54 protein-coding genes (2 of these 54 cut by a window edge) are annotated in these 57671 nt (G+C 48.3%); 31 read left to right on the top strand and 23 right to left on the bottom strand.

Annotation, left to right across the window (positions count from 1 at the left end; genetic code table 11):
• The 10 genes in view from ACXAGX_RS03395 to ACXAGX_RS03350 are tightly spaced (at most 60 nt apart) and all read left to right on the top strand, a layout consistent with a single transcriptional unit that may run on beyond the window.
• Positions 1-807: the end of a FepA family TonB-dependent siderophore receptor gene (locus ACXAGX_RS03395; protein ID WP_474818710.1), read on the top strand. It extends 1410 nt beyond the left edge of the window; the window shows 807 of its 2217 coding nt (coding positions 1411-2217); the start codon falls outside the window, past its left edge; it ends in the stop codon at positions 805-807.
• Between the two features lie 60 nt (positions 808-867).
• A complete protein-coding gene (locus tag ACXAGX_RS03390; RefSeq protein WP_474836577.1) occupies positions 868-1674 on the top strand; it encodes a DUF3450 family protein in 807 nt (268 codons plus the stop codon).
• A gap of 1 nt (position 1675) precedes the next feature.
• Complete coding sequence (locus ACXAGX_RS03385; RefSeq protein ID WP_474818712.1) at positions 1676-3007, top strand: MotA/TolQ/ExbB proton channel family protein; 1332 nt, start codon at positions 1676-1678, stop codon at positions 3005-3007.
• The gene (locus ACXAGX_RS03380) at positions 3007-3390 is read left to right on the top strand and encodes a MotA/TolQ/ExbB proton channel family protein (protein WP_474818713.1); all 384 of its coding nucleotides are present in this window, start codon (positions 3007-3009) and stop codon (positions 3388-3390) included. Before ACXAGX_RS03385 ends, ACXAGX_RS03380 begins: the two co-directional genes overlap by 1 nt.
• Positions 3383-3790, top strand: coding sequence for an ExbD/TolR family protein (locus tag ACXAGX_RS03375; RefSeq protein ID WP_070126390.1), 408 nt, complete (start codon positions 3383-3385; stop codon positions 3788-3790). The genes ACXAGX_RS03380 and ACXAGX_RS03375 overlap by 8 nt, the downstream gene beginning before the upstream one ends.
• A 7-nt stretch (positions 3791-3797) precedes the next feature.
• Positions 3798-4421 (top strand): energy transducer TonB, encoded by a 624-nt coding sequence (locus ACXAGX_RS03370; RefSeq protein ID WP_474818714.1) that lies wholly within the window; start codon positions 3798-3800, stop codon positions 4419-4421.
• The gene (locus tag ACXAGX_RS03365) at positions 4421-5794 is read left to right on the top strand and encodes a tetratricopeptide repeat protein (RefSeq protein ID WP_474836575.1); all 1374 of its coding nucleotides are present in this window, start codon (positions 4421-4423) and stop codon (positions 5792-5794) included. The genes ACXAGX_RS03370 and ACXAGX_RS03365 overlap by 1 nt, the downstream gene beginning before the upstream one ends.
• A gap of 12 nt (positions 5795-5806) precedes the next feature.
• Positions 5807-6091, top strand: coding sequence for a hypothetical protein (locus tag ACXAGX_RS03360; RefSeq protein WP_474818716.1), 285 nt, complete (start codon positions 5807-5809; stop codon positions 6089-6091).
• 13 nt (positions 6092-6104) lie between these two features.
• Positions 6105-7721, top strand: coding sequence for a PepSY-associated TM helix domain-containing protein (locus tag ACXAGX_RS03355; RefSeq protein ID WP_474836572.1), 1617 nt, complete (start codon positions 6105-6107; stop codon positions 7719-7721).
• The gene (locus ACXAGX_RS03350; protein WP_474836568.1) at positions 7718-8056 is read left to right on the top strand and encodes a DUF3325 domain-containing protein; all 339 of its coding nucleotides are present in this window, start codon (positions 7718-7720) and stop codon (positions 8054-8056) included. Before ACXAGX_RS03355 ends, ACXAGX_RS03350 begins: the two co-directional genes overlap by 4 nt.
• 34 nt (positions 8057-8090) lie before the next feature.
• Here the strand turns inward: ACXAGX_RS03350 and ACXAGX_RS03345 are convergent, their stop codons facing one another.
• The 3 genes from ACXAGX_RS03345 to ACXAGX_RS03335 form a co-directional block, all read right to left on the bottom strand.
• Entirely contained in the window at positions 8091-8384 is a 294-nt protein-coding gene (locus ACXAGX_RS03345) for a high-potential iron-sulfur protein (RefSeq protein WP_474818719.1), read from the bottom strand.
• A 188-nt stretch (positions 8385-8572) separates the two neighbouring features.
• Positions 8573-9205 carry a flavin reductase family protein gene (locus ACXAGX_RS03340; protein ID WP_474836566.1) on the bottom strand — a complete coding sequence of 211 codons (633 nt, stop codon included), beginning with the start codon at positions 9203-9205 and terminating at the stop codon, positions 8573-8575.
• Between the two features lie 14 nt (positions 9206-9219).
• Positions 9220-9414, bottom strand: coding sequence for a zinc ribbon domain-containing protein (locus ACXAGX_RS03335; protein ID WP_474818721.1), 195 nt, complete (start codon positions 9412-9414; stop codon positions 9220-9222).
• Between the two features lie 131 nt (positions 9415-9545).
• Between ACXAGX_RS03335 and ACXAGX_RS03330 the strand changes: the two genes are divergently transcribed.
• Positions 9546-11666 carry an exonuclease domain-containing protein gene (locus ACXAGX_RS03330; RefSeq protein WP_474836564.1) on the top strand — a complete coding sequence of 707 codons (2121 nt, stop codon included), beginning with the start codon at positions 9546-9548 and terminating at the stop codon, positions 11664-11666.
• Between the two features lie 444 nt (positions 11667-12110).
• Here ACXAGX_RS03330 and ACXAGX_RS03325 read toward each other — a convergent pair whose 3' ends face one another.
• The 6 genes from ACXAGX_RS03325 to ACXAGX_RS03300 form a co-directional block, all read right to left on the bottom strand.
• Positions 12111-12638, bottom strand: a complete 528-nt coding sequence (locus tag ACXAGX_RS03325) for a DUF3750 domain-containing protein (protein WP_474836562.1) — start codon at positions 12636-12638, stop codon at positions 12111-12113.
• A gap of 162 nt (positions 12639-12800) precedes the next feature.
• Positions 12801-13253 carry a DUF2721 domain-containing protein gene (locus tag ACXAGX_RS03320; RefSeq protein ID WP_070126398.1) on the bottom strand — a complete coding sequence of 151 codons (453 nt, stop codon included), beginning with the start codon at positions 13251-13253 and terminating at the stop codon, positions 12801-12803.
• A 158-nt stretch (positions 13254-13411) separates the two neighbouring features.
• Positions 13412-14755, bottom strand: a complete 1344-nt coding sequence (accC, locus tag ACXAGX_RS03315) for an acetyl-CoA carboxylase biotin carboxylase subunit (RefSeq protein WP_474818724.1) — start codon at positions 14753-14755, stop codon at positions 13412-13414.
• Positions 14756-14768: 13 nt separating this feature from the next.
• Positions 14769-15233 carry an acetyl-CoA carboxylase biotin carboxyl carrier protein gene (gene accB, locus ACXAGX_RS03310; RefSeq protein WP_474818725.1) on the bottom strand — a complete coding sequence of 155 codons (465 nt, stop codon included), beginning with the start codon at positions 15231-15233 and terminating at the stop codon, positions 14769-14771.
• Between the two features lie 19 nt (positions 15234-15252).
• Positions 15253-15684: a type II 3-dehydroquinate dehydratase gene (aroQ, locus tag ACXAGX_RS03305; RefSeq protein ID WP_070126401.1), complete on the bottom strand. Its 432-nt coding sequence runs from the start codon at positions 15682-15684 to the stop codon at positions 15253-15255.
• A 262-nt stretch (positions 15685-15946) separates the two neighbouring features.
• Positions 15947-17752, bottom strand: coding sequence for a protein-disulfide reductase DsbD (locus tag ACXAGX_RS03300; RefSeq protein ID WP_474836560.1), 1806 nt, complete (start codon positions 17750-17752; stop codon positions 15947-15949).
• A 255-nt stretch (positions 17753-18007) separates the two neighbouring features.
• On the opposite strand from ACXAGX_RS03300, the gene ACXAGX_RS03295 reads away from it, so the two are divergent.
• The 3 genes from ACXAGX_RS03295 to groL all read left to right on the top strand — a co-directional run bounded on the left by ACXAGX_RS03295 (position 18008) and on the right by groL (position 20768).
• On the top strand, positions 18008-18526 hold the full coding sequence (locus tag ACXAGX_RS03295; RefSeq protein WP_474818727.1) for an FxsA family protein: 519 nt from the start codon (positions 18008-18010) through the stop codon (positions 18524-18526).
• Positions 18527-18792: 266 nt separating this feature from the next.
• Positions 18793-19083 carry a co-chaperone GroES gene (locus tag ACXAGX_RS03290; protein WP_474818728.1) on the top strand — a complete coding sequence of 97 codons (291 nt, stop codon included), beginning with the start codon at positions 18793-18795 and terminating at the stop codon, positions 19081-19083.
• Positions 19084-19124: 41 nt separating this feature from the next.
• Complete coding sequence (gene groL / locus ACXAGX_RS03285; RefSeq protein ID WP_474836558.1) at positions 19125-20768, top strand: chaperonin GroEL; 1644 nt, start codon at positions 19125-19127, stop codon at positions 20766-20768.
• 117 nt (positions 20769-20885) lie between these two features.
• Here groL and ACXAGX_RS03280 read toward each other — a convergent pair whose 3' ends face one another.
• Complete coding sequence (locus ACXAGX_RS03280; RefSeq protein WP_474836556.1) at positions 20886-21134, bottom strand: hypothetical protein; 249 nt, start codon at positions 21132-21134, stop codon at positions 20886-20888.
• A gap of 672 nt (positions 21135-21806) precedes the next feature.
• Here ACXAGX_RS03280 and ACXAGX_RS03275 point away from each other — a divergent pair.
• Both ACXAGX_RS03275 and ACXAGX_RS03270 read left to right on the top strand, forming a co-directional pair.
• Positions 21807-22394, top strand: coding sequence for a Uma2 family endonuclease (locus ACXAGX_RS03275; protein ID WP_474818731.1), 588 nt, complete (start codon positions 21807-21809; stop codon positions 22392-22394).
• 185 nt (positions 22395-22579) lie between these two features.
• On the top strand, positions 22580-26152 hold the full coding sequence (locus ACXAGX_RS03270) for an FG-GAP repeat domain-containing protein (protein WP_474836554.1): 3573 nt from the start codon (positions 22580-22582) through the stop codon (positions 26150-26152).
• A 114-nt stretch (positions 26153-26266) separates the two neighbouring features.
• Here the strand turns inward: ACXAGX_RS03270 and ACXAGX_RS03265 are convergent, their stop codons facing one another.
• Positions 26267-27913, bottom strand: coding sequence for a sensor histidine kinase (locus ACXAGX_RS03265; RefSeq protein WP_474836552.1), 1647 nt, complete (start codon positions 27911-27913; stop codon positions 26267-26269).
• 5 nt (positions 27914-27918) lie between these two features.
• Positions 27919-28701, bottom strand: a complete 783-nt coding sequence (locus ACXAGX_RS03260; protein ID WP_474836550.1) for a phosphate/phosphite/phosphonate ABC transporter substrate-binding protein — start codon at positions 28699-28701, stop codon at positions 27919-27921.
• 211 nt (positions 28702-28912) lie between these two features.
• On the opposite strand from ACXAGX_RS03260, the gene ppiC reads away from it, so the two are divergent.
• From ppiC to ACXAGX_RS03240, 4 genes are all read left to right on the top strand, one after another.
• Positions 28913-29191, top strand: coding sequence for a peptidylprolyl isomerase PpiC (gene ppiC, locus ACXAGX_RS03255; protein ID WP_070123477.1), 279 nt, complete (start codon positions 28913-28915; stop codon positions 29189-29191).
• A gap of 610 nt (positions 29192-29801) precedes the next feature.
• Complete coding sequence (locus ACXAGX_RS03250; protein ID WP_474836547.1) at positions 29802-30953, top strand: NAD(P) transhydrogenase subunit alpha; 1152 nt, start codon at positions 29802-29804, stop codon at positions 30951-30953.
• Between the two features lie 2 nt (positions 30954-30955).
• Positions 30956-31240: an NAD(P) transhydrogenase subunit alpha part 2 gene (locus tag ACXAGX_RS03245; RefSeq protein WP_070123474.1), complete on the top strand. Its 285-nt coding sequence runs from the start codon at positions 30956-30958 to the stop codon at positions 31238-31240.
• Between the two features lie 12 nt (positions 31241-31252).
• Complete coding sequence (locus tag ACXAGX_RS03240) at positions 31253-32641, top strand: NAD(P)(+) transhydrogenase (Re/Si-specific) subunit beta (RefSeq protein WP_474836545.1); 1389 nt, start codon at positions 31253-31255, stop codon at positions 32639-32641.
• A gap of 230 nt (positions 32642-32871) precedes the next feature.
• Here ACXAGX_RS03240 and ACXAGX_RS03235 read toward each other — a convergent pair whose 3' ends face one another.
• From ACXAGX_RS03235 to ACXAGX_RS03220, 4 genes are all read right to left on the bottom strand, one after another.
• Complete coding sequence (locus tag ACXAGX_RS03235; RefSeq protein WP_474836543.1) at positions 32872-33774, bottom strand: sulfotransferase; 903 nt, start codon at positions 33772-33774, stop codon at positions 32872-32874.
• A 136-nt stretch (positions 33775-33910) separates the two neighbouring features.
• A complete protein-coding gene (locus tag ACXAGX_RS03230) occupies positions 33911-34525 on the bottom strand; it encodes a Crp/Fnr family transcriptional regulator (RefSeq protein WP_474836542.1) in 615 nt (204 codons plus the stop codon).
• Positions 34518-35444: a DMT family transporter gene (locus ACXAGX_RS03225; RefSeq protein WP_474836540.1), complete on the bottom strand. Its 927-nt coding sequence runs from the start codon at positions 35442-35444 to the stop codon at positions 34518-34520. The genes ACXAGX_RS03230 and ACXAGX_RS03225 overlap by 8 nt, the downstream gene beginning before the upstream one ends.
• A 20-nt stretch (positions 35445-35464) precedes the next feature.
• The gene (locus tag ACXAGX_RS03220; protein ID WP_474836538.1) at positions 35465-36295 is read right to left on the bottom strand and encodes an arylamine N-acetyltransferase family protein; all 831 of its coding nucleotides are present in this window, start codon (positions 36293-36295) and stop codon (positions 35465-35467) included.
• A gap of 193 nt (positions 36296-36488) precedes the next feature.
• On the opposite strand from ACXAGX_RS03220, the gene ACXAGX_RS03215 reads away from it, so the two are divergent.
• A complete protein-coding gene (locus ACXAGX_RS03215) occupies positions 36489-37121 on the top strand; it encodes an NAD(P)H-dependent oxidoreductase (protein WP_474836536.1) in 633 nt (210 codons plus the stop codon).
• 115 nt (positions 37122-37236) lie between these two features.
• Here the strand turns inward: ACXAGX_RS03215 and ACXAGX_RS03210 are convergent, their stop codons facing one another.
• From ACXAGX_RS03210 to glpK, 3 genes are all read right to left on the bottom strand, one after another.
• Entirely contained in the window at positions 37237-39630 is a 2394-nt protein-coding gene (locus ACXAGX_RS03210; protein ID WP_474836534.1) for a TonB-dependent receptor domain-containing protein, read from the bottom strand.
• A 294-nt stretch (positions 39631-39924) separates the two neighbouring features.
• Positions 39925-41523 (bottom strand): M28 family metallopeptidase, encoded by a 1599-nt coding sequence (locus ACXAGX_RS03205; protein ID WP_474836532.1) that lies wholly within the window; start codon positions 41521-41523, stop codon positions 39925-39927.
• A gap of 113 nt (positions 41524-41636) precedes the next feature.
• Positions 41637-43151 (bottom strand): glycerol kinase GlpK, encoded by a 1515-nt coding sequence (gene glpK / locus ACXAGX_RS03200; RefSeq protein ID WP_474836530.1) that lies wholly within the window; start codon positions 43149-43151, stop codon positions 41637-41639.
• A gap of 382 nt (positions 43152-43533) precedes the next feature.
• On the opposite strand from glpK, the gene speA reads away from it, so the two are divergent.
• Positions 43534-45450 carry a biosynthetic arginine decarboxylase gene (gene speA / locus ACXAGX_RS03195; RefSeq protein ID WP_474818747.1) on the top strand — a complete coding sequence of 639 codons (1917 nt, stop codon included), beginning with the start codon at positions 43534-43536 and terminating at the stop codon, positions 45448-45450.
• Between the two features lie 98 nt (positions 45451-45548).
• Here the strand turns inward: speA and ACXAGX_RS03190 are convergent, their stop codons facing one another.
• The gene (locus tag ACXAGX_RS03190) at positions 45549-46673 is read right to left on the bottom strand and encodes a serine hydrolase domain-containing protein (protein WP_474836817.1); all 1125 of its coding nucleotides are present in this window, start codon (positions 46671-46673) and stop codon (positions 45549-45551) included.
• A gap of 251 nt (positions 46674-46924) precedes the next feature.
• Between ACXAGX_RS03190 and ACXAGX_RS03185 the strand changes: the two genes are divergently transcribed.
• The 7 genes from ACXAGX_RS03185 (at position 46925) to ACXAGX_RS03155 (ending at position 54013) form a co-directional block, all read left to right on the top strand.
• On the top strand, positions 46925-47554 hold the full coding sequence (locus ACXAGX_RS03185; protein WP_474818748.1) for a methylamine utilization protein: 630 nt from the start codon (positions 46925-46927) through the stop codon (positions 47552-47554).
• Positions 47554-49878 (top strand): putative bifunctional diguanylate cyclase/phosphodiesterase, encoded by a 2325-nt coding sequence (locus tag ACXAGX_RS03180; RefSeq protein ID WP_474818749.1) that lies wholly within the window; start codon positions 47554-47556, stop codon positions 49876-49878. The genes ACXAGX_RS03185 and ACXAGX_RS03180 overlap by 1 nt, the downstream gene beginning before the upstream one ends.
• Positions 49875-50714 (top strand): DUF3034 family protein, encoded by an 840-nt coding sequence (locus ACXAGX_RS03175; protein ID WP_474818750.1) that lies wholly within the window; start codon positions 49875-49877, stop codon positions 50712-50714. Before ACXAGX_RS03180 ends, ACXAGX_RS03175 begins: the two co-directional genes overlap by 4 nt.
• On the top strand, positions 50708-51124 hold the full coding sequence (locus tag ACXAGX_RS03170) for a group I truncated hemoglobin (protein ID WP_474818751.1): 417 nt from the start codon (positions 50708-50710) through the stop codon (positions 51122-51124). Before ACXAGX_RS03175 ends, ACXAGX_RS03170 begins: the two co-directional genes overlap by 7 nt.
• Positions 51125-51237: 113 nt before the next feature.
• On the top strand, positions 51238-52674 hold the full coding sequence (locus ACXAGX_RS03165) for an Ada metal-binding domain-containing protein (protein ID WP_474818752.1): 1437 nt from the start codon (positions 51238-51240) through the stop codon (positions 52672-52674).
• Entirely contained in the window at positions 52664-53119 is a 456-nt protein-coding gene (locus tag ACXAGX_RS03160; protein WP_474836528.1) for a methylated-DNA--[protein]-cysteine S-methyltransferase, read from the top strand. The genes ACXAGX_RS03165 and ACXAGX_RS03160 overlap by 11 nt, the downstream gene beginning before the upstream one ends.
• A gap of 3 nt (positions 53120-53122) precedes the next feature.
• Positions 53123-54013: a DMT family transporter gene (locus tag ACXAGX_RS03155; protein ID WP_474818754.1), complete on the top strand. Its 891-nt coding sequence runs from the start codon at positions 53123-53125 to the stop codon at positions 54011-54013.
• Here the strand turns inward: ACXAGX_RS03155 and ACXAGX_RS03150 are convergent.
• Genes ACXAGX_RS03150 through ACXAGX_RS03140 form a run of 3 tightly spaced genes read right to left on the bottom strand, consistent with a single transcriptional unit; the run spans position 54010 to position 56471 of the window.
• Entirely contained in the window at positions 54010-54693 is a 684-nt protein-coding gene (locus tag ACXAGX_RS03150; protein WP_474818755.1) for a hypothetical protein, read from the bottom strand. The two genes, ACXAGX_RS03155 and ACXAGX_RS03150, sit on opposite strands and share 4 nt — an antisense overlap.
• Positions 54694-54715: 22 nt before the next feature.
• Entirely contained in the window at positions 54716-55345 is a 630-nt protein-coding gene (locus ACXAGX_RS03145; RefSeq protein ID WP_474818756.1) for a response regulator, read from the bottom strand.
• Entirely contained in the window at positions 55338-56471 is a 1134-nt protein-coding gene (locus ACXAGX_RS03140) for a sensor histidine kinase (RefSeq protein ID WP_474818757.1), read from the bottom strand. The genes ACXAGX_RS03145 and ACXAGX_RS03140 overlap by 8 nt, the downstream gene beginning before the upstream one ends.
• Before the next feature lie 161 nt (positions 56472-56632).
• Between ACXAGX_RS03140 and ACXAGX_RS03135 the strand changes: the two genes are divergently transcribed.
• A complete protein-coding gene (locus tag ACXAGX_RS03135; RefSeq protein WP_474818758.1) occupies positions 56633-57043 on the top strand; it encodes a DUF2141 domain-containing protein in 411 nt (136 codons plus the stop codon).
• Between the two features lie 4 nt (positions 57044-57047).
• Positions 57048-57671, top strand: the 5' portion of a protein-coding gene (locus tag ACXAGX_RS03130) for a carotenoid oxygenase family protein (RefSeq protein WP_474836526.1). It continues 870 nt past the right edge of the window; only the first 624 of its 1494 coding nucleotides appear in the window; the start codon lies at positions 57048-57050; the stop codon falls past the right edge of the window.

Here is a 57671-nt window from a genome sequence, read left to right as displayed (position 1 = left end):
GAAGTGTCGTTCCAGGCGGGCATCAGCCGAGCCTTCAAAGCGCCTAACCTGTATCAGACCAACCCGAACTATGTGTACACCACGCGTGGTAACGGCTGTCCGGTTGATTACCCAAGTCAGGGTAGTGGTTGTTCGATTCTAGGTAACCCGGATCTGGAACATGAAACGTCGGTTAACAAAGAAATCGGTGTTAACTATGTCGGTACTGACAACGGGATCAGCGCAGGTTTAACCTATTTCCACAACGATTATAAAAATAAAATCGTAACCGGTAATACGGCGCCAATTTATGTACTAGATGGCGGTAACGCCGACACTTACGTGCAAATTTTCCAGTGGTACAACACCCCGGAAGCGGTTATCGAAGGTCTGGAAGGTAGCTTACTAATTCCGATCACCGATGACATTGAGTGGTCTACCAACGCCACTGTCATGCTGGAATCTGAAGACAAGGAAACCGGACAACCGCTTTCTATTGTGCCTGATTACACCATTAACACCCAGATTGCCTGGTCGGTATCGGAAGACTGGGAACTGGTTGCCAGTGCACAACATTATGGCGAAACGGAAAGCCCAACGGCCAGCACCACCAGTGGTGCCGTTATAGAGAACCCTGAGCCTCGCGAGGCTTATACCATCGTGAACTTAAACAGTGTTTACAGCTACAAAAACATTGATTTTACCTTCACGGTAAAAAATCTGTTTGATAAGACCATTCTGCGTGAAGGCACGCAGACCAACGCAGGTGCTAACACCTACAACGAACCAGGCCGCAACTTCCTGGTATCGGCAACTTATCATTTCTGATAGAACCCACCGGCAACACGCTTCCGTGTTGCCGGTTTTTGCCTTTTGGGACGGAGATTTATGACAACGGAAAAGGGAGGCCTGACAATGCTGAAAAAGCATAAGCTCACCATGATGCTGGCATCACTCATGCTGGCAGGAAGTACTCAGGCTGCCGTGACTGATGAGCTCGATAACCTGACGCGAGAATGGTTACAAATCGAGAGTCAGGAACGGAAATTGGTGATGGACTGGCAAGAGCAGGAACCGATTGTTCGTCAGCGTATCGATTTATTGAAAGCTGAAAAAGCGCAATTGCAGAAAATATTGGCGACGAGTAATGACTCGCAAGATGATGTTGATGCGCGCAGAAACGAACTCCTGGCGGAACAAAATGCGCTGGAAAGTCAGCAAGCAGACGTGACTGGTGCACTGAATGCGCTGGTTGGACGGGTGAATAGCTTGTACGAAAATCTGCCTCCCCCTTTACGTTTTAACTGGGACAAAGAAGATGCCGCTTTAGAAGGCGACAGTTCTGACAACCCTTCACAGATTTTACAGGTTGCGCTGGCTAAGTTGTCCAGACTGGAACAGTTCGACAGCAAACTCACCGTAAACGAAGACGTGTTAACAACACCAGACGGTAAAGAGGTCGTCGTCAAGCAGCTCTATCTTGGCTCACAACTCGCATGGTTTGCGAATAACGATGGCAGCATTGCAGGCTCTGGTTATCCGGAAAACGGTAAGTGGGCATGGCACTTCGGCGGCGATGCTGATGGTCAAGCCATTGCCAGAGCGGTAGCCGTGTTCGAACGTCGCCAGCAACCCGAATTTATTTCCCTGCCGCTCCCGTTTGGCGGCGCAGGTACCACAGGCGGAGGTCGCTAACATGAAGAAGCATTTATTACTCTGCCTGAGCTTGTTGGTAGCCCTGTCTTTCGGAGCTAACGGACAGCAACAAGATATGCTGAATAAGATTGAAAGCGCGAAGCGTAGCCTGAGTAATGCGGAGAATCGCATCGTGAAGGAGCGCGTTTCTCTTTCGTCTACGTTGAGTCAATTGGAAAAAGACGTGATGTCGCTGCGTGACAAAACTGCAGTGGCCCGTCGCCTCGCCGATGAAAAAACGCTTAGCTTGCAAAAACTGGAAGAGCGCCTTGGCGAATGGAAAGAACAGCAAACGTATCAACAAAACCTGCTCAACCGTTTCTTGCAGCAGCAGGGGTTGAGCTTTACCGACGTTAACGCCATGAACACGGCCGATAAGATGGCAGCAGTGTCGGATGCCGCGGTTAAAACCGCCACCTTACCAGAATGGACTAACCGTACCCTGGTGATGGCAAACGGTGAACTGGCTGATGTGCCTTCGCTGGCCGTTGGACCGGTAACCTGGTTTAAAAATAACGGCACCGTGGGTTTGGCGGAATCGGTTTCTGGCCGTTTGCAAACCAAAGGGATGTTGCCGTCTGGACTGGCGTCTAGCATGCTCGACGAAGCCAGTACCGTGGTACTCGACCCGACTCTGGGGCGGGCACTTACCCGTGAATCTGCCAATGAAGGCGTAATTGAACATGTGGTAAAAGGCGGGATCTGGGTTGTGCCAATTTTACTATTTGCACTTATTGCTACGGTTATTGGCTTATTCAAAGTAGTACAACTGGTGCGTCTGCCTAAAGTTATTCCGGTACGCTCTCAGGCTATGCTCGACAAACTCCTGCAAACCGGTGGCGCAGCACGCGCCCAGTTCAAAGGCATGCAGGCAAATCTGTTGTCCATTGCTGAGCAGGCAACCACGTTCCGTGAACGGGACGATCAACTGTTTGTGCAACTTCAGCAAGACAGACAAACTTTAGATAAATGGATCAATGCCGTGGCAGTAACCGCGGCCGTTGCACCACTGTTAGGTTTGCTTGGTACGGTAAGCGGTATGATTGAAACCTTCCGCATGATGACATCGTTTGGTTCCAGCGACCCGGAAGTCATTTCCGGCGGTATCGCTAAAGCACTGGTTACCACAGAGCTGGGTCTGATTGTGGCCATTCCTGCATTAATCATGAATGCGCTGCTTAGCCGCAAGGCGCGTCAGTATTACAACGAACTGGAAAACTTCGCCCTTATCTTAAGCGGCGATGAAGGCGAAGATACCCACGATTTACCTGCTAATAAGCAGGATGATAATGGCGAACTGATGGGATCAGCCCATCCCGCAGGAGCCGGCTGATGATGGAACTGTTCACGGGTAATCCGTTGTGCTGGGCAATGGTGGCAGTGGGTTGGTTTGCGTTTCAGCAAATCTGGATGCTGTATCTCACCCGCTTCGACAAGGACGTGCAGAAGAAAGATAGCAACCCGCTTATGACACCGTCGGTGCTGGTGGGGGCACTGCCGCTGATGGGACTACTGGGCACGATCATGGGCCTGCAAGGCAGCTTCACCGGCATGATGACCGATGGTGCAGACAGTCAAATCGTGTCGGCGGGTATTGCCGATGCTTTATTCACTACTCAGCTGGGATTGGTCATGGCGATCCCCGGATGGTTGTGTCTGTCTTATGTGAAAGGACATTTGCAGGATATTGAGGAAGGCGAGGTGAATCATGGCTAGTCGTTTAAAACGCAAGCTGGAAGCCCAGCCAATGCAATCCATTGATATGTCACCGCTGTTGGATGTGGTGTTTATTCTGCTGATTTTCTTCATTGTTTCGACGGTGTTTGTGAAAGAAACCGGGGTCGAAGTGGACAAGCCACAGGCCATATCAGCGCAGAAGCTTGATCAGATGTCTATTCTCATCGCAATTACCAGTAACGGCGAAGTGATGTACGACAGCACCAATATTGGCGTTGCTGGCGTGCGGGGTACGGTGGAGCAATTGTTGGTTCAGGATGAACGTCCGGTTGTGTTGCAAGTGGACAAAACGGTATCTACCGACCTGCTGGTCGAAGTGATTGATGCCGCGAAAATGGCCGGTGCCGTGGATGTGAATATCGCCACCGCCAAACTGTGAGGGAGTCATGAAAAATCAACTTTCAGCATTTTTATTGAGTGGCGGCGTGATGGCAGTATCGCTGGGTGTGCTCACCTTGGGGTACTACTTAAACGACGTCAGTGGGCCTGAGCTTGAGATACGCAAAATGGATATTGCCATTGCTCAACCGCCGCCCCCTCCACCGCCTCAGAGTCAGCAGGTTACCGAACAAGCCGATGTGAACATGCAGGTTGAAGGGGCCGGTGCACCGGTGTCGATGGCAGATATTAAGGTTGATCCTGAAATCGAAATCGATAAGCCGGAACGTCCTGACGTGGCAATGGCGCAACCAGACTGGAGTGCGCCCGAGGTTGATTGGGATGCCTACGGTTTAAGTGAGCTTGATGGCCGCCCAACACTGTTAACGCCGGTGAAAATTCGTTTTCCAAAGCAGCTTAAGCGACGGGGCGTAGAGCGTGTAGTGGTGAAGCTGGATGTGATGATTGATGAAAAAGGCGACGTGACCCTCATCAGTATTGTCGACAACCCCCATCACGAATTAAACCGAGAAATTCAGCGATTTGTTAAAGGCAGTAAGTTTACCGCCCCGCATAAGGCCGATGAAGCAGTAAGGGCTCGGTTTATCTGGCCTGTGGAGATTGAAGCATAATGAACACAACCCTCTTTTTTAAACGAGCGATCTGCAGCGCTTTATTGATTGGCAGTTTCTCGCAGGCGCAGGCTGATGTGCAGGTCACGCTAGACGAACCAGACTGGTCGTTTAGCTATCGCCAGAGCAAAGGTGCTCATCATAGCAGCCGGGTGAATCGCGATGAAGGTAAGTTCTTCAATGATGTTCAGCCGCTGTTACAAAAGCAGGATTACAAAGGCGTGATTCAGGCTTACGACACCTACCAGCAGGAACATGAAAACGTGAGCGCAACCCTGCATGAAATGATGGGGCAGGTTTTCTTAAGCGTGAAACGTAACAGTGATGCGAAGAAACACTTCGAACTGGCGCTGACAGAAGATGCGGCGTCAGCGACGTCCCACCGCGGCTTGAGCATGATTTACATGCTGGAAGAGAATTACCCCAAAGCCCGGGACCACGTGGTAAAAGCCATAGAGTTGGGGGTTACCGACAGTCAGGTGTATGGACAGTTGGGTTACCTGAACCTGCAACTTGAAAAGCCACGCAGCGCCATCGGCGCCTATCAGAATGCAATGATGCTGGAGCCAGCGAATGGTCAGTGGGCACAAGGACTATTGTTCGCACTAATCGCCAGCGATGCCCTTCCACAAGCATCGGCACTGGTTAGCGAAATGCTGAACGAAAAGCCAGACAGCCCCCGTTTGTGGCTGCAACGTAGCCAGATTGCCATGAAGGGGCAGGATGACTTAACCGCCATCAGTAGTCTTGAAACAGCGTTGACCCTTGGCGAAAAACGTCCGGATAACCTTACCACACTGGCAAAACTACACGTTAAGTCTGGTAGTCCTAACCGTGCTGTTGATCTCCTTTCTGATAACGCTGCAACACTGTTGGCAAGTAACAATGATGGTGCGCAAACCATGCTGGATATCGCCAACTGGTTGGCCGCAAGTCAGGATTGGAAAAACCTGTCGGGATTAGTGACCACACTGGATAAAAACAGCAAACGTCTAAGCAGCGAAAATGTGGCATCGCTAAATGTGATGAAAGCAAATCTGGCGATATCCAATAACCAGACTAGCAAAGCTCAGGACTATCTGCTGTCGGCGATTAAGTCCTCTCCGGCGAATGGCGATGCGCTAATGACATTGGCCGCCTTGCTGCGAAAGCAGAATAAAGATGAAAACGCCAAAATGTATTACCTGCGAGCAGAAGCACTACCAGCTTATAAAGAGCGGGCAATGCTAGGTCGGGCACAGGTTGCGATTAATCAGAAGCAATATAACGATGCGTTAGGTCTGCTAAGGCAGGTCTACAAATCGAATCCGGGGCGAAATGACTTACTAAGCAATATTCAGTCGCTTGAAAACATTGTGAAGAATGCTTCGTAGATGAAAACACTTATGAATACATGGAATGCTTCACCAGCCACAGCAATCACCCTACGGGTAGTGATTGCGGTGGCAGGCGGTTACGCCGCGTCTACGGCGATCAGTTTGTTGTTTGCCGCCATGAATGAAATGTCAGACAGGCAAGAAGTGGCTTTTATAAGAATGGTGTTTTTCCTCGTTTATACGGTTTACATCATTTGGATTTTCGCGATAAACGACCTTCAAAAGGTGCTTGTTACAGGGCTTGCAACCAATGCTGTGGCCTGGGCACTCGTTTGGTCTGGCGTATTTTCATAAAAGGAATTTCTGAATGAAAGGTTCTCTTCGTCAGTCAATGACCTGGTTACACACCTGGAGTAGCATTACTGCAGGTTGGATCCTGTTTGCTATTTTCTTTACCGGCACACTGGCATTTTTCCGGGCAGAAATAACCCATTGGATGCAGCCAGAACTTCACGTGTCGACACCGTCTGAAAACAGTGCAGAGGTCGGCTATCAATATTTGCTGAACAAGGCACCAGACGCTAAAGAGTGGAGTATCTCTTTACCCACGGAACGCTCAGAAACCGTGAGCGTGAGTTGGCGCTACGGTAATGAGCGTGGTCGGGAGCAGCTCTTTGCCCAACGTTCTCAGTTAGATGCGTCTACCGGCGAAGACCTCGCACCCCGTGACACTGCAGGCGGCAACTTTCTTTATCGCTTTCACTTCGAGCTTTATGCTATGCCCCGTTGGCTAGGAGAAACGCTGGTTGGTATCGTCAGCATGATGATGCTCATTGGTATTGTCAGTGGGGTCATTATGCACCGCAAAATATTCGCTGACTTTTTCATGTTCCGGCCGAAGAAAAAACTGCTGTCATGGATAGACGGGCACGTGCTGGCCTCGGTATTAGCCTTGCCTTTCCATTTAATGATTACCTTCTCAGGGCTACTGCTCCTCGGCGGCACTTTGCTTCCCTGGAATGGTAATGGTGGCGGCCACGGTGGACCCCCAGGAGGCAGCGGGCCGCAGGAGCGTGGCGGCAGACCGGCCGAGGTTGTTAACGCCGAGCCTATCGCCCCGCATATTAATCATTCCGCACTATTAGCCCCTATCATGGCAAAAGCGTCTGCGCATTGGGGCGTACCGGTAGACCGTATTACCATTAAAAACCCGGGTACCGAGAACACAACGTTTACCGTATCTGGTGCGAACCGTGTTGAGTTGTCGGCAGGGCGAGGCGGAAACAGCGGTCTGGTTTATAATGCTTCAGGCGCTTTGATTAGCGAAGACCTGGCAAGCACCGCGCCGAATACCACGCAGGCCGTTTACAACTACATGGACATGTTGCATCAAGCACGGTTCGCCGACTCAGTCACCCGCTGGTTGCTTTTCTTTGCCGGTATTCTCGGCACGCTTATGGTGGGCACTGGCTCAATTTTGTGGGTCGAGAAACGGGCTAAGAAACAAATGGGCCTGAAAGGGTTTGAGTTGGTTAGAGGCACCAATATTGGTGCAATTGCGGGTTTGATGGTTGCCACCGGCGCTTACTTCTGGTCGAACAGGTTGATCCCTGCCGATATGGCGATGCGAAGTGATTGGGAAGTGCGGGTCTTTTTTATAGCCTGGTTAGCTTGTGTTATTGCCGGTTTATTGCGAAGAGATCGGATGGGTTGGCTATGGCAAACGGCCGCAGCAGCGGCACTGTTCTCATTGCTGCCGGTTCTGGATGTGGTTACGTCACCTGTTGGTGTGCCCGACGCGTTGAGAATGGTGTTTGATATTGCCTGTATTCTTATTGGTATTTTGTGCTGGTATGCCGTAGTAAAACTGAAAAACGGTGGTAAACCAAAGCGAAGATCGGCTGCGCCGAATCGTAAGCCCGACGCCGACAATATGAAACCAGTGCGTCCTCGCGGAAGAACCAAAACGGAGCAACCAGCATGATGACCCTATTGTGTTTAGTGCTTTGCTGCATAGGGTTTATGCATTTTTCCATGGCGAATACAAAGCACTTTAATGCCGTTACTGGCAAGGATCTTGATGATATTGCCTACGGTAAAATCATTTTCCAGATGCTGGGTAGTAGTTTTCTACTTGTTGCTACCTGGCCTGCCATTGCGGGATGGGAAATGGAAATCGGGCTGGTGGTGTGGTGCGGACTAATGCATGTTGCCGCGGTAATGGTGTCACTGTTTTACACCTATCTCCCCGGTTTTGTGCGCGTGTGTTGGATGTGGCTGATGCCAGGCGGTTTACTACAGCGGGCAATTGCCCGCTGAGGCCGACATACTAAAAGAGGTTACCACAAAGCTATCAGCCTGGTAGCTTCACCCAAATTTTGCAGTAGCCATTGCTGTTAACCAAACGGCCAGCAAAGGCTTTGCAAGGGCGGTACGCATCGCCTTCAGCGCCATCGATGTACATGCAATTGCTGCAGGTGCTGCCTTCTACCGGCGACGTTTCTGCGTATTCGAGGGCTTTCGCATCCGCATCGGACGGCGACACTTTTTCCTGTGCATTCGCTCTCAGTGCAACGCCACTGAAGGTTAACCCTATCAATGCGCCGCCAGACATTTTTAAAAATTTACGCCTGTCTGCATTACTCATAGTGAACTCCGATAAGCTTTGCTTCACAACAAGCTTACACGATGAAAAATAAAAAAACTGCATAACGCAGGCTTTGTTGCCATTGTTATACGTTAGATCTTAGCATCTGCCAATCGGTTCCATAGTAAATTTGCGGCAGATTAAATGTTCTTCACGCCAACATCGATGACCCGGTGAAGCCGAATAGCCTAATCAATTCGCGTAAGTGGCCGGTCGGGTTTAGCGTAAGCATAACGGGCGATTTTTTGTGGCTGGTGATAAGTATCCAGTCCGCTCACGCAGGCAAGGCCTAGCGCATCCAGCGCAATTTGCCCATCTGCTCCAACCGCCTCTGGGTGAACCATGACGTGCTGAACCCGGCCAACGACCAGAATCGTTTTATTGCAGTGTAGATGGGTAACCTCTTCCACCGACAAGCCAATTTTCAGGGGGCTTTCCTGCACGAAAGGAGCCGGGAACGGTTCGATAAACTCGGGCGTGAGGCCTACAGCGTCAAATTCACTCATGGCTTTGTCGTATCGCGCAGCGGTTTGGTGCGCTTTGTCTGTCCAGTCTGCTGATACGGCATTCAGCGTATATTCACCGGCTTCAGTCAGATTTTCCAAACTATGACGGGATACTGAATCTGGGCGGAACAAAATGCCCATTAGAGGAGGATGGGCGCCCACGTGAAAGGCTGAGCTGACAATCGCCAGGTTGTGCGTTTTACCATCGGTAGTGCCAACCAGATTGGCACTTTTGTAACCCGACAAGCAGTTCACAAAGTTAGTACGAAAGGCTTTGTCGGCCTGCTCCAAATCGTCAAACGTATAATGCTGCATTGTACTCATCCTACTCAGGCATTTTCCTGTTCAACCTGAACGGACAGGTTGCCGCTCTCGCCTGTTACTGTCATCTCAATGGGTTGGCAGCATACCTGACAATCTAGCACCTGCATAACATCAATATCATTCAGTTCATCAATCTCTACTTCGTTCGGTTCCATGCAGTAAGGGCAGTGAAACGTCATCGGTGTGGCAAGACTCATCATGTACTCTCGTATCTTTGTATGATGTTAAGTGGTTACGAAAAACCTTAGCTTACGGATTTAATGAAAATCGGCTTGATCGTCACTTCTGTATAAATATACACTTGGTTAGGTGTACAGTATTGGTGTTAAAGATGCGCAAGACGTTACCTGAAAAATACTACCTCGATCATTTTAGTGAATTTCTGGCTTTCTTCTCTGGAGCCAGCGCGGCTTTGCTGGATGAAAAAAGTCGCCGGTTTATTGCAGATTTTGAGGCGTTACCAGAGCCACAACAGTGCATCATTGCCCGTGCTGCAAACCGTAAATACGCCATCATCAATCGCGAACACTTCTATTACGAAGAAATAAACCAGCCACAGGTGCAACTCGATGCGTTAATTACCAGCGGCTGGTTTGGCCCGTTATCTGAAGCCCCAGTGTGGGAAATGGCCGGTATGCTGACCAAAGCCGATGTGCTGCAGTGTCTGCGGGATCTGGGCGTTTCCGGATTCGTAGTGTCGGCAAAAAAAGCAGAGCTGATGACCTTACTGTTTGATGTCGTTGAAACACAGGGTTGGCCGTCGTCATTGTCGGTGGAGCATTTACTGTTCTGTCGTTTTGATAGTGCCATGCGCTACCTGCTATTTTTGTATTTTGGCAACAACAAAGGGCGGCTGAACCAGTTTTCCATGCGCGATTTGGGCATTATGCGAACCCGACAGCAGGCGGTGTCTGACCAGGCGCGATTTGATATACCGGAAGATGCGCTGGCGGCCTTTCATTATGCCAGCGGTGCCGATGAATTCGACTTTCTTAACAATAATGAGCTGTTAGCACTGGGCGCAAAGCCGCAGCCCGAAACATTTTCCACCATTTCCCAGGTTTATGCCGAACGCTATCACACCAAATTGGGGTCGAAGCTATTGAGCATTGACCGCCATGCTGCGCTGCAATTTCTGGAAAAAGCGCCGGGGGATGCTGCAAAAGAAAAATGGCTACGTGAAGCCTACAAAGAGGGCCGAAAAGAGGAGGTTAAAGCACAGCTGGAAGCCATCATCGACTCTCCTGCCTCCGATACCCTGCTCGCCTTTGCAGAAGATTTCTATCAGCGCAAATACCATAAAAAGCGCACCAGCGTGGTTACCGACATGCTACGCAACGCTTCCCGCACGCTACAATTGGATGAGAGCCAAAACCAGGCCGTAGAGCAAGGCGTGATAGCTTGGTACAAACGCCATAATATTGAGGCGTGGCGCACGGAAAACCGGCTGTGGAGGAGCTTATTTGCGCTCACCTTCTGGCCTATTTTGTTTGAAAAGGATGCGCCGGTTACCGAGTTCGATCGTCGCCCGCAAAGCCTGAAAAACAATGCTTTTTACGCCACCTTTCACACTGACATCGATGCGCTGCTAGCCAAAGTAGACAATACTGCGGCCCTGATGAAACATATTGCAGCCATGGCGGCAGCCCATTATGGCAAAGCCAATAGCTTATTTTTGTGGGGCACGAAGGTGCTCGATCCCATCAAAGGGTTGCTTGCACATGCACCTATTGAGCAAGTGCTTCAGGTGATTAAAATGATGGCCGAAGACTTTAACAGCTTACGCGATGGCTTCCCCGACATTATGGTGCTGGAAAACGGCTTATTGCGGTTCGAAGAGATTAAAGCGCCTGGTGATCAACTGCGGCGCAATCAGCTGGTAAGTATCCAAAAACTGCAGCAGGCTGGCTTTGAAGTGCAGATCACGCAGGTCAGCTGGTATCGCGATCCGCAGCAACCTTACGCGGTGGTGGATATTGAAACCACCGGTGGACACAGTCAGTATCATCGCATAACCGAAGTTGGCATCGTGAAAATAGTGAATGGTGAAGTGGTGGACGAATGGCAAAGCCTGATTAATCCGCAGCGCCACATTCCCTCCAATATTACCCGGCTCACCGGCATCAGTAATAACATGGTGGTGGATGCGCCTGTATTTGCCGAGGTTGCCGATGCCATTGACGAATTTACTCAGGACTGCGTGTTTGTGGCCCATAATGTGAATTTTGATTATGGCTTTATCAAGCAGGAATTTGCCCGTCTTGAGCGCCCGTTCCGACGACCGAAACTGTGTACAGTGAGAGAGTCGCGAAAGGCGTTTCCTGGGTTACCGTCTTATTCGTTGGCAAACCTCACTAAACATTTCGAAGTGAAAATGGAGCAACATCACCGCGCGCTTTCGGATGCCAGAGCTGCAGCAGAATTGTTAGTGATGTCGCAGCAGGTTGACTAAAAAAACCTTAATGTTAGAAGTTGAACTGCCTCTTATTCTTCTACCGTAAAAAGTACGCACTGTTGAAAGTGCTTACGCGTTCTTGCTTTGCCCGCCCCCTCCGGCGGGCTTTTTTCTTTCGGATATTTAAGCGCTTCTGGTAAAGCACATTGACGAACGCATCTTCGATACAAAAAAATGGAATTCAAAAGATAAAAAAGAGGCCAGCATCCGGCTGGCCTGAAAGGAACGTAATGGAGGAGGACTCCAATGTAGGAAACACACAAGCCACAGAGTGCAGCTTTGAAAGATTCAAGGTCATCGGGAGAGATGCAAAGTAGCTTGGCTACTTCTTGAATGCGTTAATAATATACCTGACCACTTGGTCTGAAAATGTAGAAAAAGTGATTGTTGAAATCGCTTTTTACGAATGATCACAATAACCGATATCAGAGTAAAAGTTGCTCAATCTGCGTAGCCTGAACCAATAGCATTGAACGGCATATCCAGTTCCAATTCAGGAACTTGTAAACCTACCCAAGCAGGAAAAGTATTGCTGTTGGGGCCAGGAAACAGTGTGTATTCATTGGCATAAGGATAGCGGGCGATGGCGGCTTCTACTTCCGGCAGTAACTCACTGGCTTTTTTACCGGTGACTGACAATACCTTCTCTGGCTTAGCGCCGTACCAGTACCGATCAGGTGTTTTGGTGGTAAACGATCTCAGCGCCGGTGAGCCACTTCGCACCCGCCAGCCAACCACTTCATACACGGTATATTCAGGTGCGCCTTCGTCTTTAACAGCTATCCAGGTATGTACCGCAAACCAGCCGCGCCAGCTGTACGCATCCGCCGCATAAACTTCAATCACCGCATCATTGAACTCAGCAGGGGCAAAGGCAATACCAGCAGGCTCGCGGGATGCGCTGCGCCAATCCTGACTCGAGCAACCGCCAGTGAGTAACATCAGACTTAAAAGAAAAATTTTTCGCATGTAAGTTCTCCTGTTCATAAAATTTATACTGTGAAAGTAGTGAGCAGGATACAACTGGGTTTCGGTAGCTGAACCGATCTTCGGGGCGGGTGTGATGTTAAGCGTCTCTTAATCGAAAAACACCCGCTAATGCGGGTGCTATTGATGGGAACGTGCAGCGATCTAGTCCAGCGAGCGCACTGAGCGGAATATGTCGATGGTCTTGGTGGCGAGCCGGATTTCAATCAGAAACACCAATAAAGCGCTAACAAGAAATGCCATCGCTAACATAAATAGCGTGATCACCATGACGTTCAGATTCAAACGCCATAATTCTCCTGCGAACAATGACATGATGACGGTACAAACCAGCAGGCCAGAAGAGACACATAAACCGATAGCCCAGTTTATTACCTTGATACGTCGCCATAGCACAAGAATTTCGCGCTTGTTGCGCTGTATTCGCTCTGCGTCGGCGAAGGTTTGGATATTTCTTTCTGCAACCCGTACCCGGTCTGAAATCCGGCCTAAACGTCCAGACATCACATTGAGAAAACCGGCGATACCGGCGAGTAAGAATACCGGAGCGACAGCAATTTTAATCAGTTCAGACAAGGGGGTAATAAGCGTTTCCAAAAGCAGGCCTATTCATTGTTATGATTATTTTAGGGGCTATATTAAATCAGCTGAATATCGTCGTCAGCAATAATTCCGTGCATAACTTTGATAACGCCAATTTTTAAGCGCAAACAAAAACACCCGCAGAAGCGGGTGTTTTTAAAAAGATAGCAGGCTTATGCCATGCCGAGTTTCTTCTCGAGGTAGTGGATGTTCGTTCCACCAGCACAGAAGTTCTCGTCAGCCATAATACGGCGCTGCAGCGGGATGTTAGTTTTGATCCCTTCAATAACCAGCTCGTCCAGCGCGTGGCGCATACGGGCGATGGCTTCATCACGGCTTTCACCGTAAGTGATCAGTTTACCAATCATCGAATCATAGTACGGCGGTACAGTGTAGCCGCTGTAGATATGCGATTCCCAGCGTACACCCAGACCACCCGGAGAGTGGAAAGTGCTGATCAGGCCCGGGCTTGGAATAAAGGTTTCCGGATCTTCAGCGTTGATACGACATTCGATAGCGTGACCGCGAACCTGTACCTGAGACTGATCGACAGATAGCGGTTGACCGCCAGCAATGCGCAGCTGCTCTTTAATTAAGTCTACGCCGGTGATCATTTCTGAAACCGGGTGCTCAACCTGAATACGGGTGTTCATTTCAATGAAGTAGAACTCGCCATTTTCGTACAGGAACTCGAACGTACCTGCGCCGCGATAACCGATTTCAACACAAGCTTTACAGCAGCGCTCGCCAATCTTGTTACGCATCTGCTCAGAGATTCCTGGCGCTGGCGCTTCCTCAACCACTTTCTGGTGGCGACGCTGCATCGAACAGTCACGCTCACCTAAGTGAATCGCGTTGCCTTGGCCGTCAGACAGTACCTGAATTTCAACGTGACGTGGGTTTTCAAGGAATTTTTCCATGTAAACCACTGGGTTACCAAACGCCGCACCGGCTTCAGCTTGTGTGGTTGCGATAGATTGAATCAGTTCGCTTTCGCTACGTACAACACGCATACCACGACCACCACCACCACCGGCGGCTTTAACGATAATTGGATAACCAATACGTTTAGCGATGGCTCTGTTGCGTTCTTCGTCGTCAGTCAGTGGGCCATCAGAACCTGGTACACAAGGTACACCAGCTTTCTTCATGGCGTTGATAGCAGAAACTTTGTCACCCATCAGATTGATGGTGTCTGCTTTTGGACCAACAAAGATAAAACCGCTTTTCTCGACCGCTTCAGCAAACGCTGCGTTTTCCGCCAGGAAACCGTAACCAGGGTGGATTGCGATAGAGTTGGTTACCTCTGCCGCTGCAATGATGCGCGGAATGTTGAGGTAACTTTCAGTTGCAGACGCACCACCAATACAGATTGATTCATCTGCCAGCAATACGTGTTTTAAGTTTCTGTCCGCAGTGGAATGTACCGCCACGGTTTTGATGCCTAGCTCTTTACAGGCACGCAAAATCCGCAGGGCAATTTCGCCGCGGTTAGCAATAAGTACTTTATCTAACATAGATACCGCCCGATTATTCGATGATGAACAGTGGCTGATCGAACTCTACAGGCTCTTGGTTATCTACCAGAATAGCTTTGATGACACCGGCTTTGTCAGCTTCGATCTGGTTCATCATTTTCATTGCTTCGATGATACACAGTGTGTCGCCAACGTTAACTGACTGGCCTACTTCCGCGAACGCTTTTGCCGTTGGAGAAGATGCACGGTAGAACGTACCAACCATTGGTGACTTTACCTGATGGCCAGTAGGGCCCGCTTCAACAGCAGGTGCTGCTTCAGCAGCTGGAGCGGCAGCAGGAGCCGGAGCAGCAGCGGGTGCTGGAGCAGGCGCTGCATAGTTATAAGTCATTGGTGCGGCAACACCAGTAGGACCACGGTGGATTCGAACAGACTCTTCGCCCTCGGTGATTTCCAGTTCGGCAATACCGGATTCTTCAACCAGTTCGATGAGTTTTTTAATTTTTCTGATATCCATTGTCATTTCTCGTTCTAATTTAGTTTTGTAAGTTCAGAGCAGCCGTCAATGCGAGCTCATAACCTATGGCTCCTAAGCCAAGGATGACACCGGCAGCAACGTCAGATAGATATGAATGGTGGCGGAAAGGTTCCCTTGCATGCACATTTGACAGGTGCACTTCAATGAAAGGAATGTTTACACTTAGCAGTGCATCCCGTAATGCAACGCTGGTATGGGTGAAAGCCGCCGGATTAATAATAATCGCGTCGATATTACCCATGGCGTCATGGATGCGGTTGATCAGTTCAAATTCAGCATTAGACTGAAAATGGTGCAGCGTGGCGCCTGCCGCACTGGCTTTTTCGGCCAGATTATCGACAATGTCCTGTAGCGTCTGGTAACCGTACGTTTCCGGTTCACGCTTGCCCAACATATTCAGGTTAGGGCCATTAAGTAACAAAATTTCCATAAAACTGCTGCTATCTTGCTTATAAGTGACTGCTTGCAACGCATTTCAACAGAAAATAAGTCTGCTTGCACGAAATTTAAACTGGGTTCAGTTAAAATCCACCAAATTGGCGATGATTATAGATGATAGGAGAGTTTTCGCAGCAAAATACTGGTCTAATCAGGGGAAATAGGCGCAAGTTTTCTGGCGGGGATTTTGCTTTATTTATAAAACCCAATATTGCCGGAAGCGTCTGTGTTTGACGCTTCCGGACGGGCTTCAACTAGTTTTTCAGCGCAGCGTTCACATGATTAGCAAAGGCATTGGCTTTCATAAAGCCTGTTACTCTCGCCTTTTTCAACTCTTCACCCTGAGTATCGAAAAACAAAATCGTGGGTAGGCCCAGCACATCGAATTCCTTCTGGAAGGCCAGATTTGTCGGGGTGTTGTCGGTTAAATCGATTTGCATCCACACAGTATTTGAAAGCGCATCGATAACCGCAGGATCCGGGAAGGTATACTTCTCAAACTCTTTACAGGCAACACACCAATCGGCGTATAAATCCACCATCACGGTTTTGCCATCGGCATTGGCGGCAGCTAGCTTCGCTTCAAAATCACCGATGTTTTTGACCACCATAAATTCTGGATGGCTGTCTGCGGAAGTCTGCGCCTGACCGCTGTAAGTAGCCGTCGGAGAACCGAATAATGTGACATAGCCCACCATGGCACTACCAAACAGCCCCAATGCTATAAGCAATGTTCGCACACCTTTCATAAAGGTAGCGGCAGTGTTCTGGTTCATCACGCTGTAATAGGAGAATGTGGCTAAACCTACAGCAGCCCAGAGCAGGTTGATGTAATCGTTGCTCCACAGGCGCTCAACAAAGATGAGGGCGACGGCCAGCATCATGAAACCAAAGCTCACCTTCACCACATTCATCCAGTTTCCCGCTTTAGGCAGCAGTTTGCCGCCGGTCATACCAAACAGAATGAGTGGAATACCCATGCCTAAACTCAGCACATAGAGGGAAATAAAGCCCAAAGTCATGTCGCCGGTCTGAGCTATAAATAGCAGAATGCCGGTGAGTGGCGCGGTGGTGCACGGAGAAGCGACCAAGCCAGATAATACGCCCATAACGAACACACCAACGAAGTTGCCCCGTTTCTGATTGTTACTGACATCGTTGAGTTTGCTCTGCCAGGACGAAGGCAATTGAATTTCATACACGCCGAACATGGCCATGGCCAGGGCGATAAACAGAACGATAAACACCCCTAGTATGGCCGGGTGCTGCAGCGCTGCCTGAAACTGCACGCCAGCCGATGCGACCACCAGACCCAGAATGGAGTAGGTAATCGCCATACCCTGCACGTAAATAAAGCTGAGCGTGAAAGCACGGCTTAAGCTCATGCCTTTACCCTGTCCAAGTACAATGCCAGACAGAATGGGATACATGGGGAAAACGCAGGGCGTAAATGCCAGGCCAATACCGAGTGCCAGGAACAGCAGCAGGGTTACCGCGAGATTTTCTTTATCGGCCAGTCGCTCAGCCAAACCAAATTGCTCAGAGGCGACTTCATCGGAAGCGCTATCAGGCGCGCTAGCATTTGAAGAAGGTGCTGTATCACCGACAGCATTCAGATAAATCACTTTCACGGTAGGCGGATAGCAAAGCCCTGCATCGGCACAGCCTTGATAACGGACTTTCACCACGCCATCCTGTACGGCCTGCTCTACAGGAACAGTAAAAGAAACATCCACATAATACACTTCGGTTTTACCAAAGAATTCGTCTTCTTTTTCTTTTCCGGGTGGGAATATGGGCTCACCTAAGGTGACATCTTTGCCAACCAGTTTGAACTGATACTTATATAAGTAGTAATCCGGGGCTATGTCGAAGTGAATGACCAGCTTGTCGCCCTGCTGTTCATAGCTGAATTCAAAGGCATCTTCCACCGCCAGGAATTCCGGCTCCTCCTGCTGCATAAAGTTTCCGCCCTGATTGAACTGGGGGATTTGGGCAGTAGCCTGAAAGCAAAACAAGGTGAGCAAACAGGTTAACAGCAGTGTCGATACAGACTTCATATTCAGTATATCCTTCGAAAAACGCATTCAGGTTAGGGTAACAGTAACCTTATATCTGACCGCAGTCGGTTTCGTATTCTTTCAGATTTTTAATAAAATCACGAACCCTCTGTCGCGAATTCTGTCGTACTCATATCAATACAAACTTGTATTTAGGGGGCAAACCCCCATTTTACTAATTCACGCATGTCAGTGTTCGGCTTAGCAATAAGCGAAAGCACTGGCTTTATGAACTTAAGCCAACGAGGTTAACTCTTGCGAATATTATTTTTGCTATTTGCCATAATGCCCATCATTGAAATAGCCCTGCTAGTGAAAGTGGGTGGCATTATCGGCGGATGGAACACGATTGCGATCGTACTTATTACTGCCTTTATCGGTGCTTATTTTGTAAAACGAGAAGGCTTGCATACGCTGCAAAAAGCGCAGATGAAAATGCAGCAGGGCGAAATGCCCGGACAAGAAATGGTCGACGGTATCATGCTGGCTGTGGCCGGTGTGCTTATGGTCACGCCGGGTTTCATCACCGATATCTTGGGTATTCTGTTGGTGCTGCCTGTCACCCGCCACCTTATCGGTGCATCGGTGAAAAAGCATATGAAGATGCGCGTAGTGACGTCTTCCGGTTTTAATCAGCAAGGTCCCTTCGCGGGTGGCGCCGATCCGTTTGGCCAGCAGTTCCACGATGGCCCACGTCAGGAACATGGTGACGTATTTGAAGGGCAGTACACCGACAAGTCTGACAGCGACAGCAACCCCCGCCTGAATAAATAGTCAATTAACAGGTTACGCGCTTTAGCGGCGCGTAATCCTCCCTTTCAGAATCAAATGGTTAGTTACCAACCACCAAAAATTGAAAAATTTTTGCATTTTTTTCACCTAATCCCCTTGAACTTGTATGGTGACTACCCCATTTATCCACGCAGAACACGATTTGAAGCTGGGTTTACCGGCTTCTTTCTTAAGTAAATGGCGTACACGAGACCGTGCGTCCTAGTTAACTAACATTTAGATAGTTGGAATTTTCAGGAGACTTGAAAATGGCAATTCGTCCTTTACACGACCGCGTAATCCTTAAGCGCGCTGAGCAAGAAACTAAATCTGCTGGCGGCATCGTACTTACCGGTTCTGCTGCAGAAAAATCAACCCGCGCTGAAGTTATCGCTGTGGGTAACGGCCGTATTCTTGAGAACGGCGAAGTGAAAGCTCTTGACGTTAAAGTTGGCGACACCGTTATTTTCAACGACGGTTACGGCGTAAAAGCCGAAAAGCTGGAAGGTGAAGAAGTGCTTATCGTTAGCGAAAGCGACATTCTGGCAATCGTTGAGTAATAGACGTTTAACGTTTTAACCGTATTTAGAGGAATTTAAACATGGCAGCTAAAGAAGTACGTTTTGGTGATGACGCCCGCACGAAGATGCTGAAAGGCGTTAACATTCTTGCAAACGCAGTAAAGGTAACCTTAGGTCCTAAGGGCCGTAACGTAGTACTGGATAAATCATTCGGTGCACCTACCATCACTAAAGATGGTGTATCTGTAGCCAAAGAAATCGAGCTGGAAGATAAGTTCGAGAACATGGGCGCACAGATGGTTAAAGAAGTTGCGTCAAAAGCCAACGACGAAGCCGGTGACGGTACTACTACTGCAACCGTTCTGGCGCAGGCAATCGTAACTGAAGGTCTGAAATCAGTTGCAGCGGGTATGAACCCGATGGATCTGAAGCGCGGTATCGACAAAGCCGTTGTTGCAGCCGTTGAAGAACTGAAAGCGCTGTCTACAGATTGCGCCGACAGCAAGTCTATCGCACAGGTTGGTACTATCTCTGCAAACTCTGACCTGGAAGTAGGCGAAATCATCGCTGAAGCGATGGAAAAAGTAGGCAAAGAAGGCGTTATCACTGTTGAAGAAGGTCAGGCTCTGCAAAACGAGTTGGACGTGGTTGAAGGTATGCAGTTCGACCGTGGTTACCTGTCTCCTTACTTCATCAACAACCAGGAAAACGGTACTGTTGAATTAGACAACCCGTTCATCCTGCTGGTTGACAAAAAAGTATCTAACATCCGTGAACTGCTGCCTACGCTGGAAGGCGTTGCAAAAGCAGGCAAGCCTCTGCTGATTATCGCTGAAGATCTGGAAGGCGAAGCGCTGGCGACACTGGTAGTAAACAACATGCGCGGTATCGTGAAAGTAGCTGCTGTTAAAGCACCTGGTTTCGGCGACCGTCGTAAAGCTATGCTGCAGGATATCGCTATCCTGACTGGCGGTACGGTTATCTCTGAAGAGATTGGTCTGGAGCTGGAAAAAGTTCAGCTGGAAGACTTAGGTACTGCGAAGCGCGTTGTTATCAACAAAGACAACACAACCGTTGTTGACGGTGCGGGTGACGAAGCGGCTATCGAAGGTCGTTGCGCACAAATCCGTGGTCAAATCGAAGATTCTACTTCTGAGTACGACAAAGAGAAGCTGCAGGAACGTCTGGCTAAGCTGTCTGGCGGTGTTGCAGTAATCAAAGTAGGTGCTGCTACTGAAGTTGAAATGAAAGAGAAGAAAGACCGCGTTGAAGATGCGCTGCACGCTACCCGCGCTGCGGTACAAGAAGGCGTAGTACCTGGTGGTGGTGTTGCTCTGGTTCGTGCTGCTGCAAAACTGGCAGAACTGACTGGCGACAACGAAGACCAGACTCACGGTATCAAGCTGGCTCTGCGCGCGATGGAAGCGCCTCTGCGTCAAATCTCTATCAACTCAGGTGCAGAAGCGTCTGTTGTTGTTAACGCGATTAAGAACAGCGAAGGTAACTACGGTTACAACGCAGGTAACGACACTTACGGCGACATGCTGGAAATGGGTATCCTTGACCCAACTAAAGTGACGCGTTCAGCTCTGCAATTCGCAGCGTCTATCGCCTCTCTGATGATCACTACAGAAGCGATGGTTGCTGAACTGCCTAAAGAAGAAGCTGCTGCACCTGATATGGGTGGCATGGGCGGAATGGGCGGCATGGGTGGAATGATGTAAACGTCACCTGAGCGTTTCATAAGAGCTCATACTGTTTAAAAGGCCCGTAAAGCATTGCTTTTCGGGCCTTTTCTTTATATATACCTGTAAATTCCTTTTTGTACTATGAGCGCTTGGCTACTTCTTTCTCATTAGCTGCTGTACATCCACATTCAACTTGTCCTTCATCTTCTGAATCAGCGCTGAAGAAGTCTCCTCAACTGTTTCAAGTACATCTGTCTTAATATGCTCAGAGACAAACTTTTGCTTGGCTTTAGAAACTTTACCACCACAATTAATCAGGATTGAAACGATTTTATCCAAAGTATGATTTGGAATATCTGTTAGCTGATTACCTGTTAACCATTCATAGAGAAACCAGATCACGCGGTTATATTTAGAGTTTGGTTTTTCTGCGATAAATGAGGTTAGTGCATCTATATCTATTTTTTGAAGATCGCTGCAAAGTAGTGAAGCCTGATCCCTTGATACTTGATTGCAGCAATCATGTGCTCAAAGGGTGAGTCAGCTGGCTTACGAGTCCCCGGGATGATTTTGCGCTTAGACGCACCATAAGCGATGAGTTTTTCAGCATCTGCTTTAGGATCCTGGTACACGTCTACGTCTAGTTTTGGAAGAAGCAGACTATAGTATTGATTTAGGTAGGTGTATCCCAGCGGGTTCATAAGAGCCTTTACTTATTTGGTGTATTGCTCAATACCCTGCTCGTAAAGCTTAGATAGCTCCTTCCGCAGAGAAACATTCGTTTCAACAAAGCACTTACAATACGAATATAATACTTACAAATCAATAAAAGCAGTTACGCTTTTACTTTTATAATTACAGCTAGAAAAGTCACTTACAAATGCTAGAGCTTTATACCTGCATTCACAGCGTACTCAACCCACTGGTGAAGATGGTTGAAGTTATGAAGATCAAGAAAGAAGGTTGGTACATCCAAAACATTTTTGGTTACTATGTGAGGGTAAGTGCCATGTTTGATATTTAAGTAATGTCAGAATCATGGATTCATATTCGGTTGCTATTCAGGAGTGCGCAATGCCAGTTGCCCGAAAACACAATGTGTTGACACCCGACGAATACCTACAGGAAGAGCTTGAAGCATCTGTTAAACGGGAGCTTATTGATGGTCAGATTTATGCGATGGCTGGAGCCAGCGCCAACCATGAGAGAATAGCGGGAAATTTTTATAGTGAGTTAAGAAATCACTTAAAAGCGACTCCCTGCGAGCCATTTAGTTCAGATATGAAAGTGCGCGTTCGTGATAACTTTTATTATCCAGATGTGTTGGTCGATTGTAATTTTGATGAGTCAGAGCCATATTTTACATCAACGCCGGTAATCCTTGTGGAAGTGATTTCCCGTTCTACTCGTAAAATGGATGAGAAGCAAAAGTTACTTGAGTACGTCAATATTCCTACACTTAAAGAGTACGTGCTGATTGAACAGGACGTAGCAGATGTTACCGTTTACAGAAGAAGCGATGACTGGCGCTCCACCCACTATTTTTTAGGTGAAGAAATCCACTTCGAATCGATAGATTTTACTATCCAGGTAGAAGACATTTATCTTCGTGTAAAAAATGAAGACGTTGTGGCATTCCTTGAACAGCAATCCCAATCTTAATAATTAGCTGCATTTACCTAGCCTAAGATCACCTTATTTATCCCCGAAATCGTCTGCTGAGTCATGCAATTTCCCTAATAAATCACCCTTGACAAAATCTTTACATTTAACTCGACCAGAAGTGAAAAAGTCGCTAAATTAGCCGAACTTTGTAGTTGTGGTATCTAAAGTTCAAGGATGAAAACATGAATAACGTTGTACGTGTCTTTTCTCTTTCTGCGTTGGCGCTGGCTGTATCTGCGTGCGGTGGCGGCGGTGGCTCTGACAGTGCTTCCGGCGGCGTACAAACGCCGTCAAAAACACCTCTGCAGATCATTTCTGACGCGCAATCTCATTCCAAATCTCAACTAACTACCGCTGCAAAAACGCAGGCCAATACCCGTTATAGTGGAGAATCCGGCAAGGCAGAGATAGATATTGCCCTGGCCCAGCATGTTTATAGCGTATTGTTTGACGACAACATTCTCACTGTGCCTGATATCGGTGAACACGATATTGAAAATGAACTCGGCAGCGACGGTTCAATTAACAGCACCCTTCAGTGTGATGAAAGCGGCACGGTGAAATATACCGGAAAGTTTGATGACAACGGTACCGGTAAGTTGTCTATGGATTTCAGTGATTGTGAGTCTTATTACAATAGTTTCGCGTTGTCTGGTGTGGCGGCGGTTTCTATTGATGTCGTTACCGACAGCAAAATAGAATATACCCTGTATTTTTCCAATCTTAACTGGCAAGACGACGTCCCGGTGTCTCTGTCAGGCCTTATCAGCTTTAGTGATTCATATTCCATACAAACCGGCGTGACGACGTCGGTTAGTGAGCAATATGTGAGTGCTTCAATAGGCGCTGAAAGCTACCTTATTGATACCAGCATGACCACCAGTGATGACTGGGAGTCACCTGAATTCCGGATTGATGGCCGCGTTAGTGTGGGTTCTGAAGGCTATGTGGATGTAGCGCTGGACACTGATGAGCTAGATATGCCGTATTTTTACGGTAGTACCGTGATTTTCAATAACGGTGAAGCACAGTTGAAGTTCTTGCAGGGTATGGTGATGTACACCCAGGATCTCGACAATGACGGCGAAATGGATGCCGGTAAGTACTTTGATAGTCTATACGGCTTCATCACATCGCCGGTGACTGATACGGAATTATATAACCTCGCCGAAATTTCACTGACACCCTATGTTGAGTCTCCTTATCTACAAGATTATGAGGGGCTGTCCGTGGCACAGGAAATTGTTGTGCTGCCTGGTAATTATTATGACCTCGATACCCCAGACGAAGATCTGACTGTCAGTTACAACTGGTATCTAAACGGCAAATTGCTTGAAGGCGTTCACGGTAACACCCTGCCCGCATACTCAGTGACGGTTGATCAGTGGCTTGAAGTGTCCATGGTGGTGTCTGACTCAATCAATACCGTGGAATCCTATCCCATCAGCATCTATGTGGAAGATACTCCTGCGGTTGTTACGGTTAGTAATGTGCCGGAAAACGTCCGTGCTGGCGATACCATTACTTTCTCATTATCACTAACAGACGCAGATGTACCGGGCAATGAAAACCTGGCGGCATTGGCGAGTGCGCCTGAGGGGGCAACGTTAGCTTCTGACGGCACGGTGACCTGGGTTGTACCGGACAATCAGCTTTTTAGTCAGATGGTGTATTCCTTCGGTGTGAGCAACAGTCAGAACCCAAATAACACCATTGAGGAATACTTTGAAATGACGGCGAATGCCGATGAGGCGCTGCCGTTGTTCCGTACTGGCGTGGAAGTGCCTCATCGGAATAGTTCTCAGTGGGTGGCCGATTTTGATGGCGACGGTAGCAATGAGTTATTGGGGACTGACAATGGCTCACGGGTATTTTTACTGGCGCTGGTTGATGGTAAATATCAACAGAAGTGGGCATATCCCTATGCGCTGTCTGATGAACAGAATATCCGGCAAGTATTGCCTGCAGATATCGACGGAGATGGCACGCCTGAAATTATAGTTATCACAGAAAAGACCTTCTGGTTGATTGATGATTTAACCAAAGATGCACGGGTTTTACTTGAAACCGACGACTATTTCAGTGAAGCGTTACTGGCTGATACCGACAACGACGGTGTGAATGAACTGATTTATTCTGTTAAGAATGCGGATTACGACGCCAGTGAAACGACCATTTTTGTGAGTGAGTTGGGAAGTGAGTTGGTTACAACACTCAGCTTCAGCACTAACAGCTTTCAGACAATCGCTGTCGGTAACGTGGATGCCGACAGTAACGTAGAGCTGATTATGAACACTGGTCTGGTGTACGACCTGACCACTGGTACGAATGAGTGGTTCTTCGGCTCCGGATTTGGTAGTTCATTTGTCACTGCCGGCGATCTCAACGGCAATGGTATCGATGAGATCATTGGTGCCGGTGCCTGGGATGCGCTTTACGTGTATTCCGCTGCTGATAAATCTCAGCTGGCGTCATTGTCGCTTGAAGATACCTGTGATATGCATGCTTACAATCTCTACAATGATGCGACAGATGAAATTGTGGTAAGCGATTGCCAGTGGGGCAATGTAACCGCGTACTCTCTGAACGGCAGAAATCAACTGGATACAGTATGGCAAGTTGGGCTGCAGGATCACGGCTCGTCATCGCTTACCATGGGTGATATCGACAACGACGGTAGTGCGGAAATTTTATGGGGCTCAGGCACCAGTAGTTCAGGTGCAGACCGTCTGCTCACGGCAGACTACACTGCCGATGGTGCAACGGTAAAAGAAAATACAACCGGAGTTCAGCTTGACCATTTTTATGCCGCGGGCTGGTCTGAAATCACTTCCGGTGATGAGCGTGCTGTATTCTTTGTGCCCAGTACCGAAAGTGGTTATGACGGCTCTGTTATCGCAACGATGACCGGCGATGGCACCATAACCGTGGGTGAAGAGCTGTCTTCTAACTGGGACAACAGTACTCAGGCGGTAACGACGGATTACAATAACGATGGCGCAGGGGATATCTTCCTGCCGCTGACTGCCTTGTATGACGGCGCATTCGGTGCGGTGCAGTTAAGCGATATGTCTGTTCAGTACTCTGTCGATGGTGGTGACAATGACAGCACTATCGGCAAGATAATGGCCATAGACGTGAACGGCGACGGATATGAGGATGCGGTCTATCAGGACGGGTCAGCGATCAAGGTTATCGACATTCAGAATCAGTTGCTGGTGGCATCGTATACGAACCCCCAGAGGATTAGTGATTTTGATGCGGTATTTATTGATGATGTATTGAATCTGGTTGTGACAAGCGGTTATCAGCAGGTACAGTTGCTGACGCTGGGTAGTAATGCATTTATTGCCGGCAACTCATATGAAATTGAATGTCCGCAGGTGCTGTTTACCGGCGGTGAAAACAGCCGTCAGTTTGTTTGTTCCGGTGGTAACGATAAGGAAATGAGCATGCTGACATTTTCTGACAGTGGTGTGGAACTGGTGGGGGAATACCGCTTCCCGTTTGAGATCATCGATATGATTGTGGACCCGGTTACCCCAACTAACGTACTGGTAGTAACCGGTGATGATAGCAGTTGGTACAGCTCTCATTCTGTTCTGCGTAGCATTGCAACTAATGGCAATATTGTGTGGTCTGGTCCGAAATTGAACGGCAGAGCAGAAAAAGGTGCATTGCGTGCCCGTGGCTCAGAATCCGGCGATATAGAAGTTATGCTTGGCACGTCGGCAGGGATGTATCTGATTCACTAATTGATGATGACGCTCAGGTGAATGCTCTTATTTACTTTCACCTGAGTTCAGATCTTCCTGGCAGTGAGAATGTTGCATCGGTTATTCCGCGAACACTGTCGGGGCGCTCCGTATTTATGCTGCACCGTAAACAGGTAAGGTCAGCGTAAATTCGGTACCGGTATAAAGTTCACTTTCTACGCTGAGCATCCCTTCGTGCTCTGTCGCTATGTCATATGAGATGGAAAGTCCCAGGCCAGTACCTGTATCCTCGTCTTTGGTGGTGAAGAAAGGATTAAATATCTTTTGCAGGTTCTCGTCAGAGATTCCGCAGCCATTGTCACTAACGATGAGTTCTACAGTTCCGTTGCTGTTTGCTCTGGTGCGTACTTTCAGCTTGCCCCGCCGTCCTGTTTCTTCAATCGCCTGAGCGCCGTTAATCAGCAGGTTAGTAATAACCTGAGAAATTTTACCCACGTTCATCATAACGCGAGGCAATTCTTCATAGTTAATGTCTACATCACAGACATATTTAAGCTTGTTGTTCACCAGCGCTAATGTGGTTTTCACGCAGTTATTCAAATCAAAAAGCTGCTTCTTATCTGTGTCGATTCTGGAAAATTGTTTAAGGCTGCTGACAATTTCTTCTACTCTTTGCAAACCGTGTTCAGATTCTTTAATAAGATGAGAAACGTCGTTACTAATAAAGTCCATTGACTGGAAGGCCTGAGAATTCTTTAATACAGCTATCTTTTCCAGCGCGACCTCATTGGTTTTTGCTTGTGTGACTTCCATCAGATCTTTGTAGAGTATTTCAAAGCTGGCTAAATACTCTTTCAGTGTGTCCAGATTACTACTGACAAAGCCCACAGGATTATTGATTTCGTGGGCGACACCGGCAGCAAGCTGACCGACTGATGACATCTTTTCCGCCTGAAGTAATTGCTGCTGTGTTTCTTTCAGCGATTTGTTCGACTGCGACAGTTCTTCATTTTTTCGGTTTAATTCAGTGGTACGCTCGAGGACTCTGTATTCCAGAGACTGATTTAGAGCCTGTAAGGCATTTTCTGCTTCGGCTCTGCGGATATGCTCTTCTTCAAGATGCGAGGTTAGATGATTGAAGACCGTTGCTAACTCTTCGAGCTCGTCGTTGGTACGCACATTTACCTTAATATCTTCATATTTGTTTTCTTTAGAAGCCTGAATGAGCCTGCGAGCACCCTGTTGAAGAATATGGATCTGCTTAGTCAAATAGCTACCGAGAAAATAGGAAAATAGCGCAACAAGGACCATCTCAATGGCTGCAATGGTATAAGCCCACTGCTGAATATCGCTCAGCGATGCTTTTACTGCCGCAATATTAATTCCAAGGTCAATATAACCATACAACGTATCATCAACTAGAATCGTGCGGCGGATATCGTAAATTCCATCACTGGCCAAGCTGACAGATGTATCGGCCTGAAAGTCCGAATTTAGCGATTGTTCGTTACCACCTGACGCGAAAACTCTGCCGGAGATATCTGTTATTTTGACGTAATGAATGTCTGAATCGGTAAGCAACTCATTGACATCAGCCTCAATACCGGCCAGATCAAATGACAAAAATGCGTTCTTGGTCGTGGAATAGAACAAATTAGCCGTTGTATTTGCACGTTTAACCACTGCATCGTTAACCAGGTTGGTCAGCAGGTTGAACGTTGTTGTCAGCAGCAGTGCGAGCAATGTTGCTTCTATGAACGCGACGCCCAGTATTGTTTTTAGTTTTAATGATATTCGCATGTGAACTACGGCTTCTCTTGGTGCAGTAAGTCTATATTCAGCGCCCGGATGTCATCCCAGTCGGCAGAAAATGCTTCCGAGAATCCTTTCACTTTTAGACTGTCCAGCGCGCCACTGCCTTTTCCGCCGGGAGTCATGGTTGTGAGAACATTCAGAAGTTGCTCGCGAACTTTCTCTGACAGTCGTGGATGCGTCGCTATGGCATGTGGCGTATAAGCCGGGCTTGACCAGAGCACTTTCAGGTTCTCTTTCACGACGTTTTCTGTGGCTTGCAGAGACCGGTATATTCCGCCTCCGGCCTTAAAAAATCCCCTTGTTACATTCAGATAAACAGAGTCGTGGGATTGTACATAAACGGGTGTAAAGCTAATGCCATCTTTATGCATGGTAGCACGGGGAATAATACTGGCAGCAAAAGCGGCGGGGGCAGGAAAGGCGATTTTGGCACCTTCAAGATCAGATAATTCTGAAAAAGGACTGTCACGCGGCACAACGATGATGCCCTGAATGGTTTGATCTTTCTGACGAGCCAGCGCGCGGTAGCCTGGGTTTTTCTGAAAAACGACAAAGTGATAGGGGTTCATGTAAGCAATGTCATATTTGCCTTGCGACAGTGCTTTTTCAAATGTAGGAATATCTTTCGCGGTTTCAAAGTGTAAAGTGTGTCCGGTTTCAGACTCGATATAGCTGAGTAGTGGTTGCCAGGCCTCTGCGAGCTTTTTCGGCGAGTGTTGCGGAACAATACCCACAGAAAAGGATTCAGCTGAAGCGGAATGTGATATGAGCATTAATAGTATTGCAACGACGCGCCTGCTCAATAGTTCAGACATATTCATTCTTCTCCCGCATCATGACGTTCTCCAGTACCAGCGTGCATTCATTGTTTTTTAATTATTCTATTACACAATGTAATGATAAGGCATTGCCTGCAGAAATGCCTTTTTCGTTTGTGCTTCGCTATAATCCGCTTAACTTAACCGCATCAATACGAGTACCGCCATGGCAACTGCATCCGCCCTTCATATTCTGGTAAAAACTGAAAAAGAAGCTCTGTCTATTCTAGAACAGCTCAAGAAAGGTAAAGACTTTGCCACGTTGGCAAAGAAGCACTCAACCTGTCCGTCGGGCAAACGTGGTGGTGATTTAGGTGAATTTCGCCGAGGGCAGATGGTTAAACAGTTCGATGACGTGGTGTTTAAGAAAGAAGTGCTGAAAGTGCATGGGCCGGTAAAAACAAAATTTGGTTACCACCTGATCAAGACATTATATCGAAGCTAAAATTACCCTTTAAGCTCACCGCTTATTGAGCGCAAATTTACTACTGCATCACCGCGAATTTTGGAATAAACATCATAAATTCGCCGCTGTTAAATCAGGAAATGCAACTTTTTTGCAGTCAATCCCGCTTGGTAGGCTAGGCATACTCTTTAACATCTGGTCAAAAAATGACCTATTTGGCGCTTTGGGCGACATCACCGGTTTGCCAAAAGGTTTATATTTTAAACACTTTATCAATACCATGAATGAGTGATATGGAAGCAATCATATCACTTATTTTCTATACAACCTCCAATCCTTAGCTTTCAATTGGTTAGCGCAAGTCAACATTGAAGTTAGTCTAACTTGTTGTAACACATGAATTTAGGTTCTTTAAACGGGCATTTTCACTTCGCTACTGTGTTTAGCATTGGTAAATATACTGGTTAATTCTCCTGCACATAGTGGGATAACTGCCGGCTTATATATTCCTTTTTGATATAAATGTGCTTATTGCCACCGGTGGCAATAAATATTAGATTTGGTTAACAATAAAAAATATAAATTATTAATGCCGACAAGGATGTGGTCGGATTAAGCGTCTCAAGTATCCCTTGCCTGAGGAGAACACATGAAAGTTTTAATATTGAATGAAGGACTCGAGAAGCTCGGTCATACCGAAAAACGCTGTGCGGTATCACCCTCTAGTGTGAAACGCATGGTGAACCGCGGTGTTACCGTTGTCGTGCAAAAAAATGCTGGTGTTCTATCAGGTTACGCCGATGCCGATTTTACTGAGGTTGGTGCCAGCCTGGTGGAAAATGCAGACGACGCACTGAAAGAGACCGATTTATTGTTGTGCGTAAACCAGCCCGAAGAAGCGGTTTACTCAAAACTGAAAGCCAATGCCATTGTGGTAGGACACATTGACCCCTTTTTCCAGCAATCGCTGGTGGAGTCTTTAGCTGCCCGCAAACTGACCACCTTGTCGGTGGAAATGATCCCGCGTTCTTCCCGCGCCCAGAAAATGGATGCGTTAAGTTCGCAAGCGAGCCTTGCTGGCTACGTTATGGTGATGCAGGCAACTACACATCTGCCTAGCATTCTGCCAATGATGATGACACCGTCGGGTACCATTAAACCGGCGAAAGTTTACATCATTGGTGCCGGCGTTGCGGGTCTGCAGGCGATTGCGACGGCGAAACGTCTAGGCGCCAACGTACTGGCTTACGATACCCGTCCAGTCGTCGCTGAACAGGTTGAATCGCTGGGCGGTAAATTCCTGAAAATCGATTTGGGTGAAACCGGCCAGACCAAAGACGGCTACGCTAAAGAACTCACCGTCGAGCAGAAGCAGAAGCAGCAGGACGCGCAACGTGATGCGATTGCCGACTCAGACATCGTGATCACTACCGCGCAATTGTTTGGTCGTCGTCCTCCGCAGCTTATTAGCAAAGACACGCTGGCGCTGATGCGTCCGGGTTCTGTGGTGGTCGATATGGCTGCAACGTCTGGTGGTAACGTGGAAGGCTCTGAACCTGGCAAAGTGGTCACCGTAAATGGGGTCACGGTAATTGGTACCGGTAACTGGAGTCAGTCTGTCGCGAAAGACGCTACCGATATGTACGCCAACAACCTGTACAACCTGATCGATGAATTTTTCGATGATGAATCGAAGGCATTCAAGCTCGATCTGGAAGATGAAATTCTTGCTGGGTGTGTAATTACGCACGATGGCGAAATTACCAACGACATGCTTAAAAACGCGTATCAGGGAGCCTAATCATGGAAAATATCTATCTGATTTTTATCGTATTGCTGGCTGCTTTCCTGGGTTTCGAACTGATCCGCAAAGTACCTGCCACACTGCATACTCCGCTGATGTCGGGCTCAAACGCCATTTCCGGGATCACCCTGGTCGGCGCGTTGGCTGCATCGGGTATGGAAAACGACATACTGACAACGATTTTGGGCACGGCAGCGGTAGCGCTTGCCAGCATCAACGTTGTGGGTGGTTATCTGGTTACCGACCGGATGCTGGGTATGTTTAAAAAGAAAGATAAGAAGTAAGGGGCCGGGAAAATGGAATCTGTAGCATTGATAATCAATCTGGCGTACGTACTGGCGGCGGGTCTGTTCATTCTTGGTCTGAAACTTTTAAGCCATCCGCTGACGGCCCGTAAAGGGAACATGGTGTCTGCGGCGGGTATGCTGGTGGCTGTGGTAGTGACGCTGCTCGACCATCAGATTATTTCCTATCACTGGATTTTATTGGGCTTTGCCATTGGCGGCGCCTACGGTGCCTGGAAAGCAAAATCTGTCGAAATGACACAAATGCCAGAAATGGTTTCGCTGTTTAACGGCTACGGTGGTTTAGCTTCACTGTTACTGGGCTGGGCGACGGTAAGTCAGCTGTCGACGGTCGGCTTTAGTGGTGCCACGTCTTTTGTGTTGATTACGGTTATTCTGACGCTGTTAATTGGTGGCGTAACTTTCTCTGGCTCTGTGATTGCCTGGGGAAAACTGTCTGGCCGAATGAACGCCAAAGCGGTGATCTTCACTGGCTTGCGCGAGCTAAGCGTTCTGCACCTGGTTGGTTTCTTTGTAGTGGGTTACCTGTTTGTGACCGACCCAACGAATCCTGTATGGCTTTACGCCACCATCGCGCTAGCCCTGAGCTTCGGTATTCTGGCGACTATCTCGATTGGTGGTGCAGACATGCCGGTGGTCATCGCGCTGCTGAACAGCTACTCGGGTGTGGCGGCATCAGCTGCAGGCCTGGCAGTTGGCAATACGATTCTTATCGTAACCGGCCTGCTGGTGGGTGCGTCTGGTCTTATCCTGACTAACATCATGTGTAAGGCGATGAACCGCTCGCTGATGAATGTACTGTTGTCTGGTTTCGCGAAACCGGTTGAAGCGGCAGAGAAAATCGAAGGCGAAGTGAAAATCATGGCGGCGCAAGATGCGTTCTATGTGCTAGAAGCGGCGCAGGCGGTACTGGTTATTCCGGGTTATGGCATGGCGGTAGCACAAGCGCAACACGCTGTGCGCGAACTACAAACGCTACTGGAAGAAAACGGCTGTACGGTGGAGTACGCCATTCACCCGGTTGCGGGCCGTATGCCGGGTCATATGAACGTACTGCTGGCTGAAGCCGATGTACCTTACGATCAGCTTTGCGAAATGGACGATGTGAATCCGCGCATGGAAAACTACGACGTAGCCATCGTGATTGGTGCGAACGATGTAGTAAACCCTGCGGCAAAAGAGATGAAAGGCAGCCCAATTTACGGCATGCCAGTTATCGAAGCGTATCGCGCAAAAACGGTGTTTGTACTTAAGCGCTCAGCCAACGCAGGCTTTGCCGGCGTCGACAACCCGCTGTTCTTCAAAGACAACACGCGCATGGTATTAGGTGACGCAAAAGACACCATCAACACCATAATCCGCGAATTCGGCGACGACTAAACGCTTTTCGAGCGAGGAGGCACTTTCATTCGGAACACGCCGTGAACACATCCATGTGGGCTCGGCTGCCGCTTCCCTGCGGCAGACGGTTTGGAAACGGAAGAGACTTAACCGCTGTCGGGGCGCACTCTTCTGCCTGCCGCATCCCTGCGGCAGACGGTTCCGAATGAAAGCACCCCTTCGCTCTGCACGTTTAATCTACCGCTTATCCCTAATACATACCATTCAGATTAAAGCAGTTGCTCGCGTTGTACAGGGTGCCCAGTGAAAGGTGGGGCTGCGGATGTCTGATATACGGCTTGCTGATTGTATTTCATCACAAATGGCATCAGGCAGGCGGGTAGCAGGTAATCATTTTCTTTCAGCCATCGCGCGTCATACGCAATTTCTGAGGATTTCTTTGCGGAGAGTCGCATGGGGTTGCCAAACAAAATGTGATGCTCGGCTCGTCCAAGGTTGCCTGTACTGGAAAGCAACGGAAGTCCTGCGGAGTGATAAACCTGTCCCAAAACATTTTCAACATTAAAGCAGAATTGTTCGTAGCCAATTTTTACCACGTTCAATTCGCTTCTATTCAGCAACTTTTCTCTTTTTCTATTGCCCTGATACCACTTCAGCATCTGAAACCAATAGTGACCTTTGACTTTTTTCAGCCCACTGCGCTGCTCTGAACGCGCCAGTCTTGTTTGAGAGCTAGCATAAGAGCGAACGTCACGGACCAGAAAGCAAATCGTCGGTGAAAGTAACGGGTCACTGGCAATCAGGTTTAAATGGCGAATACCCTTCGAGGTATCCACCATCCGTTTTTCATCACCATAAACCTTGTGGAAATACCGCAACAGTTCTTTATAGGCGAGAGGCACATGACGGTACTTTTCCTCGCCCTTTGCTGGTATTGGCACGTTAGCGCGAATGTGTTCCAGCGCCGGGCCCCAGAATCCGCATTGCGCAGTGGGTTTTCCACAACTGCAAGCATGATTGGCATCGTGAAGCCAGTATTCAGGAGCATGGCGCAAAACCTGAAACACTTCACCCAGTGAAATTAGATCTGGATGACTCGCCAGAGCGATAGAAAAGGCGGTTGAACCTGAGTGAGACAAACTGGTTACGGAAAAGAATTTGTACGGCTTCATGGAATACTTTACCTGTGAGCGGAAACAAGAAAGAACTGTTATTTCGAGTCACGGTAAAGGGGGATGTTCGCTAATTTCGCGGCTTTTACAGGTAATTTACGGTGTTTAAAGTAGGTTTACACTCCTATGTGGCGGGCTACTTCTCGTTAATGATTGTGGTAGAAGATTGGTGCGTAAGCCTGGCACGAATACGACTTAGGGCTACGGGCGTGATGCCAAGATACGAGGCGATTTGTTGCTTAGTGAGCGTCTCTTTGAGCTCAGGGTAATCGGCACAAAAGCCTAAATAGCGCAGCGTGGCAGACTGCCTTACCATCATGCTCTCTTTTTCTTCTTTATAAATAAATATGTCAGTAAGAAATTTTGCGTATGCCTGCATAAAAGCCAGATCTGTTTGCATTGTGTGGATAAATGTTGGCCAGTGAAAAGAGATCGCAATTGCATCTTGTAACGCTTCGATGGTGAATTGCACGGGGGAACCTGTGGTCATGGCGCGGGTTGAACCAACAACCCGCGGTGCCTTTGCCAAAGATTGGGTATATTCTTTACCTTCTTCTGACACACTGTAATAGCGGACCAAGCCGGAATTCAGAAAATACAGGCGTACAGATGGTTCGCCTTGCTGGAATAACCGCTCGCCCTTTCTAAGCACATGGACTTCAGGCTTTAGCGAGAGTTGTGTCCAATCTATACCCGGCTGATAATTGTTGAAGAAAGCTTCGAATTGCTTTTGTAGATACGTTTTATCCATGAAGGTTAACCTGCTTTCTGTTGGAATTGCTGATAAGCCATTGCGCTAAGAGAATCATCACAACGCCTGTTATAAAACCGGGTGACACAATGGTCAAAATGCTGCCTGAAAGTACACCATAACACGCAACCCAAACCGGGATTATGTAACTCACTCCCAACAACATGCCGGCGCCACCGGTAATAATTACTCGTTGTTGCAGCACGAATGTAGCAAGGGTAGTGCCCAACGTAAGATAAATCAGCATGCCTTGAAATTTACCGGATTGCCATTGAACGGCAGCCAGATCGCCGAATGATAAAACCAGTGGCAATAACAAGACTGTGCCGAACAGCATGATGCGATAAGCTCCGCCAAAAGGTGTGTATTCTCGGCACCAACGTTGAACAGCAACAACATGGAAAGCAAGCAGGAAACAACCGAGCAGGTAAATCACATCGCCAATGTGCCACTGAAGTGATGCGTCACTGCGTAGCATCAGTACTGTGATTGCTCCCAAGCTACCAAGTATAAAGCCCTGCCACTGTTTACTGGCGGTCTGAACGCCCAGAAGAGAGCCAAGTGCAGCGCCAATAAGTGGCACTAATGTATACAGTACAGACGTATTTAACGCCGACGTTGTAGCAAGAGCAGTAAATAAACACACGAAGAAGCCAACGAGCCCAGCACTTACCAGCAGCATTTTGAGGCCGGCTTTAATGCCTGTGAACAGCGGTTTAGCAGAGCGTCGTCTTTGCCAAAAATAAACCGGTGTCATCACTATTAACGCAAAAAGAAATCGCAGGAAGGTAACAGCTAAGGGCGAGGCGTAGTCAGTTATCCAGGCGGAAACAATAAACGAGGATGCCATCAATAGCGACCAGCTGAGTGCCGAAAAATAGGCATGCAAGTTCGTTGTTTTACTTGCTGGCGAATGCATTAACCTGCTGACATTTTTCATCACTGTGCACCTTTTTTTGATTGCTCGCAGCAGATATGCGGGGACACATATCGCTCGAACAACAGGTTGCAAATAGCGCTGTCAACTGACAATCGGAACTCGCCGTTAAGTACCGATTCAAGTTGATTAGCAGACTTAATGGTTGAGCGTTGCGTCTCATCGTCAGCGAACTTAGTAAGTGTTTGATTTACTAAATAAAGGCTTTGATTTTCGCGATTTAGGCTAACCACTAGATTTCTGACAAATACCGCATCCGGGTGAGAGATGGAGTAATGATGTGAGGCCGTGCAGTCTGCATCAGAATAAGTGGCAGAGTCAAACCGGTAGAGGATGAAAGGGGCGTTGTCGCGGATTTCCACGACATCGTATTCGTTTTCGTTTACTGGCAGAATCTGATAATGCTTGCCGCCTACGTGCTGAATGCAGTTCGTATTGACTTGCAATGGACCAAGCGGCACTGATGCGCCGAAGCCACAGTCCACCAGATAGATATCACCGTTTAGTCTTACTAAAGTAATGCGGTGCGTGCGTGGCACATCGCGAACATTGTTGTTAAGTACACGGGCCATCATCAGGCGGGTTTCATAACCCAGTTGATTCAAACAATGCATTAGCAACTTATTGTGCTCGAAGCAAAATCCGCCAGCCTGTCGTATCACAATTTTGTGAAATATCGCGTCTAACTCCAGCGACATAGGCTCGCGCAGTAACACGCCTAAATTATTAAAAGTATGAGTCGCAATGTGGCGCCGGGTTAACGAACACAGGAACGAGAGCGACGGCTCATGTGGAGCGCACAGGTTTAGTTGTGTGAGATAAGCGTTAAGCATAGTAAGTCTCTGGAGTAATAAGTTGAGACCACTGTAGCCCACCTAAAACCTTGAGAAATTAACCTGAGTTAATCTCAGAAAAAATTTAGGTTTTGCCGCAATTCAGAACAAATTTCTGTGTTTTTAACCTAAGTTAATTCCATATTAGGGGTAACCGGTTAAAGTAGTGTTTTACCTTTCACCGGAGTTCGCCATGAGTTTACAGTCTGCATTATCAAACCGTTACGCTATAAAACAATTTTCTGACAAGAAGGTTGATGAAGAGAAAATAAAATCCATCACCGAGGCTGCCCGTTTGGCGCCCTCTGCGTTTGGTTTGCAGCCGTATCGCCTGATCGTGATTACCGATCGCGAACTGCTTGGCAAACTGGCTGGCGCAGCATTTAATCAAAAGCAACTGCCTACTTGTTCGCACCTGTTTGTATTCGCAGCGGAAACATCGATCACTGAAGGCACCGTTGATGCCTATTTTGCGCGAACCTATGAACAAACAGACAACGAACCGGGTAGCCTGAATGGTTATGCTGATTATATTAAAGGTTGGGTAAGCAGCCAGCCTGCCGAGGCACTGGCAGAAAGCGCCAAGCATCAGGCCTTTATTTCTTTGGGGCTGCTGATTGGTGAAGCGTCGCTTCAAGGCGTAGATTCCTGCCCGATGACCGGTTTTAATCCGGCGGGCTTTGATGAAATTCTGGGACTTACCGAAAAGGGCCTTACGGCAACCGTAATTTGTGCAGTAGGTTACCGTGAAGACGATGAGGCAACGCCTCAAAAAGTCCGCTACGCCAGTGAAGACTTTGTTATCAACGGCAACAAATTAGCGTAATGCGCATTAGCTAAAAATAATTGCTATTAGCATAAACAAAAAAGGGGGCAGCCCAGTGGTTGCCCCCTTTTATTTCGCGTCTTTCGTAGTCAGAACGTAAAACGCTAGCTAGAACTTAGAACTTAACGTTTACGCCAACCCACAGGTTACGTGCACGGTCTTTGATGTTGTAGTCGTCTTGGAATACCACTTCACTTACCGCACCACGGCCAGTAACGTACTCGTAAGTGCCGTCGCCGTTCAGATCGGTATACTCGGTGGTGTAAGACGTAAAGTCTTCATCCAGCAGGTTGTTAATACGGGCGTTTACAGTTACGTATTCGTTGAATGTGTAACGGGCACCCAGCGTCAGTAACTGGTAGTTTTTGTAGTACAGCGGCTTGTTAAGTACGCTGTCCCAACCGCGGTAACGGTCTGAACGCAACTGGCTTTGCAGATACACGCCCAGCGCATCAGTAACATCCCAGTTTACAGTGATGTTAGCCATGTGCTCTGCGGTATTGGTCAGCGGCTGACCTTCTTCCGGACCACTCTTCTGTTCGCTGTCAGTCCAGGTGTAGTTGGCTGTTACAAACCAGTCTGTGCTGAATTGATAACGACCTGCCACTTCAATACCTTGCAAATCTACTTTGTCGATATTGATTTTTTGGCTGTAAGTTTCGTAACCCAGTTGGTCGTACTCACCCAGGTTAACGCAAGGACGAACGCCGCCAGTCACTTCACAGCTATAAACTGTATCACCGCGCGCGATTTTGTCATCAAAGCGGGTGTTGAAGTAAGTGATGTTAAAGTTGTGACCCGCATCACCTGTCCAGTACGCTGCAATTTCGCTGTTCACACTGGTTTCTGGCTGGAGATCCGGGTTACCGGCAAACGGTGAAGTCCCCTGACCACCAAAACCGGTGATACCGTCGTAAAGGTCAGTCGTGTTAGGTGTTTTATAACCTGTGCTCACACCACCTTTCACGGTCCAGTTGTCGTTGAAGGTATAAACGGCATATAAACGTGGAGAAACCTGAGTGCCGAATACGTCGTGCTTGTCGTAACGAGCACCGGCTGTAAGCGTCAGGTAATCGTTAGGGCTCCAGTTATCTTCAGCAAACAGTGACCACATTTTCTGTTCCTGAATCAGGCCCGCCTGAGAACTTTCCAGACCGAAAACGCCATCGCGCAGTTCACCATCAATTCTCTGACCGCCCAGAACGATGTTGTGGTCGCCCATTACGTCCGTTACCGGAATATCAATACGTACGTCCAACGTATACTGGCTGCTTTCTAGTGGACGCTTAGGTCGTGGCAGGAAAGTGTCTTCTGCAATGCCTTTACGCTCTTCTTCGCTTAAACCTTCGTAAGCGCCAGTTCCGTCGTACATTTCCTGAAGCAATAAACGTTCGGTAACGCTTAACGGCAGAGTTCGGCCATCGTTGCTGGTATCAACGTGAGACAGGGCAATCATACTTGAGAAACCATCGAACTGACCCTGATGTGTAATCGACCACCACTCACGATTAAATTCCTGATCGTCAGCGTAACCAGCGCGTGGGTTTACCACACCACGTCTGTCAGCCCAGATAGAATCGATGTTATCTCTTGTACCCAGCGGATAGGTTATTTCACCGGTGTCGAGATTGTATGAAGGTGTATTGTCGTAAGTTTGATTTGAGTTGTCGTAATCAAACTTGAAGCTCTGGTTTTCAAAAGGCGTGTAGAACAGTGTAAAACCATATTGTGCACTGTCGCTGTCTACCGTTTTGCCGCCACTACCGAAGCCAAGCTGACGAATATGCACATCGCCGTTAGGGTCAATATCAGGAGCGAATTCAGGGTTCGATGCCTGACGCTCATACATGCTGCCGCGAACACCTAATGAAAGGAGGTCTTTGATTAGTGGGCCCTGCGCGAAAAAGTCCGTGGTGATGTCATCGCCAAACTGATCGTCGGTTTGAATGCTACGGCCAAAGTTGATGGAGCCACCCCATTCTTCAGAGCGCTTTTTGGTAATAACGTTGATTACGCCGCCCAATGCATCTGCACCGTAAAGCGTAGATGCCGGACCACGAATAACTTCGATACGTTCGATAGCTTCCATTGGAGGAACGTGACCAAATGCGTTACCGCCAAAGTTATTCGGATAAATATCACCGTGGTTATTCATACGTACACCATCGATAAGAAGCAACGTGTACTCACCGGTTAAACCACGCATACTCACTGAACCCTGGCCGGTTTTATCGCGGGTTGTACCAATATCGATACCTTCCTGGAACTGAACCGCGTCAAGCAGGGTAATGAACTGACGAGATTGCAGATCATCCTGGGTAATCACAGAGATACTGGCAGGAGCTTCGGTAAGCTTTTGCTCAAAACCGGTTGCCGTAACCACAAGGCGTTCGATGTCATCACTATCCGGAACAACAGGGGATTCCTGAGCGCTGACTGAAAAGGTGAAAAGGGCACTGGCAATTGAAGAGGCAATGAGTGTTCGTTGTGAAAATGGCTTCGACTTCATGGTTTTAACGTTCCGAATAAGTGAGGCTTGTGTTGTAGTTTAGTGTGAAAATCGCGGGGATATTAACAGTAGCTAATAAGTAACGCAATGCAAATGAGAGTGGTTTTTATTTAGATTGCAATATTCTTTGCATATCTTTGCTTTTCTTTGCCTAAAGTCTAACTCAGCTTACCAGTACGAAAATTGCTCGCCAATTCAATGCACCTATTGAATCGGTTTTCGAGTTAAAAGAATAAAAAAGCCCGGCAGATTAACAACCTGCCGGGCTTTGTGTGTTTTGTCAGTCTGAAATAATCAGCGGCCAGAGGCTTTTCTGGCTGCTTTAAAGTCAGAATCTGCAGTCCACTTCGGCCAGTCACCATTATTGGCCAACTCTGCCATTATCTGGCCCATCAAATCCAAATCCTGCTTCACGCCACCTAAGTCCCAACTCGGTAAATAATCGTCGGCAGCTTTGTGATAGCGCTTGGCAATAAAGGTAGGGTCAGTATCGCCTAAGCTCATAAACAGATAAGAAGGAATACCCTGTTTGGCCGCGGCAAAGTGATCAGAGCGGAAGAACAGACCATTTTGCGGGCGAGGATCGGGTTTAACGTAACGGCCCTGGGCTTTCGCTGCTTTCGCTACATAGTCTTCCAGTTCCGACAAGCCATTGCCGTACTGCAGAATGTAATCCACAGACTGATTCACGTTCATACCGTCGATGTTTAAAAACGCCACAATGTCCGACGCTGGCACTGGCGGGTTTTGGGCAAAATGCTCTGCACCAATCAAGCCGGTTTCCTCGGCGGTGAATGCGCCGAACATCAAGGTGCGGTCAAACGGCTTTTTCTCACTCAGCGTTTTCATCACCCGGGCAAGACCAAGTACGCCGGCCACGCCGGAGGCGTTATCCACAGCGCCGTTCATAACGACTTCCTTGCCGTTTTCGATGGCTTTGCCGATGTGGTCCCAATGGGCATGCAGCGCGACCCACTCATCCGGCGATTTTGCACCAGGAATAATACCGACTACGTTGCGCGACTGCTTTTTCTCAATGGTGTTATGCATCTTCAGTGAAGCATGCAATTTCATGTCGACCGCTTTAAAGCCGGGCTTAGATGCCTTAGCTTTCATTTCACGGTAGTCCATCCCCGCCGCTTTAAAGACTTTCTCTGCAGCCCGTAATGTCATCCATCCCATCACACCAATTTGTGACTGGTTTTCGTTGTCGTCGATAAGCGTGTATTTGGTGTTGGTATTGGAGTTTTGAATCACGCCCCAGCCGTAGCCTGCAGGCATGGTCTCATGAACGATAAACACCGCGTTCGCGCCTTGGCGGGCCGCTTCTTCATATTTATAGGTCCAGCGGCCATAGTATGTCATGGCGTTGCCGTCGAAAAAGTCAGGGTCTTGAGAGACAAAGCCGGGATCGTTCACTAGCATGATCACCGTTTTGCCTTTTACATCTACACCTTCGTAGTCGTGCCAGTTATATTCAGGTGCAGTAACGCCGTAACCGACAAACACGACATCATCATCAACGGTAATGTTGTCGCTGATGCGCTGCGTACGTGCAGTGAACTCGCTGGCGTTGGTTAGTGTTACATCACCGAATTTTAACGACATATTCTGGTCTGCGGTGATTTTAGCTAGAGGGACAGGCTGGATGTAGCTATCGCCGAATGCTGGCGCTAAGCCGATATCTTTAAACTGTTTTACCAGGTATTCAATGGTCTTTTCTTCGCCTTCGGACAACGGCGAGCGGCCTTCAAATTCGTCGCTGGCAAGTGTTTTCACATCCTCGCGATACTGTTGCAAATCGAGCGCTTCGCCAATTGATGAAACGGACGTCGCGCAAAAGGCGCTGGTGGCAGTGAACAGTGCGCTACCAAAAAGTAAGGATTTAAACATGAGCCAGAAAGTCGTTGTTATTCAATACCCGAAGCCTACTTAAATCATATCGGGTTCTCAATACCTCTCGGGTTAACTGTGCTCTGGTCGGGATTAAATGGGGCACGCTTCGTTTAATCACATTCCAGATTCGCTTCAGCCTCGGCCATGATCAGTGTGGCTTTTACTGCCGCTTGCCAACGGTGTTGACGCTTTTTCTTTAAAATATCGTCTACTTCGGGCTCGAAGGTGGAATCTTGAGGGTTTAACGCAGCAAAATCTTCAATGTTGTCTTTTAATCCCGCGTGTAAACCTGCCAGGTAAGCCGCGCCAAGCGCGGTGGTTTCCATCACTTTGGGTCGATTCACGGTAATGTCCAAGGTGTTAGCAAGAAACTGGCAGAACCAACTATTCTGTACCATGCCGCCATCGACATTCATGGTGGTTGTGTCGATACCATCGCACCGCATGGCGTTCAGCAAATCCTGAGTTTGGTAGCTCACTGATTCCAGGGTTGCCCTTACCACATGGGCGGCGGTTGAACCTCGTGTCAGCCCAAAAATGGCTCCCCGCGCCAACGATTCCCAATAGGGCGCACCGAGTCCGGTAAATGCCGGTACCACTACTACCTGATGATCTTCTTCTACCTGACGGGCGAGCTTTTCTGAGTCGGCAGCGCAAGGCAGAATGCCCAGGCTGTCTCGTAACCACTGAATAGCGGCGCCGGCAACGAAAATAGACCCTTCCATGGCATAGCATGTTTTACCGTTTAAGGTATAAGCCACTGTTGTCAGCAGGTTCTGTTCTGAAAATGCGGGCTCTGAGCCTGAATTCACCAAAGCGAAACAACCCGTACCGAAGGTGGTTTTCGCTTCGCCCATTTTATAACAACCCTGACCAATCAAAGCTGCTTGCTGATCGCCGGCAACGCCGCAAATAGGAATGGATTCACCAAATTCGGCAGCATCGAGCTTGCCAAAATCGTCAGCGCAGTTTTTAACCTCAGGAAGCAGTGAGGCTGGCACATCAAACATTGCGAGAAGGTCGTCATCCCAGTTCATATCATTGATGTTGAACAGGTTGGTACGACTGGCATTGGTAGTATCAGTCAGGTGTTGTTTACCACCGGTTAAACGCCAAATTAAGAAGCTGTCGATAGTACCAAAAGCCAGTTCTCCGGCTTCGGCACGTTCCCGGGCGTGTGGTACGTTATCTAATATCCAGCAAATTTTGGTGGCAGAAAAATAAGGGTCACAGCGTAGTCCGGTACGCTGATGGAGCCATTCTTCCTTATGCTTTAGTTTATGACATTGGTGGGCGGTTCGTCTGTCTTGCCACACGATAGCAGGATAGAGCGTTTTACCGGTTTCACGCTCCCAAACCAGTGTGGTTTCCCGTTGATTGACTAAACCAATACCTGCTATTTCAATCGTATTTTCATGGCAGTAAGCCATGGCCTGTTTTAGCGTGGTTACAGTGGTTTGCCAGATATCTTCAGGATCGTGTTCAACCCATCCTGGTCGCGGATAATGCTGAGGATATTCTTCCTGCGCGGTAAATACCGGCGCAAATACGCTATCAAACACAATAGCGCGTGTTGAAGTGGTGCCCTGATCGAGAGTAATGATGGCTTTGTGGACTGCACCCATGGCGGCATCCTTATTTTTGAAATTCTCATTATTGTTTTCGAGCGTTTTATAACAATAGCTTACGAATGAGATCGGAAAAGAGTTTTTACCGGTATCAGGGAAAGCAATTTATACAAAATGACTCACATTTGCGATTGCCGTCTATCGGAGTATGGTTACCATTTGGTGCGCTGTATTTTCTGCATGATTGCAGACTCGAAGGTACAGTGCTTGTTATGAATATAAATGCGTTTTTGTGCCATAAAATTAATGCGAAAAACGACGATTTTCATAGCACTGACATTTCAGAGCATTATAATGGCGCCCATCAAATGACGTAACATCCACAACTCGCCTTGTCTGCAATCCCGACAGGGCGTTTACTTTTGTAAGGTGAATAGAATTGGCTGAGTGGAGCATCGAAGAAGCGGAAAAATTGTACGGCGTCTCACGTTGGGGCGGCGGCTATTTTACCATTGGCGAAAACGGTAACGTACACGTTACACCGGTTCCCGCCGATCCAAGTATTCGAATCGATTTTAAAGCAGTACTTGATGAAATTCGTGACGAGGGCGTTCAGTTCCCTGTTGTTGTGCGATTTCACGATGTATTGCGCTCGCAAGTTGCATTTTTGAATACCATTTTCCGCGACACCATCGCTGAAGCTGACTATAACGGCCAGTATCACGGTGTGTATCCGGTGAAGGTAAACCAGATGCGTGAAGTGGTTGAGGAAATCGTTGATGCTGGCGAACCGTTTAACTACGGCTTGGAAGCAGGCTCGAAAGCCGAGTTGATCACCGTACTGGCACTGAATACCAATGAAGAGTCGTTAACCGTTCTGAATGGCTATAAAGACGAAGAGTTTATGAAGCTGGCACTGCTGGGCCGTAAACTGGGTCGCCGTATTGTCGTGGTTATCGAAAAGTATTCTGAACTGACTCTGCTGGTTAAAACCTCAAAAGAATTGGGCATTGAGCCAATCATCGGCATGCGCTCGAAAATGACCGTAAAAGGCCGGGGTAAATGGGAAAGTTCTGGTGGCGAGCGGGCCAAATTTGGTCTGACCGTTGCAGAAATTCTCAAAGCCGCACGTTATTTGCGCGAAGAGGGCATGGAACACTGCTTTAAACTGCTGCATTTTCATATTGGTAGCCAGCTTACCGATATTCGCTCAGTGAAAGAAGCCATGACCGAAGGCGCGCGTATATATGCAGAACTGCATAAGCTTGGCTTCCCGCTGGATTATGTTGACGTTGGTGGTGGTTTGGGTATCGATTACGACGGCAGTGCCTCTACCAACGAATCGTCACGTAACTACAACATGCAGGAATACGTGGCTGACGTGGTTTACGGCATGAAAGAAGTGTGCGATCTGGAAGGTGTGCCACATCCTAATTTGGTAAGTGAGAGCGGCCGCGCAATTACTGCGCATCATAGCTGCGTGATCACTGAAATTGTGGGTGAAATCCGCTCTGATATGGCCGAAGTTGATACCACACCGGTGGATGGCGAGCATGTATTTGTACGCAATATCCGTGAGCTGTGCGAAACCTTCGACACGCAAACCAACATGCAGGAAGTATTCAACGACGCATCGCAGTGGAAAGAGCAGGCCATGGATGCATTTAAACTGCGTGTTTTGTCTCTGGATGAACTGGGTAAAATTGAAACCCTGTACTGGCGTATTATGATTCGTCTGCGTGACTACTACTCCACAGCCGATTATGTGCCAGAAGAAATTCAGAGCCTGGATTACAGCTTGTCTTCTCAGTACCTGGCTAACTTCTCCGTTTTCCAGTCTGCTGCAGATACCTGGGCCATCGATCAGTTGCTGCCGGTTGTGCCGGTTACCCGCATGAACGAAAAGCCAGATGTAAATTGTTCCCTGGTAGACATCACCTGCGACAGCGACGGTAAAATCGATCAGTTCACGGTAGGCCGTGAAATCACTGATATCCTGCCAATGCACAAGCTGAAGAAAGACGAACCCTACTATGTAGGCTTGTTCCTTACCGGCGCGTATCAGGACGTAATGGGTGATATGCATAACCTGTTCGGCCGTTTGAACGAAGTACACATTTACAGCTACGACGACGATCCACAAGACTTCTACATTGAGGAAGTGGTGAAAGGCTCATCAGTGCAGGATGTACTTGAAATCATGCAATACAATCCTCGCGCCATGGCGTCTGATGTAAAACGCATGATTGACCGTCAGATCTCAAGCGGCAACCTGAACCCTCGTGAAGCGGTGAAATGGACCGACTTTTATGAGAACTGTTTAAGTGGTTATACCTACATGAAAACCCGCTCTTAACGGTGTTTAGTCGCGTCCATTAAGCGCTCATGAAAAAGGCAGTCGTGGAAACATGACTGCCTTTTTAGTTTCTGAAGTTCGGATAAAAATGTATTGTTTTACGGGGCTACCGTCGCCGTTTTCGCTTCCGCCGCACGTTTCTCATCAGCCTGCTTGAAATAGCGCTCCCAGAATTCGGCGGTGGTGGAGTTGATCATGTTGGATTCAGCGTTCATTAGCATCACGTAGCCCGCTTTATAATCGGGGGAAAATGCCACATCCGCCCGGTAGCCCTTCACCCAGCCACTGTGATAGTTCAGTGTTTTGCCGTCGAAGTCATAAATACGCCAACCCTTACCGTAATAAGCGCTATTCAGGTGCTGACGCCAGCCGCGACGATAAACTTCGCGGGAGGTTTTCACCACCGGAGTGGTGATGTCTTCAATGAGTTCCGGTGGCACGACGGTAGGGAATTCGCCCAACATGGCCTGCAGGTAAATGGTCATGTCCTTAATACTGGCATTTACGCCAGCCGCGGGGGAGAAGCGGTAATAATTACTTTCTACCATGCCTTCACGCCATTTGTCTCTGGCAATGGCTATATGCGGGCGAGCCCAACTGTCAGATGCCATCAACGCCGCTTTACCGGCACTGGCAGTTGTCATTCCCAGTGGCGTGAAAACCTGTTCATCAAGCTGGCGATGGTAGGAAGTATTCTGCAGACCAAGATAATAAGCAATGGCGCCAAACATGGCATTTTGATAGGTGTAGCAGTCGCCCGGGGCACACAACGGTTCCAGTACGGCGAGTTGTTGGAGTACCCTTTCTAACGAATAGTCGGCTTCAATAAGGTTATCGTAGGCATTCGGCATGAAGCCACTGGACTGGCTTACAATATGTTTCAGTTGCAGCTTGTCCATGCCTTTACCGGTGAAGGGGATTTGCGGTATCAGTTCGCTAATGGGCATATCCCAGCGCATTTTTTCCTGCTGAACCAGCTTGGCCATAAGCAGCGAGGTAAAAGATTTAGACACCGAGGCAAGACGGAAAACGGTGTCGCCATCAATGTATTCGCCACCCTTGTGAGTGCGCCCGAACACGTACACTTTCGGTGTTTCACCCTGCTGATAATACACAAACGCGTAGCCAGGTACGTTGTACTTAATCGCTTCCCGCTTCACATAGCGAGCGTAATCTTCCAGCCACGCTTCTGCCGCCAGACTTTTTGTTATGCAGGCCAGCATTAAATATAGCGCCAGGCATGCATGGGTTGTTGTTTTCAACAGGCTTGTAAACAAGTAAAACTCCGCCGTTTTATATCGCAGTTCCTTTCCTTGGATCTGCATTATTATGTGCGCTGTATTATGCGTATCGACAACGATTATATCAACTTTGACTAAAAGGCCTGATGTAGTTTGCGCAGGTCGACGAGGTAGATTATGTTATAGATATGCTTCTAGTAAAAAAGACCAGTGTTGATCTTATGCAGTTCAGAATGTGCAATCTTTTATTCGCGGTAGTGCTTTTGAGCTTTGGGCTAGGCGCTCATGGGAAAAGCCTGACCATTAATGATCAATCCGGCAAACCATTGCAATATGTTGTGGTGAGCGTGGCGGCATCGACCACGCCAGCACCTGAACTTGCAATCATGGATCAGGTGGAACGCCGTTTCGAACCGAAAGTACTCTCTGTTCCAGTAGGTACCCCTGTCAGTTTCCCAAACAGCGATAACATTCGTCATCATGTTTATAGTTTTTCTCCCACCAAACCCTTTGAAATAAAGCTGTACAGCGGCTCCACCGTTGCACCTGTGGTGTTCGACAAATCCGGTATCGTTGCACTGGGCTGTAATATTCACGACCAGATGATTGGGTATATTTACGTATTTGAAAATGCCCGCGCGTTTATTACAGGCGAGAATGGCACGGTAGATATTCCGGGCGATGCGGAATCTGTTACGTTGTGGCACCCTGAGTTGGATATCGTGCAAAGCAAACGCGAAACCGTGGCGCTTGATATCAGCAAAACGTCTGAAACGCTCACCTTAACACTCAATGCCGCCATCCCTGTGGAGCACGAGAAGAAATCGCGCACTTTTGGTAGTAAGAAATTCGGAAGCGAATAATGAAGTCGTTGTCGCTACGGCATAGCCTGTTTCGTATACTCCTTGGCAGTACCATTATTACTGCGGGTTTGATCCTGCTGTCTGTGTGGAATGCCACCGACGATCTTGTGCAGCAAAATCTTGAACATGAACTGGCCATCGACACCAACGTATTACAGCACATCGTTGAGGAGCGCACGAAAGGGCTTTACGCGTCGACAAAAGTGTTGTCTTCGGCTTACGAATTTAAAGCCGCATTCGCCAGCTATGATGCGCCAACCATCAACAGTGCCCTGCAAACCATGAATGCCAGGCAGGATTTTGACCTCCTCATCATGTTGAACCTGCAAGGCGATACCATTACTGCATTTCCCGATGACGTGCTGGGCGAAGATGAGCAGTCTTTTGCTGAAGGCTACCGCGGTATTCGCCCCGATGAAATTACCCGCGATTATGTGTTCATGAACAACACGCTTTATCATGCGGTTGTTGCGCCTGTTTCGGCCCCGAGAGTGATTGGTTACCTTGGTGCGGCTTTTGCCCTGGACGACAGTTTTCTCACTCTGCTAGGCGAGGTTGTTCAGGCCGAGGTCATCATTACATCTGAAGACAACCAGGTACTTAACAGTAGTCTGCCTCACGATGTGGCGGCGGAATTGCTCAAGCACAGCGAGCAGGAAATTAGCTGGCTTCGGATCATGGCTCAGAACGAGAGCCTGTATGAAGTGAGAGAGCTGCAATTAACGGGTATCGATCATATACCGATTAAAATCAGAATTGCATTGGATGTCAGCCAGCAGTATCTAAGTGTACTGGATTTGCAGACGGTGGTGATTGTCATTGCACTGGGCATCATCGTTTTGTCGTTAGCCATTTCAATGGTGTTGGCGAAACGGGTAAGCAGACCGGTTAAGCAGCTCGTGTCGGTAGTCAACGAAATTGCCGATGGACACTATCAGCAACCTGTCGAGCCGGATGACAGAGTCACTGAGATTGGCGAACTGGCGCGAGCCTTTAACACCATGCAGGCCCGTATTCGTTCACGGGAAGACCACATCCTGTTTCAGGCGCAACATGATATGTTGTCTGGATTGTATAACCGGCATTATGTTGAGGAAAAGCTGAACGATCGACTCGATGCGGGCGAAACGCTGCAAATACTCGGCATCAATATTATGGGGATCCGTACCATCAACGATTTGTACGGTTATACAACGGGCGACTATTGCATAAAAACCATGGCGCAGCGTACCTTGTCATGGCCGGGCATGGCCGCGCGTTTGGCGGGGGGCGATTTCCTCTTTGTCCCCGATTCTCCGCTCAAGGAAAGCGATATAGACGCATTCCGTCGGCAATTAGAATTGCCTATCGAATTCAACGATCTCATTATTCCAATGAGGGTGTTTTTTGCGCATCTGAACTGTCCTTCAGACGGCGACACCACAGAAGAGGTGTTCAGAAAAATCAATATTCTTTCTGATGAGAGTAAACAGCACGATCACTGGCTGATTGCGTTCAGAGAAGAGATGGAAACCAAGTACCTGCGCAGATTAACCATCATTACAGAATTGAAAAAAGTACTGACAGACAATCAAAGTGAATTGTCTATGGTGTATCAACCCAAAATAAACCTACAGACCAATAACGTTTGTAGTGTTGAAGCGCTTATCCGCTGGAACAGTGCCAGCCTGGGATTCGTGCCGCCCGATGAATTTATCGGTATTGCTGAACAAGCGGGCTTAATTGAGCGAGTAACTGCCTGGGTACTCGATCGTACCCTTGATGACCTTGCCGATTTTCGCAATCAGGGCTATGTTTTTTCTATGGCGATTAACTTGTCTACCCGGGATATTCAGCGCCCGGAAATGATGCAGAGCCTCGCCGAAAAAATTACCCGTAAAGGGCTAACTCCCGCCGATGTTGAGCTGGAAATTACCGAAAGTGACTTGGTTGAAGATACGGCGGTGGCGATCAGCAATCTTAATCAATATCAGGCAATGGGTTTCCACTTTGCCATTGATGACTTTGGTACCGGGTATTCATCGCTAGCGTATTTAAAAATGCTGCCGGTGCAAACCATAAAGATCGACAAGAGCTTTGTGCTCAAGCTGGCTTCCGATGAAAGTGATCAGCAAATCGTGCGGACTGTGCTGAATTTGGCTTCGGTGTTCAAACTGAGTGTAGTGGCCGAAGGTGTGGAAGATGAGCTATCGCTGAACATTTTAAAAGAAGGCGGTTGTGATATTGCGCAAGGATACTTTATAAGCCGGCCACTGAGTGCGCAGGCTTTAAGCGAATGGCTCGCCTCAACCGCATTTGGGTTACAAAAAACGGAGACAAAATGACACTGTTTCAACGTGTTTTATTGGTGATAGCGTTTACTGCAGCGCTACCCGTGAGCGCAGGCTCCGGTAAGTTAATCGGTACGGCGGGCCTTAATCAGCTTGAGGGGGCCGGCGGTGGCGGTATTGTGCCTTGGGCCACCTTGTCCGGCTACGACAGCGACAGCGAAGTGTCGGTGAATGCTTTTCTTACTCGCGTAAATTTAGATGATTACCGCCTGCAAGTGGCTGGTGCCAGCGTGTCGGTCTACGACCGTGTTGAGGTATCGGTAGCCCGACAAACTTTCGATCTCACAACATTGGGTGGTGACATTTCTCAGAACATCTATGGCGCAAAAGTGAGATTGTGGGGTGATGTTGTGTATTCCGCCATGCCGCAAATCAGTGCCGGCGTGCAGTTTAAAGACCTCCAGGATGAAGCCATTGCCAACGCGTTAGGCAGCGCCGACACCTCGGGTACCGATTATTATGTTTCTGCCACCAAAGTGCATCTTGGCGCGGTAGCAGGATACAACTTGGTATGGAATCTCACAGCACGTATGACCAATGCCAACCAAATGGGGTTATTGGGATTCGGGCAAACCAGCGACGACGATTACGAAGTCATGCTAGAAGGTTCGGTAGGGGTGTTACTTAACCGCAATGTAGCAGTTGGGGCTGAATACCGGCAAAAGCCTGACAACCTCGGGTTAGGAGAGGAAGATTGGTGGGATGTATTTGTTACCTATATTCCTTCTAAATCATTTAACGTTACGCTGGCATGGGCCGAATTAGGAAGTATCGCCGGTGCGCCGGATCAGAACGGCATCTACTTATCTCTAGGAGGCCAATTATGGTGAAGTTGCTTTCATCTGTGCTTGCAATTGTTTTACTCGCCGGTTGTGCCAGCCAGCCTCAAACCCTTTACAGTGAGCTGGGCGGCGAAGCAAAGGTGACAGAAATTGTGAATAATTTCGTTACAGAAGTTGAGCAAGAACCCGTTATCCTCGCTTACTTTGAAGGCAGCGACATCGACCGCTTTATCGCTAAATTTGAAGAGCAAATTTGCATGGTGAGTGGCGGAGGGTGTCAGTACACCGGTGACACTATGGAGCAGGTTCATGGCGGAATGAATATCAGTGAAAAAGACTTCAACCTCACCGTTGATCTGCTTATAAATGCCATGGATAAAGCCAATGTTCCGCATCCTTTACAAAACCGGCTTCTGAATAAACTCGCGCCTATGCGTTCGCAAATGCTCTATCGATAAGTCTCAATTGCACGGCGGCACGGATAATTTTATTGTCAGTGCCGAATTCGTCGCTTACGCCACAAAAATTTGTTTTACACTGCCTGCTAACTCACCAACGAATTGTGTACTTTATGGCAGTTGCTATACATCAGGCCGAATTGTTAGAACGCTTTCGGCAAGCCCGCTTATCACGGGATAAGCGCTTCGACGGGCAATTTTTTGTCGCAGTGAAATCTACCGGTATCTTCTGTAGGCCAATCTGTCCGGCAAAATTACCTAAAGAAGATAATGTCGATTATTACCATTTGGCTGCACAGGCCATGCATGCCGGTTTTCGACCTTGTTTACGTTGTCGCCCCGACAGTGCGCCGCGATCTCCTGCCTGGAACGGTGTAGCTACAACCGTTACCCGTGCCACTCAACTGCTGGCCGATATACCGCCTAAGTCTGTGGCGGATATTGCCAGCCGTCTGGGGATCAGTACCCGCTATTTACATAAGTTGCTTGAGCAGCATACAGGGTGTTCACCTTCTCAATGGCAGAAGTATCATCAGTTGCTGTTTGCCAAGCAGCTTCTGCAGCAGTCTAATTTGTCCGTGGAGCAAGTGGCTGATGCGGCGGGGTTCGGATCGGCCAGAAGACTGCAGTCGGCAATGAGGAACACCTGGTCTTTAACCCCTTCTCAGCTGCGTAAAACGGCAGCAACCAGAAATAATTCGACGTCAGAAGTCAGCATACTCATACATTACCGCAAACCTTATAACTGGGCTTTTGTTCGCGATTTTCTGGCAGTGAGAGCCATTCCCGGTGTAGAAACCCTGTCAGACAATGCTTATTCGCGGGTTTATCATGATGAATTCGGCACCGGTCACTTAATTGCCGAGCATCTGCCGGAACGTGCTGGATTTCGGGTAACTGTAACTACAGACTATTTGCAGGGTGTTCGTTCGGTGCTGAATAATCTGGCACGGGTACTGGATTTAAATACCGACCCCACTTTGGTTGCTCATGCGCTTGCCGATGCGGGCGTGCAAGAAGACGAGCAGTTACCGGGATTGCGATTACCCGGCGTTTGGTCTGCTTTTGAGGCGGGGTGCCGCGCCGTGTTAGGGCAGCAAGTATCGGTGAAAGCCGCCATTAAACATGTCACTATGCTTGCTCAGGAGTTGGGCGTGCAAACCGACGTCGGTCGTGCCTTTCCAACACCTAAGGCCGTGGCAGACAGTGAGCTTACGTTTCTCAAAATGCCGCAGAGCAGAAAGCTTGCGCTTAGGGCGCTAGCACAATATTTTGTTGATGGGGCAGAAACGGATGCGCTGCAGTTTGGGACAGCCGAAGCCGAGACTGGTCTGCTAGCACTAAAAGGCATTGGCCCCTGGACGGTGGACTACCTGATGTTAAGGGGTTATAGCCAACCTGATCGCTTCCTGGGCGGGGATTTAGTGGTGCGAAATATGATGGCTACGCGTAGTCTTACACCCGAGCAGGCCGCACCCTGGCGAAGTTACCTTACCCTCCAGCTTTGGCAGTTGGCCAGCAAACCGAAAGTGGAAACCAATGATGTTTAAAGAATTTATCCAAAGCCCGTGCGGCATCGTCGAGGTGCAAGCCCGTGATCAAGGTATTACCGCAATTCGATTCGTTGAAAGAGAAGCATCGGCCAGTGTACCGTCTGCTTTCACCACAAAAGCCTGCGAGCAACTCAGAGCCTACTTTGCTGGTGAACTCACCTCCTTTGACCTGCCACTGGCGCCTGCGGGTACTGCATTTCAGCAACGTGTATGGAACGCGCTGTGTAACATTCCGTATGGCGCGACATGTAGCTATCGCGATATTGCTGAAGCCATTGATAACCCAAAGGGCGTGCGCGCAGTCGGGCTCGCAAATGGCAAAAATCCCATAGCGATTGTGATACCCTGCCACCGCGTGATTGGCGCCAATGGCAAGCTCACCGGTTATGCAGGTGGGTTGCATCGAAAAGCAACATTATTAGAGCTTGAAGGAGCGCTGTAAAACATGAATGGAAAAGATGTACTGTCGTTGCTGATATTAGGCGCGATCTGGGGCGGTTCGTTTATTTTCATGCGGGTGGCTGCACCAGAGTTCGGTGTGTTTGCGCTGGTGGAAGTGAGAACCGTGCTGGCGACGCTGGTAATGCTGCCATTTATGTTCGCCCTCGGCGGCTGGCGTGACATTCGTTTGCATTGGTGGAAAATTGCTTTTATCGGCATTGTTAATACGGCCGTGCCCTTCGTTTTATTCAATTACAGCAGCTTGTATTTGGAAGCAGGTATCAATGCTATTCTTAATGCTACTGCACCCATGTTCGGCGCTTTAGTGGCACTATTGTGGTTGGGCGACAAACTGAAAGCCTCGTCCGTATTCGGCTTATTCGTAGGCTTTCTAGGCGTGGTCGTTCTTAGTGCCCATAAAGTCGGCGAGGGCGAAGTGAGTATTGTGCCTATTCTTACCGCTTGCACGGCTACTACCTGCTATGGCATTGCTGCTTGCGCTATGAAGAAATGGCTTGCTGGCGTGCGTCCACTGGTGGTGGCCACGGGCAGCCAGATATTTGCTTCCATCGCGCTATTGCCTTTCTCTTTGGCCACGTTACCCGCAACCATGCCATCAGGCATTGCCTGGCTGAACGCCATTGCACTGGCCGTCGGCGGAACCGGTATTGCTTATATTTTGTATTTTCAACTGATAGCCAGTGTGGGGCCGGCAAAAGCAATTACCGTGGGTTATCTGGTGCCATTATTCGGAATTGTGTGGGGGATTCTCTTCCTGAGCGAAACCCTGTCACTACAAACCATGACTGGCGGCGTACTTATTCTTGCCGGTGTGGCGCTCACTACCGGAGTACTGGCGCGGTTACGAAAGCCAATATCAGCGTTGCAGAATTAACCTTTAAGCCGTTTCTGTAAGGCCAGCAAAAACGGTTTATGTTTTATCAAATCAGTTATGCTGCCTTCGAAGGTCTGTACCGATTTCACAGACGGAAATGTTATTTGCTTATGAAGCATGGAGTAACTTGCAGTGAGATTAAAATAATTGTAGTACAGGATCATCAGCTGAAGGCCATCGGTAGGCTGTAACTGCATACCCAGCTTTGCCGCCGTGCGGGGGTTAATAATATAGCTGGTAGTTCGTATTCTTAAGCTTTCAATGTCCTCCTTATCCTGATGTTCGTATTCACTGATAAGTTGTAATAAGCCTTCTAGCATACCCTGCTGCACGCCGCGTTTGCGGTCCGCCACCGACATGGCTTTATCAAACATAAAGTAATAATCAAACAGAGTGGCAGCATGCAGCACTATGACCCCTTTTCGCTCTTTTTCAGCAATCAAGAAGGGGGACAGGTAGCGCAGCTTGCCTTCTCTGATAGCGCTTGGCATATCTACAAATGGCGCAAGTACCGAGGTTCCCATTGCGAAAACGAGAAGAAGAAACGGCAGTAGACCTAGCAGGTAGAGGATAAAACCGGTTGCTACCAGAACAGCGAGAGCAAAAAGCACCGCGCGCATGACAAATTTATTCTGTTCCTGCTCTGTAAGATGGAAGAATGGGTGCCGGGTGAGTTCCATAGGACAGATGTATCCTTTTGATCTAAATTAAACGCGCACTAAGCGCTTTCAGTACTGCACGGGTGCGGTCTCGTGTGTGCAATTTCGCCAGAATATTAGAAACATGATTTTTCACAGTGCCTTCGGCTAGAAACACCGTGTCGGCAATTTCTTTATTGGAATAGCCGCCGGCGATAAGCTTGAGAATATGCAATTCCCGCTCACTAAGCGGTTCGATGGTCGGGTCTGCAAAGGTAGAAAGGTGCTCTGCACTCAGCTGATTCAGCAACACGGGCTCAGCCAGCATACCCCCGTGGTAAACCGTATCAATAGCATCATGCAGTTTACCGGTATCGACATCTTTAAGCAGAAAGCCGTTTGCACCGGCAGCCATAGCTTGAGTGAATAAGTCTGGGTCATCAAACGTGGTCAGCACAATGACCCGGGTGTCATTTCCGTTATTGCGCAAGGCGTGCACAGTTTCAATACCATTTTTCACCGGCATGCGTATATCAGTGAGCAGTATATCCACGGGATGCTCAGCCAGCTTTACCAGCGCGTCTTCGCCGTTATCAGCCTGCCAGACAACCTGAATATCCGTTCTTAGCGACAATAAGCTAGCAATGCCCTGGCGAACCATAAGCTGATCATCAGCAATGGCGACCTTAATCATAGTGACTTTCCTTGTAGGGTAGCTGAACTGTTACGGTCCAACATTGATTGTCATTAGACACCGCTACGTCACCGTTCAGTTGCGCTGCCCGCTCTCGCATATTCGCTAACCCGGAGCCCGGCAGAGTCGAATGTTTTGCAAGGTATGGATTACTGATTGTCAGACGAAGTTGCGCTGAGGTCTGCTGCAGCGCAATGGTAATGTGCTTCTGACTGCCATGGCGCAGTGCATTACTCACCGCTTCCTGACATATCCGCAGCAGCACTTCGGCGTGGTGGCTCGACTGGAGGGGGGCTGCCAATCGTTCTTTAAAGTTAGCCTGCACATGTGGAAGGTGGTTAAACAAAGATTCGATAGCGGTATTTAAATCCAGCTGAGCGCTTTGCTTATTGGCTTTTACTACGCAACGAATTTGTTCCAGTAAGTCTTTAGCAATAGCTTTTGTTTCACTCACACTATCTTGCTGATCACCAGGGACAGTTTTGCTTAAAAACTCCAGATTAAGTAGCAATGCAGTGAGCTGATGACCGCAAATATCGTGCAGGTCGCGGCTGAGTTTAAGTCGCTCAGATTGCCGCGAGGTTTGTTCCAGCAGAGAGCGGGTAGAAACCAGTTCGGCATTAGCCTGCTCGAGGGCCAAACGTGCTTTGCTTTCACGCACGGCGATATCGGCCACTGCCAGTGAAAAGCTTTGAAACGCCAGGTTAAGTGCTATGGCTATTACCGATGGAGTTGGGCTTTTGTCCCAGGCCAGCAAATAAATAAGAAGCGCGACGCCGTTAATGGCAAGCAGTAAAGCAATAGCTTGACGGCGGTTGGCGAAAAAGGGGAGCTGTCCGGCGAATATTACCAGCAGAATAAGCGCGTCGCTGGACTGCGCACAACCAAATACTAAAAAAAATCCGACGAGCTGAACAATGAGGGCAACAAAAGCAAGCTGCCTTCGATTATCGACTTTTTCGCTCAGGTTCACAAACAGAAACCCGCCAATGAACATCGCAAAGCCTGAATAATAGAAGAATACCGCTCCGGTAAATGCGGCATTTATTCGGGTGATCAGCATAACCGCTAACCAGCCGAGTACGCCAGCCAAGAGCAAAATGTTGTTACGTTCTGTAGATTGCATTATTGCGCTGTCATCCGAAAGATCCTTTATCGAACGGTATCGTAAGCTGGCTGAGGGCTACAGGTGCCAGAAGTCATGCTTCTCCATGATATGACTTTTGGCACCTGCTATCGAAAGCATAGTTACCTAAAGTGAGTCGACATCACCAAAGGAGCTTACTTATGAAAACCCGTCTAATCACAGCATTAACTACTTTGTACTGTATTGGCGCGCAGGCTGCAAATATAGAAATCACTTTCACTGATATGAACAACTTGAGCGGAGAGTTATATGTTGCCGTCTACAATTCGGAAGCTGCGTTCAGTAAAAAACGAGCGATGCAGAGTCAGATTGTCAGTGTTTATAAAAAGGATCAAAAGGTTATTCTTGCTGATGTGCCTGCCGGCGAATATAGCGTGATGGTCTTTCAGGATCTCGATGGCAATCATCAGCTAAACACTAATATGTTAGGTATACCCACCGAACCTTATGGTTTCAGCACCAATCCCCGGTTAATGGGGCCACCTACCTTCGGGGCTATTCGCTTCCCTGTGACAGAAGATCACGTCGCTATTTCAATTAATATGGAGTAATCACATGGAACGTCGCGATTTTCTCAAAGGGTTAGGGCTGGCAGCTTGCGGAACTATGGCTTATAGCTCTGGATTCAATGTCCTTGCTGCAGAGCCGGAATCTTTCTATGAAGAATTTAAACGAAAGTTAAAAGACAATCCGGTACTTCGGGGCTGGGAAGGGCTGACTACTGATATTCCATCGCGAGAATTTCAGTGGCAGGGGAAGTTACCTGATGCGCTGGTAGGTAAACAGTTTTACCGCAATGGCCCGGCCCGTGCGGTATTAGGTGAACAACGTTACACTCATTGGTTCGACGGTGACGGGTTTGTACACCGCTATGCTTTTGGACATAAAACGGTTTCTCATTCTGGCCGGTTTGTACGTACTAGAAAATTCGAAGCCGAAAGTCGCGCAGGGCGCTTTCTTTATAACGGTGCGGGCTCACTGATAGAGAATGCCAGACCTTCAAAAAATGCTGAAACTGTTAATACAGCGAACATTGCATTGTTGCCTGTTGACGGAGAGCTGTGGGCGTTGTGGGAAGCGGCTATGCCTTATAAACTCGACCCGATATCGCTAGAAACACAAGGGCAGGTATCGCTGAAAAGTGAGCTGGACGGAGTACCGTTCTCTGCTCATCCACAT

This window comes from Alteromonas sp. ABV4_515, from assembly GCF_056160345.1.
The sequence above is the reverse complement of the archived record's forward strand: the minus strand, read 5'-3'. Positions and strand labels throughout refer to the sequence as shown.

Excerpts from the sequence above, each read along its gene's own strand:
- ACXAGX_RS03370 (WP_474818714.1), top strand. The coding sequence starts at position 3,798 with ATGAAAAATCAACTTTCAGCATTTTTATTGAGTGGCGGCGTGATGGCA.
- ACXAGX_RS03150 (WP_474818755.1), bottom strand. The coding sequence starts at position 54,693 with ATGGAACTCACCCGGCACCCATTCTTCCATCTTACAGAGCAGGAACAG.
- ACXAGX_RS03220 (WP_474836538.1), bottom strand. The coding sequence starts at position 36,295 with ATGCTTAACGCTTATCTCACACAACTAAACCTGTGCGCTCCACATGAG.
- ACXAGX_RS03365 (WP_474836575.1), top strand. The coding sequence starts at position 4,421 with ATGAACACAACCCTCTTTTTTAAACGAGCGATCTGCAGCGCTTTATTG.
- ACXAGX_RS03145 (WP_474818756.1), bottom strand. The coding sequence starts at position 55,345 with ATGATTAAGGTCGCCATTGCTGATGATCAGCTTATGGTTCGCCAGGGC.
- ACXAGX_RS03385 (WP_474818712.1), top strand. The coding sequence starts at position 1,676 with ATGAAGAAGCATTTATTACTCTGCCTGAGCTTGTTGGTAGCCCTGTCT.
- ACXAGX_RS03350 (WP_474836568.1), top strand. The coding sequence starts at position 7,718 with ATGATGACCCTATTGTGTTTAGTGCTTTGCTGCATAGGGTTTATGCAT.
- ACXAGX_RS03340 (WP_474836566.1), bottom strand. The coding sequence starts at position 9,205 with ATGCAGCATTATACGTTTGACGATTTGGAGCAGGCCGACAAAGCCTTT.
- aroQ (WP_070126401.1), bottom strand. The coding sequence starts at position 15,684 with ATGGAAATTTTGTTACTTAATGGCCCTAACCTGAATATGTTGGGCAAG.
- accB (WP_474818725.1), bottom strand. The coding sequence starts at position 15,233 with ATGGATATCAGAAAAATTAAAAAACTCATCGAACTGGTTGAAGAATCC.
- ACXAGX_RS03140 (WP_474818757.1), bottom strand. The coding sequence starts at position 56,471 with ATGCAATCTACAGAACGTAACAACATTTTGCTCTTGGCTGGCGTACTC.
- ACXAGX_RS03250 (WP_474836547.1), top strand. The coding sequence starts at position 29,802 with ATGAAAGTTTTAATATTGAATGAAGGACTCGAGAAGCTCGGTCATACC.
- groL (WP_474836558.1), top strand. The coding sequence starts at position 19,125 with ATGGCAGCTAAAGAAGTACGTTTTGGTGATGACGCCCGCACGAAGATG.
- ACXAGX_RS03235 (WP_474836543.1), bottom strand. The coding sequence starts at position 33,774 with ATGAAGCCGTACAAATTCTTTTCCGTAACCAGTTTGTCTCACTCAGGT.
- ACXAGX_RS03270 (WP_474836554.1), top strand. The coding sequence starts at position 22,580 with ATGAATAACGTTGTACGTGTCTTTTCTCTTTCTGCGTTGGCGCTGGCT.
- ACXAGX_RS03330 (WP_474836564.1), top strand. The coding sequence starts at position 9,546 with ATGCGCAAGACGTTACCTGAAAAATACTACCTCGATCATTTTAGTGAA.
- ACXAGX_RS03335 (WP_474818721.1), bottom strand. The coding sequence starts at position 9,414 with ATGATGAGTCTTGCCACACCGATGACGTTTCACTGCCCTTACTGCATG.
- ACXAGX_RS03375 (WP_070126390.1), top strand. The coding sequence starts at position 3,383 with ATGGCTAGTCGTTTAAAACGCAAGCTGGAAGCCCAGCCAATGCAATCC.
- ACXAGX_RS03240 (WP_474836545.1), top strand. The coding sequence starts at position 31,253 with ATGGAATCTGTAGCATTGATAATCAATCTGGCGTACGTACTGGCGGCG.
- glpK (WP_474836530.1), bottom strand. The coding sequence starts at position 43,151 with ATGGGTGCAGTCCACAAAGCCATCATTACTCTCGATCAGGGCACCACT.
- ACXAGX_RS03170 (WP_474818751.1), top strand. The coding sequence starts at position 50,708 with ATGGTGAAGTTGCTTTCATCTGTGCTTGCAATTGTTTTACTCGCCGGT.
- ACXAGX_RS03215 (WP_474836536.1), top strand. The coding sequence starts at position 36,489 with ATGAGTTTACAGTCTGCATTATCAAACCGTTACGCTATAAAACAATTT.
- ACXAGX_RS03175 (WP_474818750.1), top strand. The coding sequence starts at position 49,875 with ATGACACTGTTTCAACGTGTTTTATTGGTGATAGCGTTTACTGCAGCG.
- ACXAGX_RS03380 (WP_474818713.1), top strand. The coding sequence starts at position 3,007 with ATGATGGAACTGTTCACGGGTAATCCGTTGTGCTGGGCAATGGTGGCA.
- ACXAGX_RS03180 (WP_474818749.1), top strand. The coding sequence starts at position 47,554 with ATGAAGTCGTTGTCGCTACGGCATAGCCTGTTTCGTATACTCCTTGGC.
- ACXAGX_RS03260 (WP_474836550.1), bottom strand. The coding sequence starts at position 28,701 with ATGCTCATATCACATTCCGCTTCAGCTGAATCCTTTTCTGTGGGTATT.
- ACXAGX_RS03165 (WP_474818752.1), top strand. The coding sequence starts at position 51,238 with ATGGCAGTTGCTATACATCAGGCCGAATTGTTAGAACGCTTTCGGCAA.
- ACXAGX_RS03210 (WP_474836534.1), bottom strand. The coding sequence starts at position 39,630 with ATGAAGTCGAAGCCATTTTCACAACGAACACTCATTGCCTCTTCAATT.
- ACXAGX_RS03190 (WP_474836817.1), bottom strand. The coding sequence starts at position 46,673 with ATGCTGGCCTGCATAACAAAAAGTCTGGCGGCAGAAGCGTGGCTGGAA.
- ppiC (WP_070123477.1), top strand. The coding sequence starts at position 28,913 with ATGGCAACTGCATCCGCCCTTCATATTCTGGTAAAAACTGAAAAAGAA.
- accC (WP_474818724.1), bottom strand. The coding sequence starts at position 14,755 with ATGTTAGATAAAGTACTTATTGCTAACCGCGGCGAAATTGCCCTGCGG.
- ACXAGX_RS03275 (WP_474818731.1), top strand. The coding sequence starts at position 21,807 with ATGCCAGTTGCCCGAAAACACAATGTGTTGACACCCGACGAATACCTA.
- ACXAGX_RS03265 (WP_474836552.1), bottom strand. The coding sequence starts at position 27,913 with ATGCGAATATCATTAAAACTAAAAACAATACTGGGCGTCGCGTTCATA.
- ACXAGX_RS03185 (WP_474818748.1), top strand. The coding sequence starts at position 46,925 with ATGTGCAATCTTTTATTCGCGGTAGTGCTTTTGAGCTTTGGGCTAGGC.
- ACXAGX_RS03155 (WP_474818754.1), top strand. The coding sequence starts at position 53,123 with ATGAATGGAAAAGATGTACTGTCGTTGCTGATATTAGGCGCGATCTGG.
- ACXAGX_RS03355 (WP_474836572.1), top strand. The coding sequence starts at position 6,105 with ATGAAAGGTTCTCTTCGTCAGTCAATGACCTGGTTACACACCTGGAGT.
- ACXAGX_RS03390 (WP_474836577.1), top strand. The coding sequence starts at position 868 with ATGACAACGGAAAAGGGAGGCCTGACAATGCTGAAAAAGCATAAGCTC.
- ACXAGX_RS03245 (WP_070123474.1), top strand. The coding sequence starts at position 30,956 with ATGGAAAATATCTATCTGATTTTTATCGTATTGCTGGCTGCTTTCCTG.
- ACXAGX_RS03160 (WP_474836528.1), top strand. The coding sequence starts at position 52,664 with ATGATGTTTAAAGAATTTATCCAAAGCCCGTGCGGCATCGTCGAGGTG.
- ACXAGX_RS03205 (WP_474836532.1), bottom strand. The coding sequence starts at position 41,523 with ATGTTTAAATCCTTACTTTTTGGTAGCGCACTGTTCACTGCCACCAGC.
- ACXAGX_RS03225 (WP_474836540.1), bottom strand. The coding sequence starts at position 35,444 with ATGCATTCGCCAGCAAGTAAAACAACGAACTTGCATGCCTATTTTTCG.
- ACXAGX_RS03345 (WP_474818719.1), bottom strand. The coding sequence starts at position 8,384 with ATGAGTAATGCAGACAGGCGTAAATTTTTAAAAATGTCTGGCGGCGCA.
- ACXAGX_RS03360 (WP_474818716.1), top strand. The coding sequence starts at position 5,807 with ATGAATACATGGAATGCTTCACCAGCCACAGCAATCACCCTACGGGTA.
- ACXAGX_RS03290 (WP_474818728.1), top strand. The coding sequence starts at position 18,793 with ATGGCAATTCGTCCTTTACACGACCGCGTAATCCTTAAGCGCGCTGAG.
- ACXAGX_RS03325 (WP_474836562.1), bottom strand. The coding sequence starts at position 12,638 with ATGCGAAAAATTTTTCTTTTAAGTCTGATGTTACTCACTGGCGGTTGC.
- ACXAGX_RS03135 (WP_474818758.1), top strand. The coding sequence starts at position 56,633 with ATGAAAACCCGTCTAATCACAGCATTAACTACTTTGTACTGTATTGGC.
- ACXAGX_RS03230 (WP_474836542.1), bottom strand. The coding sequence starts at position 34,525 with ATGGATAAAACGTATCTACAAAAGCAATTCGAAGCTTTCTTCAACAAT.
- ACXAGX_RS03300 (WP_474836560.1), bottom strand. The coding sequence starts at position 17,752 with ATGAAGTCTGTATCGACACTGCTGTTAACCTGTTTGCTCACCTTGTTT.